Raw genomic sequence first — 57,671 nt, forward strand, 5'->3', positions numbered from 1 at the left:
GTAATTAGTGGTATTTACCTTGAGTGTCCTAAAATTTCGTTATCCTTGAACCGTTTTGGTCAACAGTCTCCTAGAAGGGTTTCCCGGGTGTTAAGGGCAGGCTCGTCAAGCACGCGCTCGAGGAGGTAATTTAAAGCTTCCCCCACTTTGGGTCCGGGAGTTAGATTTAAGTGCTCCATGACGTCGTGGCCATTAATGGCCAGGTCTTTAAGGCCAAAGGCTAACTTTTGATTTTGTATTTCCGCCAGGCGCCACCGGAAATAATCGAGAGGCAGTGTTGTTGCCTCCGGTGAGGTGGCCAGGATGTCCGCCCGGCGGAGTTCCAGGATATCTTCGATCAGGTCCGGACCTATGCGCCGCAAAAAGCGCCGAATACCCGCCTCCGTTGTGGGATAAGTGAACATATGATGGGCGATTAAATGAATGACTCTCTCCTGGAAATCCCTGCTGAAGCGGAGGCGTTCCAGGATGTTTTGGGCCAGGCTAACGCTCACTTTTTCGTGACTGTAGAAATGAATAGCATCTTCGGTTTCTATTCGGCAGCAATATTTTCCTATATCATGGAGCAGGGCTGTCCAGCGTAAGACCGGAGAAGGTTTAATTATTTTTACAGCTTCTAAGATGTGCTCAAATACATCCAGCTTATAGTGCCGGTTTCCCTGGATGACCCCTTTATTTTGGCTTACCTCAGGTAAGATTACTTCTAAAAGGCCGGTTTCCTGCATATCTCTTAGACACTCGTCAGGATTGGGGCCGAGCAAGATTTTGGTCATCTCGTCCCGAACGCGTTCAGCAGAGACTCGGAGGATTTTTTGACGGCTTAGGGTTATGGCTTTTAAAGTAGGTTGATCCCAGCAAACTCTGGCGCCAGCGGCTCCGGCCCGGGCCATAAGGTAAAAGGCCCGCAGCATTCTTAAAGGATCCTCTTCGAACCGCTCTTCCGGGTTACCTACCGCTTTTATTTCCAATTGTTTGGCTAAAAGCTGGGGAATAACTCCGTAAGGATCGAACCATTTTTCTTGTATCGGGTCATAAGCTAAAGCGTTGACGGTAAAATCGCGCCGTGAGAGATCTTCTTCCAGGGTTACCCCCAGCTCTATTTTTTCTGGCTTGCGTTTTGCATTATACTGTGCTTCCTTGCGGAAAGTGGTTACTTCAATAGGATTATCGTCTATCAAGACCGTTACCGTACCAAACTGAAGGCCGGTAGGAATGGCTTTGTCAAACATGGTCATTACTTGGCCGGGCATTGCCTCAGTAGCAATATCCCAATCCTTGGGCTCCAGTCCCAGCCAAAAGTCTCTTAAAGCTCCACCTACCAGCCAGGCCTGATACCCCGCTTTTTGTAAGATTTTAACTGCGCGGTAGACATAAGCTGGAACTTTCATTGTTGGGGCTCCCTCGCCGAGTTTGACTATGTTCTTAGATCTTGTAACCATTATAGCGCATTATTCCTTTAAAAGGATTGCTGGTTTCTACTGCTCTTAAAAGGAGATTGACTCGCAGGGAACGGTAGGCCAAACTATCGGTTAGCCGGCGGGCAATCCCCGGCCTGAACCCTTCAAAGAACGGCCAGCTCCCTGGCTATCAAAGTCACACCACCACCTGTGCGCTGTACCCTGCCTGCGACCCGGAGCGGGGCCACCTCCGGCCCGAACAGTAGGTGGCCGCATTTTTGATAGACATCTTCAAACACCGTAACATCCACCAATCCTGTTTCATCCTCCAGGGAGAAAAAGACCACTGTTCTGCCGCTTTTGGTGGGCGGCCGGTGGGGCCTTACAGGTATTCCTGCTGTTCTGACCAGCTTGCCGCCCGGGGTTTTACGCAACTCCCGGGCGGTGACGTACCCTTCCCTGGACAACCTTTCCCGCCAGAAGCTCATGTAGTGCCGTTCTATCTCCAGGCCTAGCACCTGGTATTCGAGGGTATATTTTTCTTCAGGAGAAAAGTCTGGTATTCCGGGCGGCGGCCCCAGCTCCAGCGAAAGTTGCAGTGAGGAGCTACACAGTATTTCCGGTAGCCAGGCCAGGAGGGCCCTCCGGTTGGGGTGTAGAGTGTCGAAGGCTCCACAGAGGATGAGGTTTTCCAAGGTGTCGCGCTCCGCACGGGTCCGCAGGCAAAAGTCCCGCAGGGAAGTAAAGGGTCTTTCCCGCCGGGCCGCCAGTATGGTATCCAGGGTGTGTCTCCGCATCCCCTTTACTTGAGTTAAGGGGACGCGTATGGCCCCGCCTTCCACAGTGAACCTGTCGCCGCTCATATTAATGTCTGGCGGGAGGAATCTTATGCCTCTTGTCCTGGCCTCGTTGGCTAAGGTGGCCGGAGAGTAATACCCCATGGGCTGGTTGTTGAGGAGGGCGGCAAAAAAGTGGGCCGGGTAATGCGCCGAAAGGTAGGCGGTCCAGTAAGCGGTGGTGGCGAAGGCTGCCGCGTGCGCCTCGCAGAAGCCGTAGCTGGCGTACCCCTCCAGGCAGGAGAAGATTTCCCGCGCCGTCTTCTCGTCGATACCCCTGGCCACAGCGCGCCGGACGAACTCTTCGCCCAGTTCTTGCATCTGTTGCAGGGAGCGCGCGTGAGTCATCAACTTCCGCAGGCGGTCCGCCTCCCCGGGCGTGAAGCCGGCAATTTCACTCGCGATGGCTATGACCTGCTCCTGAAAGAGGACCACGCCGTAGGTTTTTTCCAGTATGGGCTTGAGGGAAGGGTGCAGGTAGGTTACCGATTCTTTTCCCTGCCGCCGGGCCACAAAAGGGCCCACCATATTGCCCCTGATGGGCCCGGGACGGATAAGGGCTAGGCTGGCTACCAAGTCTTCTATATTTTCGGCCCCGAGTCTGGATTGCAGGGTCCTCTGGGCCGGGCTCTCCAGCTGGAAAACACCTACCGTCTGGCCACGGTTGAGCAGCCGGTAGGTAACCGGGTCGTCCAGAGGTATCTTTTCATAGCTGAAGCCCGGCTTTGCAGCAGGGATTTCTTTTGCGGCGTCCTCCAGCATGCTGAGGGCCTTAAGAGAAAGGAGGTCCAGCTTTATCAGGGAAAGCTCCTCCACATCGTTCCTGTCAAACTGGCATATGCGGACCCCCTTGGCGGCCAGCTGGAGGGGGGAAATATCCGTCACCGGGCAGCCGGTGACTATTAGCCCGCCGAGATGGGTGCCCAGGAAGCGCGGGAATCCGGCTATGCGGGCGCAAAAGTCAAAAAGTCGGCGGTATTTTTCCCCTTTCCACGGGCCGCGGCGCAGTTCTGGAAAGTGGTCGAGGGCCAGAAGAATCTGGTCGGCAGGGATATGGGGCATGGTCTTGGCCAGGGTTTGTATCTCTTCCGGGGAGTACCCCAAGACCTTGCCCAAATCCCTGACCGCGGATCGCGCCTGGTACGTAACATAGGTAGCCACGGCGGCCACGTGCTCGGCCCCGTACTTCCGGTACACGTAGGCAGCCACCTGGTCCCGGTAGCGCGCATCGAAGTCCAGGTCCACGTCGGGCCTTTCGGCCCGCTCCAAACTCATAAAGCGTTCAAACACCAGCTGCCGACTAATAGGGTCGACTTCCGTAAGGCCTAAACAATAAGCTACGGCGCTGGCGCCGGCGGAGCCGCGCCCTGCGCAGCGTATACCTCTGGAGCGGGCGTAGTTTACTATGTCCCAGGTGACAAGGAAGTAGTCTGCAAAGTCGAGACGGGATATGACCTGCAGTTCCTTTTCAAGCCTTTCTTTAATCTCCGCAGTGATCCGGCCGTAGCGGTGGGCAGCGCCTCTGTATACCAGCTCCCGCAGGAAGGCCTCCGCCGTCCGGCCGTCCGGCACCGGGAACCTGGGGCAACGCTCCTGCCCGTCCCCCAAGGCGGGCTGGCACATTTCGGCTATCCTGGTGGTATTTTGCAGCGCCTGGGGGCAGAAATAAAAGAGTTGGGCCATAGCTTCCTTGGATTTAAAGTAATTCTCGTCATTCAGGGGTCTCTCCGGGTGGACTTCTTCTAAGGTTATTCCTAAGCGGGCGCAGGTAAGAATGTCGTGGACAGGAAAGTCCTCCTGCCGGATGTAATGGACGTTGTTAGTGACCACTAAGGGTATGTCGAGAGTTTCACCGAGCTGCAACAGGGCGCTGTTAAGCGCCCTGTTGCCGGGTAAGAGGGTATCTTGCAACTCCAGGTAAAACTGTCTGCCCCACAGGGCCTTATACCGCAGAGCGGCTTCCCTGGCTTCCAGGTACCTCCTCTTCAGGACCAGCGAAGGTATTTCTCCCTGCCGGCAGCCGGACAGGGCTATTAGCCCGTGGTAGTACTTTTCCAGGTCAGACCAGGAACACCGCGGGTTGCCCCGGGGGTTTAAGAGGTGGGCGCGGCTGAGGAGGCGGCACAGGTTGGCGTAGCCGCGGGGACCCGTAGCCAGCAGGGTGAGGTGGTACCCGCCTTCGAGGACTACTTCCGCTCCCTGGATGGGCTTAATGCCAGCCTTTATGGCAGCCCGGTAAAACCGTACGGCTCCGGAGACGTTGGAGTGGTCGGTGAGGGCTACAGCGGGCATTTCAAGTCCGGCAGCTAGCCTGACCAGGTCTTCCGGAGAGAAGGTACCGTCAAGGAAAGAGAAATAAGAATGAGTATGCAAATGTACGAAGCTATGCCTACCCATGGAGATCTCCTTTACGCTAGTCGTATCGCCTGTAAAGTGCCCATTCATTGCTCTCGAGGTCCCGGAAAATTTCCCAGACGCCCCGGGTGGTCAGAACCCTGAAGAACATCTTCGGGCTCTCCCCTTTCCACCACTCTCCGTTATCCTTCCACTTTTCCAGTACTTCCTCGATTAGGTGCCATTTTCCCCTCCATCTGAAACGTACGGGCTCCCCGGCGTTATTGCAGATTACTGTTAGCCTAGCTGACACGTGCCATTCTCTGCCTCCATGGATCGTAAAAAGCGAGCATTTGCTCCCTCCGGGAAACACCCAGCTCGGAGGCTCTGACGATCCCCGCGTTATACATCCGTCCTACCGTCTGAACGACCTTATTCAGCCTATCTTCCTTTTCGGAGTCTTTTCCGTCGAACAGGGTTAACTGTCGAATCGGGGCGGAACTCAACCAATCCACTGTAACGGAGATTCTTTCTACAGGAGAGGCGCATTTGAGGGTAGCAATAATACCCTCCAGGTGCAGGCCAAGGTTCTGGGGATTTTGGGCCCTGGGGAACTGCCTGGAGGCAATCACTTCACCGGCCTCCATACCAAGGCGCAGGGTTATCCGCTGCCATACGAGACATTGCTCGGCCAGTTTGGCTCCTATCCGGGTAGCGAGTACTCGGGAAACGCAGAGCACGCTTTCCCTGGAAGCTATACCTCCCAGGTACATGCTGGCACTGACGGCCTCCATATTCTTTCCTCCAAGCCGCGTTGAATAGTATCCGTTTGAGTTAACTCCTGGAAAGCCTATTAAGGCTTTAAGGCAAAATCCTTTCTTTACACGATTGGTGTACTGATATATATTTTTTAATGGAAGCTCTAACTAAACTATTTCTTTGGATAACTAATAGTGTACACCATTGGTGAACAATCATCAAGACTGGAGGAAATTAATTTGAGGCGAGACAGCGGCAGTTTGCTGCTGGGTCAATATCTCTACGCTAAAAGAACCGCGTTAGGGTTATCACTGCGTGGCCTGGCAGCCATGGTGGGTAAAGCCACCACTACGGTGCAATCGTGGGAGCAGGGCAGGCGCATGCCCTCCCTGGAGGATTTGCTGGTGCTTGCCCGCCTGCTTGAAACGAGTGTAGAGGAACTAGTATACTTAGCCGTTCCCACTCCTACCGAGATCCAGCAGCAGCTGAGAAAGGCGAAAGAAGCGGACGGTGTGGAAGGCAGCAGGCAGGCCACCTTCTTACGCCAGCTCCTGGCAGCCAGGAAGGAGTCGCAGCGGCGCAGCGCCCTGGCGGTCCTGCGGCCTCTGACCAGGGTGCAGCGTGTGCCCTTGGTGGGCGACGTGCCCGCCGGCTTCCCGAAGCTGGCCGTGGAGGAGGGCGGGGAATACACGGAGGTGCTGGAGGGAGTACCGGTCGATTATGCCCTGGTCGTACGGGGAGACAGCATGGTAGGGGCCGGTATAGACGACGGAGACATAGTCTGGGTGCGGCGCTCAGCGGTTGCCCAGCCAGGGGACACGGTGGTGGCCCTTCTCCAGGGGGAGGAAGTCACTGTAAAACACTTGATTAAAGAGGGAGAGCGGTATGTCCTGCGGGCCAATAACCCTGTAAAGTCCTATCCGGACATAGTCTTGGGCCCGGAAGACGAGATAATAGGTGTGGTAGAGCGGGTGGTAAAGCGGCCAGGGCCGCCGCCCAGGATGTCTTTAGGGCGGTAGTCGGGGAGATAAAAGAGTGGCAGAAAGCTATATCTTGGCATTTGTTAGTCGGTTCTTCGGTTAGATTTATTTTAAATGAGTTACTGCCACCTGTTGACGCGAAGAGGATTACTAGCATATAATTTATAATGGATTTTTCAAAGGGGAGTAGCTCGTAGGCCGTATAGCCTACCGGTCAGGGCGACAGTACGCTTCGGCAAGAGCCGCCTTGACCCCAAGGGAGAGTGCTTGGGAGCAAGACCTTTGTTTGGTGCTATTTTATTGCACTAAACAAAGGTCTTTTTATTTGGGCTTCGCAACTTCCAACGACAATTTATATTGAAACAAATGCTTTCAGGAGGCGGATCGGATGTACGTCGAACCCACTGCGGTGTATATGCATCGAATACGTGCTGTAACTTTTGATGCCTACGGGACACTTTTTAATATAGAGGGCATTCATACCAAAGCAACGGAACTGATATTACAAGTCAACTCTTTTCCCGCCGACCCAGTAGCTTTTCACCGAGAGTGGGATCGGTTTACCGATAAACTAATCGCTCAGGAACCTTTTTCTAAACTATGGGTGGTTTTTGATCAGGCCTTAGATATGACCTTTCGGCAATTCGGCTTCCAGGGAAAGCGAGTTCCCGGAGACCTGGAAATATGGTTGCGAATGATAGAAAACTGCTCGATGTACACTGCTGCCCCTGTAGTAGTTGAGGCTGTGGCCCAGCACTTCCGGACGGCCTTGATTTCCAACACAGACAATCACGAGTTATCCGTAGCTCTATTAAGACACGGGCTAAAATTCGATGCTATCGTTACCTCGGAAGACGCCAGGGCTTACAAGCCATCACCTATAATCTTTCAGCGGGCGGCCGAACTTTTAGGGTGCAGGCCGGAAGAGATCTTGCACGTGGGGGATTCTTTCTTTGCCGATGTGGTGGGCGCCAAGCGTTTTGGCGCTACCGCTGTGTGGTTGAATCGTAAAAAGGCTAGTCTTCAAAGCCAGCCTGTGCAACCCGATTATATAATTGAATGTCTGGAAGAAGTTTTAGATATCATAAAACTTTACCTACCTGGTAACAATGGCGATATAGCGGGCTTTTCACGCTGATACAAACGAGGAGGAAAGGGGAGTAGCCGGTTATGAACCGAGCTTTTAGCATGTGATTAGTGGGAAGATATTTTTTACCTGACCGAGAGGGGGATGTGAATTGTCAAAAAAGCCTTGGTATGCCATGGAGATCCAGCAGGTCTGCCAGGAATTAAACTCTGACCTGTCCCAGGGGCTAGCTCAAGAGGAAGCGAACAGGCGCTTAGAACTTTATGGTCCCAATGTCCTGAAAGAGCCGCCGCCCCGCAGCCTTTTTTCCATGTTTATGGGCCAGCTAAAGGAAATACTGGTATTGATTCTGATCGGAGCTGCGGTCATCTCAGGTATCCTAGGTGAATGGGTAGATTCCATTGTCATTCTAGTCATTGTGGTGCTGAATGCCGTCCTGGGAGTGTATCAGGAGCATAAGGCTGAACAAGCCCTTAAAGCATTAAAGGAGATGACCAAACCGTCGGCCAAAGTGGTCCGGGGCGGGAAGGTAATGCAGGTTGATGTAGCAAACTTGGTCCCTGGCGATGTGGTGCTGCTGGATGCGGGAGATTTTGTCCCTGCTGATGCCAGGCTGATCGAAGGGGCCTCCCTGCGGGTCAACGAAGCCGCCTTAACCGGTGAGTCAGTGCCGGTGGAAAAAGACCCCGCCCTCCTAGAAGCCGGTGAAGTCCCGGTAGGAGACCAGAAAAATATGCTGTTTATGGGGACTACTGTTACCGGCGGGCGCGGTAGGGCCTTGGTAGTGGCAACAGGGATGAACACCCAATTGGGCCGTATCGCTCAACTTCTCCAAGAGACGCCTCCGGAACCTACCCCGTTGCAGCGGCGGTTGGGTGAACTGGGTAAAATTTTGGGAATGGCCGCAGGAGCCATCGTGGCCCTGGTCTTTGTTACCGGGCTGTGGCGGGGTGGAGATATACTGGAAATGTTTATGACAGCCATCAGCCTGGCAGTGGCAGCAGTTCCGGAGGGGCTGCCCGCAGTAGTGACCATTGTGCTGGCGTTGGGCGTGACCAGAATGAGCCGCCGCCGGGCTGTTATCAGGAAACTCCCGGCGGTAGAGATCCTGGGCACCGTCACCGTTATTTGCTCTGACAAGACGGGCACCCTTACCAAAAATGAAATGACTGTCACCCAGATTTATTCGGCTGGCAACCTATGGCAGGTAACTGGTGCCGGTTACCAACCGAACGGTCAGTTTTTGGACCAGAGCGGGAAGGAAATAGCTCCTTTAACCGATCAGAATCTGAAATTAATGCTCTTAGGCGGGTTGCTAAATAGTGACGCGCGGCTGGAGGAGACTGGGAAGGGATATCAGGTAATTGGAGATCCCACCGAGGGCGCACTGGTAGTGGCGGCAGCCAAAGCGGGTTTAATAAGGGAGAAGGTGGAGAACACTTACCCCAGATTGGCCGAAATTCCCTTTGATTCTGCCCGGAAGATGATGACTACTTTCCATCATATGGATGGAACAATCTGTTCCTTTACTAAGGGAGCACCTGATGTTCTGTTGGCCCGCTGCACCGGGGCAATGACACATCAAGGAGTTGTACCCCTAAGCGAAGAAATTCGTGCCCGTCTTTTGGAAATCAACTCACAGTTGGCATCCCAAGGCCAGCGAGTCCTGGCCTTGGCCATCCGCCGTTGGCCTGAAGTTCCGGCTAACCCGTCACCGGAAACTGTCGAGCAGGATTTGACCTTTATCGGTTTCTTTGCCATGCAGGATCCACCGCGGCCCGAGGCCAAGGAAGCGGTAGAAGTCAGCCGCCGTGCCGGTATCCGCACAGTAATGATCACTGGAGATCACCCTGAGACCGCCCTGGCCATTGCTAGGGAACTAGGTATTTGGCAGCAGGGCGACGGCATCTTGACCGGCGCTGAGCTGAAGAAAATGGACGAGCAACAACTTAAGGAAGTGGTGCCCCATACCAGCGTCTACGCTAGGGTGTCCCCCGAAGATAAGCTTCGCATAGTGACAGCCTTGAAGGAACACAACCATATAGTAGCCATGACGGGCGACGGTGTGAACGACGCTCCGGCTCTTAAACGAGCCGATATAGGCGTGGCCATGGGCATTACAGGTACTGAGGTAGCCAAAGAGGCTTCGGATATGGTACTGCTGGATGATAACTTTGCCACCATCGTTAGTGCGGTGGAAGAGGGACGAACGATTTACGATAATATCCGCAAGTCCATCCAGTACCTGCTTTCTTGCAACACTGGGGAGATTGTGGCCATCTTTTCTGCTATATTGCTAGGACTGGGCAGTCCACTTACGCCTATCCAGATTTTGTGGTTAAACCTGGTTACTGACGGCCCGCCAGCCCTGGCTCTGGGCCTGGAGCCACCCGAGAAGGGCGTTATGAACCGGCCACCCCGTAAGCCTAATGAAGGGGTGTTTGCCGGGGGCATGGGTATCAAGATCCTGTGGCAGGGTGCTTTGATTGGCTTGCTGTCCCTGGCCTCCTACTGGCTGGCCCTTAGTTGGGGACGGACCCTGGAAGAAGCGCATACCATGGCTTTTATAACCATGGCCTTGTCGCAACTGGTGCATTCCTTTAACGTCCGGAGCATGGATCAATCCCTCTTGGCCATGGGATTAGCTACTAACCGCAGTTTGATGTACGCTTTTCTGGCGTCAGCCTGTCTTCAACTGGCTGTGGTATTTATTCCCTTCCTGAGGGGTGTTTTTGAGACTGTGATGCTGCGGTCCAGCGACTGGGGAGTTGTTCTAACCTTAAGTCTTATTCCCCTGGTAGCGGTGGAAACAAGTAAGCTTTTGGGTAAGCTTTTTACCGGGATGAAAAGGGTAGAACCTCGTACTGATTAATACGCAATGCAAAACTACTCCGTTTGCATAGTGATTTTAGAACTGTGTGAGGGCAGGCTTTAGAATTAAAATGCTCCCCCCAGAAGGAATTTTTACAGTCCTGGCGAACTAATTAATCTATAAACGATCTGGCAAGGAGCCAGGCGGGAGCACCGAAGCCCGACTTTTTAAGACCAGGCTTTAGGTGATTAGAAAAAAGAAAAACGTTTAGCGGAACCATGGGGGTTCTCTGCATAAGACGGCGGAGTCTGCTTCCATGGTTTTTTATTTGCCGGAAAGGAGCGTGTTTGAGCCATGTGCCGTCCTTTGAGCGATTGGGAAAGAGCGATGGAATTTCACGGGCATGCTTGTCCGGGGTTGGCAGTAGGCTACCGGGCTGCCCAAATTGCCTTGCGGGAGCTAAAGACAGAACGGGCGCAAGATGAAGAACTAGTAGCCGTGGTGGAGACCGATGCCTGCGGAGTGGATGCCATACAGGTATTAACGGGTTGCACCCTGGGGAAGGGCAACCTGCTTTACCGGGACTATGGCAAGCATGTTTTTACTTTCATCTGCCGGGATAGCGGCCGGGCGATCCGTATAGCCATAAAGGCGGCGGCCTGGCAACAGGATGAGGCCTACCGGGAGTTGAGGAAAAAGGTGTTCGGCAAACAAGCTAGCGAGGAGGAGAAGGCCCTTTTTCAGCAATACCAGGAGGAGCGGATGCGCTATATTTTAGAAGCACCGGAGGAAGAAATATGCACCGTACACAGGCTAAAGGTGGAGCCTCCTCCTAAGGCGCGCCTTTTCGACTCGGTAATCTGTTCTATGTGTGGTGAGCCGGTGGCTGAGGTGCGGGCTCGCGTGAGGGAAGGACGACCGGTCTGTATTCCGTGCGCTGACGAATATAGCCGTGGGTGGTAAGGTTAGGAGACTTAAAGGAGTGAGATAAAGTGGGAATAAAGGCCTGGCGGCTGGGGATGGTAGCCTTAAGCCTGGTGGCGGGGCTCTTTTTGCTAGCCGGGTGTACAGGGCAGAAACTGGAAAGTCAAGTAGTCTACACCATAGCGGATGCCACAGGAGATTGGGGTTTCCCTACCCCCTACGGTCATTATCCCCGGGGTCCGGGTTATGTACGTATGAGCTTTGTTTTTGATACCCTGGTTTGGAAGGACGCCCAGGGTTTTGTTCCGGCCCTGGCCAGGGAATGGCGATACGACCCCCAAGAAAATGCTTATATTTTTCACTTAGCGAAAAATGTTACCTGGCATGACGGCCAGCCTTTTACCGCTAAAGATGTGGTTTTCACAGTAGAGTACACTCGCCAGCACCCTTACCAATGGGTGGATACTTCGGTTATAAAGAGAGCAGAGGCCCTGGATGAGTACACGGTTAAACTGAGTCTAAGTCGACCATATGCACCTTTTTTAAGTGACATAGCGGGGACCCTACCGATTTTACCGGCTCACATCTGGCAAAATGTGAAGGAACCGGAGAAATTTCAAGATAAGCAGGCGGCCATCGGCACGGGACCTTTTAAGCTAGTCGATTATAACCGGGAACAGGGTACTTATCTGTATGAGGCTTATGACAAATACTACCAGGGCAAGCCTAAAATACAAAAACTCCAATTTGTGAAGATGACCGAAGAGATGGCTAGTGCTGCCCTTAAGAAAAAGCAAGTCAACGCAACCTCTGTACCCCCTGAAGTGGTAGAAGATCTGCGTAAAGAGGGCTTTCAGGTTCTGACCGGTACCCATGATTGGGTGGCTAAGCTCATGATCAACCATAAGAAAGAGCCTTTGTCCCAGAGGGAATTCCGCCAGGCTCTAGCCCTGGCCATCGATAGAAAGAAACTGGTAGAAGTGGCTCTGCGCGGTCAAGGGCTAGCTGGCAGTCCAGGCCTTATACCGCCGGATAGTTCCTGGTACAACCCTAGTGTGGAACAATACGAGTATAATCCCACTCAAGCGCAAGAGCTTCTAGTTGGGCTTGGCTATACCCGGCAGGGAAATTATTTTACCAAAGATGGGCGGGTTTTAGAGTTAGAGCTTTTATTTAGGGGTACGGGAAGCAGCCTTGCCGAACAGCGAGCGGCCGAGCTTATAAAAGAGCAATTAGAGCTTGTAGGTATAAAGATAAATTTGCAGAGCTTAGAGTCTAAGACTCTTGATAACAGGGTTAAAGAGTGGAAGTTCGATCTGGCTTTAAGCGGCCATGGCGGCTTGGGAGGGGACCCGCGGATCTTAAACAGGGTTACCCTAGAACAGGGAATAAACAGCGCAAGATACCCTAACAGTAAAGAATTATCCAGCGTATTGGCCATGCAGCTGGGAGAGATGGATTTAGGAAAGAGGCGGGAACTGGTGAAACGGGCACAAGAGCTCTATGCCAGGGAGATGCCGGCCCTGCCTCTATATTACCCCACCAGTTATTGGGCCCATGATGGCCTGGTGAGCCTATATTATACGTGGGGCGGGGTTGGTTCAGGCGTGCCTAATCCTTTGAACAAGTTGGCTTTTGTAAAGTAACCTCTCAAGGAGGCTTGGATAGGTTCCTGGGGTAACCCGGATGTAGATTAGATACTAAATTTGAATGAATGGGACATAGACCAAATGAATAAGATAGCTAATTATGTAGTAGCCTTCTTTGTTATACTGGCCTTGAATTTCCTATTGCCGCGGCTCATGCCGGGCGACCCTTTAGAGGCTATATACGGCGATGACGCGCTGGTAGCTATGACGCCGGAATTAAAGGCCGAGCTAATCCGGCGCTTTGCCCTGGACCAGCCTTTAAGCGACCAATTTGTGGCCTATATGGGGGCTCTCTTACGAGGTGACCTGGGTTACTCGTATTACTACCGTGCACCGGTAACCTCAGTGGTCTTGCGCTATCTTCCCTGGACCCTGTTGCTAGCAGCTCTGGCTTTAATTTTCGCTACTTTGGCCGGGTTTATATTGGGCGTAGAAGCAGGCTTTAGGCGCGGGCAGACGGTAGATAGGCTTTTGTTAACCACTTTGATGTTTCTAAACGGGTTTCCCGACTTTTTTATCGGGGTTTTGTTCCTGCTTTTGTTCGGCGTGGTCTGGGGCCTATTCCCTTTGGGCGGGGGTTTGACGCCCTATGCTGGTTTGACCGGCTTTTACCTGGTGCTGGACATCTTGCACCACCTAGCGTTACCCCTGGCAACGCTGGTGGTGGTGCGCCTGGTCGGTACCTTTCTTTTAACCCGTAACAGCATGATTATTACTTTAGGCGCGGCTTTCATCCTCACGGCCCGGGCCAAGGGCTGTAAGGACAGCCGGGTGCGATATTATCACGCCGGCCGCCACTCCCTTTTGCCGGTAGTTACCGCTGCCGGGTTGCATTTATCCCATTTAATTAGCGGTACCCTTTTTGTAGAAGTTGTCTTTTCTTATCCTGGACTGGGCTCTCTTCTTTACAATGCCCTTCTGGTGCGGGATTATCCGGTTATCCAGGGAGTCCTGCTGGTAATTACGGTGGCAGTGCTGGCCATTAATTTAATGATAGACTTACTTTACCGGAAAGTCGATCCGAGGATAACTTATGCACGTTAACTATTGGCAGGAAATAAAAGAAAACAGTCTGGGAAGGACGGGTCTGTGCCTTTTCCTGGTCTTAGCCCTTCTGGCTGCTCTGGCACCCTTCTTGGCCCCTTATTCGCCGGAGGCTAGAGTGGGGGCTGCTTTTAGCCCTCCTTCGACCCAGCACTGGCTGGGCACCAATGATATAGGCCAGGATATCTGGTCGTGCCTGCTTTATGGAGCGCGGACTTCCCTTGTAGTGGGATGCGGAGCGGCGCTGCTGGCAGGCATAATTAGCGTGCTGGTAGGCACTTCATCCGCCCTGGCGGGCGGTCTTTACGATAGCCTTTGCATGCGGGTAGTGGATGCTTTTCTGGTTATTCCCCCGGTCCTGGTAGCCATACTTGTGGGAGCATATCTTAAACCCAATCTTTTAACTTTAATCGTATTGCTGGCGGCTTTCCTCTGGCCCGGCGGAGCCAGGATAATAAGGGCAGAAGCCTTATCCTTAAAAGAGAAAAAGTCTGTAGCAGCGGCCCGCACCTTCGGCGCAGGCTCGTTTTATATTATGGCGCGTCACATAGTTCCGGATCTGGGCCCGGTTTTGCTGGCCGTCATGATACAGGATGCCCGGCGGGCCATCTTTATGGAAGCAGGTCTATCCTTCTTGGGTGTCTGTGATCCCACCATCCTTAGCTGGGGCAGAATGATGCAACAGGCCTTAAAGTTTACTTATTTGGAAGTATGGAAGTGGTGGCTTTTGCCTCCCGGTATAGCCCTTTCTTTGACGGTTACTGCTTTAACTTTCATTGGTTATGCCCTGGAGGGGGTTTTGAATCCTCGCTTGCGGGGAGAAGGGTAAGATGCTGGTCATTAAAGATTTGCATGTATCCTTTGGCGAGCTGATGGTGCTGAAAGGTATTAACTTGGAGATTAACAAAGGGGAAGCTTTAGCCCTTGTAGGGGAATCCGGGGCAGGCAAAACTACCCTTGGGCTCTCCATAATGGGGCTTTCGCCTGGTAAGTGCACTGGGCAGATTCTGTTTAAAGGCAGGGATCTCCTCGCCCTGTCCGAAGAGGAGCGCCGTCGCCTCCGCGGAAAAGAGATAGCTATGGTTTTTCAAAACGTGGAGGACGCCCTCCATCCCCTCTATCCGGTTGTGGATCAGGTCATGGAAGCTATACTCATTCATGGACCCGAAGACAAAAAGGTCGCTCTAGGGAGGGCGTTGGAGATCCTCAAGTTAGTGGGGCTAAGACCAGAGCGGTGGCGCGCCTTTCCCCACCAGTTGAGCGGCGGGGAAAAACAGAGGGTTTTGATAGCCCTGGCCTTGGCTAATGATCCGGAGGTATTGATTCTAGATGAACCCACCGCTTCCCTAGATGCGGTAACGCGAGGGGAAATTATAGGGCTCCTTAAAAGGATAGTCGGGGACAAAGTCGTTTTGTTAATCACCCACGACCTGTCTACAGCTGCTAAACTGGCCACCCGAGTGGCCGTCTTATATGGGGGCCGGATAGTAGAGCTGGGCGCTACCAGAAGTCTTTTTACCTTCCCGCGCCATCCCTATACCCGGGGGCTTTTACGCTCTTATCCCAACATGACCACGGTCAAGGACTTACAAGGAATCCCCGGGCCGCCTTTTAAGCCTGTGGGCGGATGCCCTTTCCATCCCCGTTGTACCCAGCGGCTGGAGCTCTGTTCCCGGGAAGCACCGGAATTGGAAAGTATTGGAGACCGCTTCCTGGCCTGTCACCGGGGAGGAGTGATACCATTACTGCAAATAAAAAACCTTAGCAAATCCTTTAACGGCGTGCGGGCCGTGCGGGAAGTGGAATTGACCCTGTACGAAGGAGAAACTCTGGCCCTGGTGGGGGAAAGCGGATCAGGCAAGACCACCCTGGCCCTGACCATTATGGGCTTGCTGCCACCGGATAAGGGCGAGGTTTGGCTGGAGGGCCAAAAAGTTTTGCACAGGGGCAGGGAATTTTATCAGCGAGTGCAGATGATCTTTCAAAATCCCCGGGAATCCTTAAGTCACCGCCTGGATGTCTTGCAGTTGGTGAAAGAGCCTCTGGACGTGCAGGGCTGGGGCAGGGAAGAGGAAAAGGTGGAACGAGTAAAGCAGGTTCTGGAGGAAGTGGAGCTGCCCACCAAAGACTTTTTCTTGCACAAATATCCGCACGAGCTCAGCGGTGGAGAAGCCCAGAGGGTGGCCATTGCCCGGGCCCTAGTCTTAAACCCCAAGCTCTTGATCGCCGACGAGCCCACCTCCGCTCTGGACGCCAGCGTCCAAGCCAAGATTCTAAAGCTTCTCCTTAACCTGCAGGAGAAGAGGGGATTGGCCATACTCTTTATCACCCATGATATCGCTCTAGCCAGAAAAGTTAGCGATCGCTTGGCGGTCATGAAGGATGGTTCTTTGGTAGAACAAGGTCCGGCCAGCGAGGTTATATCTAACCCCCAGCACCCCTACACCCGGACACTGCTGGGACTGGCGGCAGATCTGACAGGGGAAATTTCCGTTCGGGATATGGAGGAAGAGGTCTTGGGAATGTAAGAAGCCGGGTAAGGGACAAACAAACCCGGCTTTGTTTTGGGGGTATGTTTAGGAGATTATTCCGGGCGCGGCTCCAGCAACAAGCGGTACAGGCCTGAGACTTTTTCTACTTTCACCGAGTATCCCTGGCTTTCAGCCAGGCGAGTAATGTTCTCTTTAGGTGTTTCATTGTCGGTGAGGACCAGGAGGGGTTGGCCGGGATGCTGCTCCATGGCCTTCTTGGTTCTTACTACGGGTATGGGGCAGGATAAGCCACGTACATCAATTTCTATCATATTTGGAGGAACCTCCTTTTCAGGGTATCGGTGTTATGGGCTCTGGGAAATAACCTTCAATTCCTTTAAGGCTATAGGAATATACTCGACGAGTTCAGCTACCGGAGTGGCCGGTGTGGCGCCGGCCATTTTACCAGCCACCCGATTGATTTGGGCACTTGTAATAGCTGCTTCCAGGGGATCCCACCCGGCGCCCGTTAAAGCAACTACCATGCCTGTTATGGTATCCCCTGTCCCGCCTATGCACTCTAGTTCCGGCACATCAGGTTCCTCTATCCTAGCCACAACTCTCCCCTCGGTTACAATGTAATCTACGGCCCCTTTCACCAAAAGGATCTTAGCGGCTCCGCCACTGTTATAAGCCTTCTTTACCAGCTCGGGGACTTGTTGAACCCCAGTGTTAAAAAGATGACGGCTAACATAGGCAGGATGGGCTGCCTCTGGATCGGCCAGAAAAGCCATTTCGCTGGGGTCGGGAGTAAAAATATCAAATTTGGGTGCCACTCTTGCCGCCTTAGCTGCGTACATGGCCCCGGCATCGGCAATTAACAAAGGCCGGGGTTGGCACCTCTCCAGCACCTCACAAAGCTTTTGCATCAATCTAACTATGGGCAGGCAATAATGTAGGGCAAGAATCCTAGGCTTCAGTTCCCTCACATGCTCTATTAAATATTGATAGAGACGCCTGGTGCCCTGGCCCTGGCCAATATCTCCGGCCAGAAGCGCGTGAGGGGGCTCCAAGCCCAAAGCACTTGTTACCGCAAGGGCGGCGCTGATCATGGCTCCTGTGCCCTGCCCGCAAGGGAAAGTGAAATCTTTGATCTGTAGCGAATTTCTTACCCTGACCACTTTACCGTGGACAAGGGCGAGGTCTTCTGCGGGAAGAGTCCCCGCAATGAGGATCAAGTGAACTTTCCTCCCTTCCAGATGGCCAAAGCCTCCTCCCACGCCCTATCCAACATTAAAGCGCAGAGGGTGAAACCTTTTTCCCGGGGCCGGTCAACTTCGTCCAGCTTGCGGCCGACTAATTGGGTGTAAAGGTAAGGGACGTCCGGACAGCCCCCGCCCGAAATGTTAACGATGATCCCGCTATTTTTGGCGAAGACAATCTTCATATTACCTGCCTTTACCATTACGTGTTGGGGGAAGGCTACGGCCTTCACGATCTGGAGCATCTCGGCCGACCCTTCGAGGGGGTAAATGCCCAGATAGGATACCTTCCCCTGTAAAGCCCGCGCTAGGGCTGTTTGCTCTATGAGCTCCACCTCCAAGGCCAAATCACACCCTTGGCGTAAGCTCGGCGGGGGCGCCACTAGCTTGCATTCATGGCCTCCCTTTTTAAGTATTTTTTCCCCCTTTAGCGCTTCTTCCACTGAGGGGAAGATGATTATTCCTCGAGTGGTTGGGGTTTTGTGGACTGGTTCCTCGGCACGGGCGGAGCGCTTAAAAATCAACTTAGTTATCCTCCTGTCCTTATCGGGAGCTAGTAAGCTCTTTTAGCTTTCCAAGGTACCGGATCGGTTTGAATATCAGTCTACTTTTTCCCGCATAAGCAGACCAACGGCCAGGGCAAAGGCTATACCGATCAGTACGGCTGCAGGGCCTAAGGGGCTAGGGCCTTGGGGACTGGAGGCCAGACCGAAATTATGGGCGAAGGCCGCCCCGGCTATAATGCCCCAAAGGGTGATACCGGCGTCGATATCACCCTCGGCCGCCAGTATGGTCTGGCGCAGGGGACATCCTCCCAGGAGAGTAGCAGTAAGTCCGGCCAAAGTCATCCCCAGAAAGTTCCACAGATGGCTATTGTGGGAGATCGGCTGGTTCACAAAACCCACTTGAATCTTGCCGAACAAGGCATTGATAATCAAAGCCCCCACGAAGAAAGCGGCTATACCGCTAAAAAGATAGGTGTCTTTGACCAGAAAAAGGTCGCGCCATCCCCCTACAAAGCACATGCGGGTCCTCTGGGCCAGGAATCCAAACACCAAGCCTGCTCCCAGCGAGAGGATTAGTGGGGCTCGCGCGGCTCCCGGCCCTTCTTTGCTGGCCAATATAAATTGAGGTTTAAAGATGGCCAATAAGAGCAGGCCTAACATAAAAAGAGGCATCATCCACCCCGCGGCGCTGTAGGTGGGAGCGGAGCGGCCCAGGTTGAAGCCGTTTTTCAACAGATAAATTCCTATTAGGGCGCCGGCTATCACCCCGGCTATACCTGTTAGTCCATTTAAATCTCCTCCCGCCAGTCTCAACACCGCCCTAACCGGGCACCCCAGGAAGACCAGAGCGCCTATCATAAAGAACACGCCTAGAAAAAAGCGCACCAGAGGCGCGGACCCTCCACGGGCACGGAATTCACCGAAGGCTAAGGCAGATACGAAGCCCCCCAGGGCCATACCCATAATTTCTGGCCGCAAGTACTGCACTGTTGCCGCCCGGTGCAATCCTAAGGCGCCAGTTATGTCCCGGTAAAAACAAGCCAGGCAAATACCCATGTTCGCCGGGTTGCCCGCCACGGTCATTAAAGCTGCTACAGCTCCCAGAATGAGTCCCGCGATAATCATTAAGTATTTGCGAGAAAAAATGCCGGTCATGCCAACACCTCCTGTTGTTTTCTTTAAGCCCGGCCTGGATACTGGCCTAGCTATTTAATTCTGGCTCTCAACAATAAATTCCTTCATACTTAGTATTCCATATAGTTATATCATTCCCTGTTTCCGGTGGTTCCCTGGCTGAGTTACCCAGGCAGTAAAATTTGTACATGAGAGGTGGCGGGGAAAAGCGCCATTTTCTGGTAGCGCAAGCTATAACAAAAACGAATAAGCGGGACACACCTTCTTGGGGGGGAATTCCTGACCCCAATTGCAACTTATTGGCGAGAAGGGTGGATTTTCGTTTTTGAAGATAGCAGGATTCAACGGGCTAAATAGCGAAGAAAAATATAGACAAGTGAATAATTTTGGGAACAGGAGGCCTCTCAAGAGAGGCAAGAGGGAAGTCCGGTGCGAGTCCGGCGCGGTCCCGCCACTGTGAGGGGGATCCACCTTACACAATGCCACTGGGGTAACCTGGGAAGGCGTAAGGTGGGAGAGGAACCCGAGCCAGGAAACCTGCCTGTTCTCCTGCCACCGCTGATCTACGCGAGATAGGGAGGTGGTCTTTTTGCTCATCTCAAGAGCTAGAGCTGCCCCGGTCCGCCGTAGGCCGGGGTTTTTTGATCGGGCTTGGTTTTAGTTAGAGAATCTAGCTTTCCGGAATACACAGAAGAAGAGGCAGGGGGGAAATAAGGTGTACTGGAGAAGGAAAATGGGGCGCCCTTTGGCAACTTTGCTCGTGGCCTTGATGGTTTTTTCTCTAGTAGTTCCTTTTGCGGGGGCCAAAGCGGCGGAAGCAAACTTGGTGTCTGACCTTATGGATAAGGCAGCAGGTATCCTTTATAGTGATTTTACAAAAAATGGATCCAAGAACCAGGATGATGGTGTAGGTGCTTATGCTTCTTATATCCTCACCCAGGCGGGCGTTGATGTAAATGCCTGGGTGTATAATGGCGTACCACTGAAAGAAGCTGTAATCGACCTAGTGTACCAGGATATTGCCGGTTCTTCAGATCCGTCTAAAGTACCGGCCAAGAGGTTGGCCCAGGACTTGCTAGGCATGAAGGCCTTGGGCCGGGAGGATTTGGTGCAGCAACTACTCCAGATTCTCAAGAGCAGAGAAGGGATCCACGGTTTTGACTCAAACATTTTCAGCGATTTTCCAGCCTACGACCTTTTAGGTCGGGCAGACTTGATGAGCGTCATAAATCAGGTTTATGCCCGGGAATACATTTTATCCCAGCAGGATACGGTAGTCGGGAACACTTATGGTGCTTGGGGTATCGCCTGGGACGGCGTTTTTTATCCCGACTTCGTGGCCACAGCCCAAGCTGTACGGGCTCTGGCCTATTTAGATCAGGACAAGTCCGACCAGGAGATCCAGGTAGCGATCGAGCGCGGGATGCAATGGCTGAAAAAGCAGCAGCAACCCGACGGTAGTTTTGCAGTAAGCAATTGGGACGACCCTTTAATAGATACAGTGGAAATGATCGCTACTTTAAAAGTCCTGCGAGAAGACCCGGCCTCAGTGAAAAGTGGTGAAGGCAAGAGCCCGGTCGATTACCTGCTGACCAAGGCTTTGAATTCCGATGGCACTTTCGGCGCCTCTAAAAATGTTATGGATGCTGCCTGGGCCCTCTATGGATACTACCTGGTTGGCGCACGAGAGTCAGAGTCGTTCAAAAAGACTTTCAAAGACATTCAGGGACATTGGGCACAGAAAGATGTAGAGCTCATGGCTAGAAGGCTTATTGCCCGGGGCCTGAGCGAAGATATTTTTGCTCCCGATCAAGAGGTGACTCGGGCACAGGCGGTTGCTTTCCTGGTGCGGTCTTTGGGACTGGAAGAGTCCAACCTCAAAGAGACCAGCTTCCGGGATGTGCCCCCGCAGCACTGGGCTTCCCAGACGATAGAAGCTGCTTACCGGGCGGGACTGGTGGTTGGTACAGGTGAGGGGAATTTTGAGCCGGAAAGGACCATCACCAGGGAGGAAATGGCCGCCCTCCTAGTCCGGGCCCTTAAGAAGGCCGGTTGGGAGCCAGCGAAAGGGGGAGCTGAAGATAAGAACAACCTGGCGGTTTACGCCGATAGCTCAGAGATATCTCCCTGGGCCAGGGACAGCGTCAAGGTTTGCGTAAGTACAGGTATCCTCCGGGGTAGGTCGGCCGCTGAATTGGTCCCTAAGGGTAAAATAACGCGAGCGGAAGCCATGGTAATGCTGAAAAGAATGCTACAGGTGCTGGGGAGAATACCGGAGTCCCCCTAAAGCATTAGTATCTCACCGGGGGCAGGCTGGCTTACTGAGCTTGCCTCCGGTGTTTTTCCTCGCACGCGGGACACATGCCCAAATTCCGGATAAGGAGAATGGATGTATGAAGAAAGTTTATCTGATATCTCTGGCCTTGCTATTTTTAGCCCTGCTGGTTCCCGCACTGGTAACCAATAAAGAAAAGAATTTAACCCTGGGGGAGCCCGTGCAGAAGACCCAGGTCGAATCTGCTGCCCTCCCCTCTAATATTACCGGAAGCCCGGAAAAGCCTGAAGGCAGGGGAGAACCCGAACCCTCCCCACAGTACAAGACAGCACCCGGGGCTCCATCGATAACCCTTCAGGCCCAAGAAGGGCGGGGAAAGGAAGAAGTCCAACAGCCGAAAAAAGAGCAGAAAGTGCAACAGGTGGAGGGGAGTCCCCAACAGCAAAAGGGCGTAGTAGGTGAAGGGGAAAAAGAATTCGTGGTTGTTGGCGTAGCAGTGGTAGGAAAGGATCAGGAACTTTTGTATGGCCCCGCTGAGGTCAAAGTGACAGAAAAGAATCCCTGGGGTTTTACTGCGCTGGGTGCCCTGGAGGCTACCGGGCTGCCCTATGCTCTATCTACCAGGTTTCCTGGTCTGGTGGAAAGTATCGCCGGCCAGCCCAACAAGGGGATGTCGGGGTGGATGTACAAGGTAAACGATGAGGTTCCCATGGTCGCTGCCGGCCAGAAAACCCTAAAGCCTGGAGACAAAGTGATATGGTGGTATAGCACCAGTATGGGTTCTCCGGGACCCCGATGGGAGGAACTGGCGAACCGCTAAAGAAGGGGAAGGGCTATGCTGGACAGGTTACTTTATGAGGATAAAGGCGTTTTTTTGCAAAGCCTCCATACAGTAGTAACCCTAACATATCTTACAGTTTTGTGTGTCCTGGCCCTGCTTTTCTCCCATCCCCTATACTTAGCTGGGATGTTGATTATAAGCATCTTAGCTGTGGTGGCGGCCCAAGTAGTGGATAAGTGGGAAGCTTATTTAAAGATGGGGCTGGGGATGGCCATTTTAATTATAGTTATTAATGCGCTGGTGTTTCGCACAGGAAAAACAGTTCTGGGAGCAGGGTGGATAAGAGTGTCTCTGGAAGCCATTGGCTATGGTGCGGCCATGGCCATCCGCCTGCTGACTATAATGACTGTTTTCTGCCTCTTTAATGGATTGGTTCACCCGGATAAGCTCCTGAGGCTTTTTTCCCGTTGGGCATTCAAATCGGCTTTAGTGGTATCCCTGGCTACTAGGATGTTTCCTCTAGCCGCGCGAGATTTGTTGAACGCCCGGGAAGTGCTGCAAATGAGGGGAGTAGATTACGCTAGGGGAAGTTGGGGGGAAAGGTTAAAGAAGTACTCATGGCTACTGGATATTCTTCTCTTATCTTCCCTAGAGGGGGCCTGGCAAGTGGCGGAAGCCATGGAGGCCCGGGCTTTTGGCACTGGACCCCGTTCCTGCTACCAGAACGAGTTGACCCGGCCGAGGGATTTCCTGTGCTTGGCGGCTAGCTTGGCCGCCTTAGGTCTTGCCCTGTACGCCAAGGTCAAGGGATATGGTGATTTTAACTATTATCCGCAATTGGATCCCTTGCTCCCCAACAGTTCTGTCATTATTTTGCTGGCCCTTATAATGACCAGTCTTGCCTGGCCCATACTTTTAAGCTGGGGGTGGCAGCTTTGCCCCTATTTGAGATCAAAAATTTGACCTACTATTATCCGGAGACTCAAGCACCAGCGTTGAAAAATATTAATCTGCGCATTGAAGAAGGAGAGTTTGTGCTGATTGTAGGAGGGTCGGGTTCGGGTAAATCTTCCCTGGCCCGGGCTCTGGCCGGCTTAATCCCTGATTTTTACGGAGGAAAGATAGGGGGTAAGATTTACTTTAAGGGCCGGGATTTGGGGAGCTTTGACCGTCGGGGCCTTAGGTCGCAAGTGGGTATTGTTTTCCAGGATCCAGAAAAACAGCTGGTCATGACCACTGTGGAGGCGGAAGTGGCCTTTGGCTTGGAGAATTTAGGTTTACCCCCGAAAGAGATGTTGCGGCGGGTGGCCGAAGTCATGAGTTACTTTAATTTATCGCCCCTCAAAAAGGAATTCATAGGAAGTATTTCAGGAGGGCAGAAACAGAAGGTAGCTTTAGCTTCGGTTCTGGCCATGCAGCCTGAAGTATTGATTCTCGATGAACCCACTTCGCAATTGGACCCGGTAGCGGCGGAGGAATTTTTTAGTTTAATTGAGCAGTTAAATAAGGAAATGGGTTATACAGTGGTATTGATTGAACAACGGCTGGAAAGATGTTTTCACCTGGCCGACCGCCTGGTAGTGATGGAAAGGGGCGAAATTCTGCAGGACGGACCGGTGGAGGAAGTAGTCCGGTGGCAGGTAAGGAGTGGCTATCCTTTTCTCCCACCAGTGGCCCAATTTTTTGGTTTGTTGAATCATCCAGCCATACCTATGACGGTGAAAGAAGGACGGCAAGAACTAAAAAAGATACCGGTGTGTCCGCTGGGCACAGGAAAAGTTTCCAAATTAAAAGGTTACCAGGGCCGGGCTGTGGTGGAAATGAAAGATGTGTGGTTTACTTACCCGGGGGGCTGCGAGGCTCTTAAAGGGATAAACTTAAGGATAAATGCAGGGGAATTTGTGGCTATTATGGGTGAAAATGCAGCTGGCAAGAGTACTCTGTTAAAACATATAGCTGGGTTACTCAAGCCGGGGCGGGGCCGGGTAATGGTACTGGGGAAGGATACATGTACTACACCTTTAGCAGAAATGGCACGTCAGGTCGGGTATCTCCCCCAAAACCCTAATGATTACCTTTTCCGGGATACAGTGGAAGAAGAACTCCAATTTACCCTGCAAAATTTTGGTTTGAAGGATGACGGCAAGATCGATTTTATTTTAGATCGCTTGAATCTTAATGGTTGCCGGAAGGTTAATCCCCGAGATTTAAGCAGCGGCGAGCGCGAGCGGGTGGCTCTGGCGGCTGTTTTGGTAGCCAGGCCCCAGCTTTTAGTGTTGGACGAACCCACACGGGGCCTGGATTATCGCCTGAAAGGAGAGCTGGGAAGGCTCCTGGCTGGGCTGACCAAGGAAGGCTTAACAGTGGTAACAGTAACCCACGATGTGGAATGGGCAGCCGAATATATAGATCGCATAATTCTTATGTTTGATGGCCGACTCGTGAGCGATGGGCCCAAAAATGAAGTTTTGAGCGACTCCCTCTCTTATTCTCCCCAAATGGCCAGGCTGTTCCGGGGTTTGGCCCGAGGTATTTTGACTGTAAGGGAAGGTTTGGAAAAAGTCAAGGTAAATGGGGAAAGGGTATATGCCGGTCAATCAGGCTAGAGCAGGTAGCAGGTGGTGCTTGCTGTTAACCCTGGGGGTAGCCATGATGGTTATTCTATTGGCCCTGAGCCTTAAGGGGAACAGCATCATTTGGAATCTGCAGGGGGGGCTGGTGGCTACAGCGATTATTTCAGCTGTTTTGGCTTTGCTGTACTTAGGCTTTGAAGTTTCCTCTGTCTCTTCCCGGGAAATCGGTATTATTGCTGTTTTAGGAACGCTTGCTGCGGTGGGGAGAGTGCCCTTCGCCGCTTTACCTAATATCCAACCTACTACCTTTTTGGTGATTATTTCCGGATTTGTTTTTGGCCCTCAAGCTGGTTTTATGGTGGGTTCAACTGCCGCTGTTGTTTCTAACTTCTTTCTCGGCCAGGGTCCCTGGACACCATGGCAGATGCTGGCCTGGGGACTGGCGGGAATGACGGCTGGGCTCCTGGGCCGCCTCAGGGCGCCAATAGGGAAAATCCCCATGACCGCTTTCTGCCTGGCCTGGGGATATATCTACGGCTGGATTATGAATTTGTGGTTCTTGACCGCCTTTGTTTACCCCTTGAACTGGCAATCCTTTCTGGCTACTTGTGCAGCAAGCGTTTGGTTCGATACTGGTCATGCCTTTAGTAATGCTGGCCTTTACCTGCTTTTAGGGCCGCGAACAATTAAGATTTTAAGGCGGTTTCGCCGGAAGATGAGGCTGGCCAGATGGGAGAGGCTATAAATAATATACTTGAGCCGCCGGCTGGCTACCAGGAGGCCCGTAGTAAAAATAGACCAGGGTAGGCCGCCGGGCTACAGGTTCCTCCGGGTGGCAGGGAAAGAGTTCGAGATATCCGTGGCGGCGCAACTCTCCGGGGGTGAGATCCGCCAGTTCTGGAAGGTATTGCCGGCGAAAAGCGAGATCGGTGATCCTGCCCATCCAGTCGGAGCGCTGCTTTTCGGTCAAGGGAGAAGGCGGAGCCCAGTCGGGCCAGCGCCGGCTGCGGTCATGGCGGCAGAGGTCGAATTTAAGCAACTGGTAAAAAAGGCTTAAATCCAGGCCGGACCGGTATCCGGCAGCGAAGGCAGCCAGGTGGTTATATAAATCCAGACGGCTATGGCCCCGGCGGTGAAGGCCCTTGTCTTCCCACCAGGCGGCCAGGGCTTCATAAAAGGCAAAAGGGCTGGTAAAGCAGGTGGCCTCCAGGTACCTTAAGGCATGGTCGGCTAAGTGGCTATTGCAGTATTTTTCTATAAGATCGGCTATGCGGTGCAGGCACAGCATTTCCTCGTAAGACAGGTCACGGCTGGCCAAAACCTCGTAAGGAGGTTCGTCTAAAAAGATGTAGCCATAGGTGGAAGCCTCCCGGCGCAAGGGGGTGCCCTTCAAAAGCTTGAGAAATCCCAGCTGGATTTCCTGGGGATAGAGGGTGTACACCGCGTTAAAACTGTGGGCGAAGGAGGCATAATTTTCCCCGGGTAACCCGGCGATGAGGTCCAGATGCAGGCGAATATTACCGTAAGATAGCAGCCGCTTTACATTCCGGGCCAGCCGCTCCCAATTTTGATAGCGGTGACAGCGGCGGTTAACCTGGTCGTTAATGGTCTGGACGCCGATTTCCAATTGGAAAAGGCCGGAAGGCACCCGAGAAAGAAATTTTAGCATGTCTTCGTCCAGGCGATCCCCGGCGATTTCAAAATAAAACCTGGCCTGGGGCCGCAAAGAAACGAGGAATTCCCAGATGGCCAGGGCTTTTTCTTTGTTGGCGTTAAAAGTCCGGTCTACGAATTTGATCTCTCGTACCCCGGCCTTAAGGATCCTGGTGATGTCTTCCTTGATGCGGTCCAAAGAAAAATAGCGCACTCCCCGGGTGGCCGAGGAAAGGCAAAAACCACAAGCAAAGGGGCAACCCCGCGAACCTTCGTAATAAACAATGCGGTCAGCCAAATGGGCCAGGGTGGGTTCCTGATAAGGGGAGGGGAGGAGATCCAGATTTTCTACCGGCGGTGCCGGCTGGTTTAAGCTAATAGTCTCGCCAGCACGGTAGGCCAGGCCGGGCACTGTGGCCAGGAGGGAAGGATCTAGCTCGGCCTTCCCGGCTTTACAGTGTCCTTTTTCCACCAACAAGGTCAAAAATCTGGTCCAGGGAATTTCCCCTTCACCCCGGATAACCAGGTCTACCTGGGGATAAGCTTGCATAAAGGTTTCGGTTTCGAAGGATACCTCCGGGCCACCACAGATTATAACCAGTTCCGGTTTAACCTTTTTCAAAATGGCGGCCACTTCCATGGTGGGCTTAAGGTTCCAGATATAACAGGAAAAGGCGACTATATCAGGGTTCAGATGATAAATTTCTGCGGCTATGCTATAAGGCAGATCATTTATGGTAAATTCTGCTATATCCTGCTGCAAGGGAAAGGAGCGGCCGACGGCCCAAAGGTAGCGAAGGGCCAGGGAAGAGTGGATGTATTTGGCGTTTAAAGTAGCCAGCAAGAGGCGCATACTAACTCCCTCAATTTTCCGGTTTGGAGCCTGTTATACTCTTTTAAGCGAGCTTCCGTTAAAATGCGCGAAAGGTAAGCTAAAGCTCGAAGCAAAGGCGGCCTCCAGGATAAGGATGTTCAATCGATCTCTATGGTTTCCAGGTTGTCCAGGCACTCCTGCATTAAGCCTTCCACGTCCAAGTTCTCCTCCGCCCTTTCTACCTTTTCCAGGCGCGGCTTGGTGGCCGGGTGGCGGGGGACAAAGAGGGTGCAGCAATCCTCGTAAGGCTGGATGGAGATCTCATAGGTACCTATTTTCCTGGCCAGTTCCACGATCTCGGTTTTGTCCCAGGAAATAACGGGCCGCAGCACCGGCAGTTCGACTACTCTATTTATTACAGCTATGCTTTCCAGGGTCTGGCTGGCCACTTGGCCCAGACTTTCTCCGGTGAGCAGGGCCAAGGCGCCTTCCCGGTGGGCTACCTTCTCCGCGATGCGGAACATCATCCGGCGCATGATGGTCACGTATAACTCCTCCGGGCAGTTCTGGCGGATAGCCTTTTGGATGGCGGTGAAAGGAGCCACGATGAGGCGAAAGCTTCCGGCGTAGCGGGCCAGAACTTGGCAGAGCTCGATAACCTTTTCCTTCGAGCGCTCGCTGGTAAATGGGAAGCTATGAAAGTGTAATCCGGTGAGCTCCAAACCTCTTTTTAATCCCAGCCACCCGGCCACGGGGCTGTCTAGGCCTCCAGATATGAGGAGGACTCCCCTGCCGGTAACCCCTACCGGGAGGCCCCCCGGGCCGGGAATAATTTGGGAATAGATATAGGCTCCGTCGTCGCGGATTTCCAGGTGAACTACCCGGTCGGGGTTATGTACATCTACTTTCTGGCCGGTTCTAGCCAGGAGATAACCCCCTACGAGATGATTTATTTCCGGCGATTTGTAGGGGAAGCTCTTATTAGAACGCTTGGTTTCCACTTTAAAAGTCTGGCCGGGAGTGTTCTCCAAAACATAGAGGGCCTTTTCCCGTATCGCGGCTATATCCAGCGGCGCCTCTACTACAGGGCTAAAGGACACCACTCCAAATACGCGCTGGAGCCGCTCCTTCACTTCCGGCAAGTCGTCCTTGAGCTCTATAAAGATCCGGCCGAAGGTCTTGCGGATCCTGCGCGGAGGGAGGTCGGCCAGGACGTTGTCAATATTAACCAGGAGCCGTTGCTCAAACTCCGACCGGTTTTTCCCCTTTAAGCTGATTTCGCCATAGCGGACCAGCAACGCCGTATACACGAACCCGAGCAACTCCTTCCTTCTCTAAAACCTGCTTCTATAACCTGCGCAGTTCAGCCACACATTCTCGGATGGCCTGGGCCGCTTCCTCTACTTCTTCCTCAGTATTCAGACGGGAAAAACTTATACGGATGGCCCCTTCTATCCGGCCTTTAGGAAGTCCCAGGGCTTGGAGAACATGGCTTAGGTCTCGGCGGCGGGAATGACAGGCTGAACCGGTAGAAACGTAAATCCCCTTCTCTTCTAGCATGTGAACCAGGACCTCAGCCTTAACGCCGGGAAACGAGACATTTAAGATATGAGGGGCGCCATAAGCGGGCTCGGGGCCATTTATGTAGGTGTCCGGGATTTCGGAGAGGAGGCGCTCGGCCAGCCGCATTTTAAGCCGCCGTATTTTTTCTACACCGGTTGGGAAAGATTTACGGGCCAGTGAAGCAGCCACTCCAAAACCGGCTATGCCCGGGACATTTTCAGTTCCCGCTCGCAGTCCCCGTTCCTGGTCGCCCCCTACTAGGAGGGGCAGTATGTGAAGGCCCTGGCGCAGATATAAAGCTCCCACACCTTTGGGGCCGTGAATCTTATGGGCACTTAAAGAAAGGGCAGCGATATTCAGTTTCTTCAGGTTCAGCTGTATTTTACCATAGCCCTGGATATGGTCTACATGAAGCAGGGCTGAGCTCTTGGTCGTCAGTATCTGGGCTACTTCTTCCAGGGGCTGAACGGTGCCCAATTCATTGTTCACACTCATGATGCTGACCAGAATAGTATCTTCACGCAGAGAGCGCTCGAGGGCCTCCAGCCGGACCGTACCCTGGGAATCCACGGGAAGGTAGGTTATGCTAAAGCCTTCTTTTTCCAGCAACCTGCATGTCTGCAGTACGGAGGCGTGCTCTACCGAAGTGGTGAGAATATGCCGGCCCCGCCTGCGCAATGAGTAAGCCAGTCCCCGTAGAGCCCAGTTGTTGGCTTCCGTACCGCCGGAAGTAAAATAGATCTCGCTCGGTTCCACCCCTAAAAGTCGAGCTACCTCCTGGCGCGCCTGGCGCAAGATGCGCTCGGCTGCTATACCCATCCCATGAAGAGAGGAAGGATTGCCATAAACAGATACCAGCGTTTCTTTTACAGCTTCTACTACCTCTGGTAGAGCTGCGGTGGTGGCACTGTTATCGAGATAGATTATTTTTCCTTTGCTTTCCTTCTTAGTCATACTTTTAGTATACTACTTTTTAGTGTTTTTAGCCATCTGGGGCTCGACCAAGAGGATCTCAGAGAAGCCGCCCATGGTTTATAGGATTGACTTTATGGCAGTCCCCGATTATATTGCGTGTCACAAAAGTGGGGGCTGCGGTGTGTTCTTATATCCGGGAGAGATGAGTTTAAAGCACCTAAGAAGTATGAGGAACGAAGCTCAAAGAGGCGTGGTGTCTAAGAGCCAGGGAACTGCTGGAAGAATAGAAGTTGGAGGAAGGCTGTTCCGCCTTAAAATTGTACTGCCGGTAGTGTAGTATGAGAAGCTGGAGGGAGTAAAGATAGCCCCGGGGCCGGAAGGTACGGAGGCTTCTTTTTACTATGTCTAACGTAAGTAAACCGATTTTAGTTTGGTTTGAAGCAAGCTTATTAAGTAAGCAAGTTCATGTAGTTTAATTGGTTCATCGGCTTCCGTTAGGAAACTATCATGTAAACCTGATTTGTTAAAAAAAGAATTAGGAGGTTTAAGTGGACTAGGATAAACAAGCAGATTTTCATTAGGGAATTTACGAATTAATTCATCCATCTTTTTCACTGTTCGAGCATTGTATAAAACTTCTTGGCAGTAATTACAATATAAAATTGGCACGTCCTTAATAGTTACTTTCCGGTCGCCTATTTTTCGTGTAATAGTTCTTTTTTCTTTGATCATAGGACGCCCACAACGGCAAAGTCTTTCTTTCATACTCTACCTCCTTTCTCTACCGGCTGTTATTACAGTTAAATATTTATTGCACACGAGCTCTACACTTACCATTAGGCCTCTACCTTTTAAAGTGTAACGTCCGCGTTTACGATCTATTTTACAAATAGTACCATATTGCATTACCCATTCGACCTGGTCAATTGATATGCCATCTTTATCCATTTCTTCAAGACAATGTGGGGTTAATTCGTAAGACTCTTCAATTGCCGCCTCCTTTATTATATCTCTAGGATTCACCTAATTCCTCTCCCAAATAGATTGGTTTTCATTCCTCAAATAAGGTTTCGAATTCCTGAATAGCTAGTTGTCCATTTTTATCCACAAAGGCCCTCTTTATAAATTCCTTATCTTTTAGGCCTCTTGTTATGGCGTCCAGAGAATGGAACAAAAAGGTGATAACTTCTTCTCTAGTGGCCGGTTTGTCTTTACAAAAAACGTCCGTAGGATAATTGTTAGCGATTATAAAGGGGCGCATGAATTCTAAGGCTTCATCGGACCAGTAAACCGGTTCTTTTATTTTTTCTTTTATGACTTTAAGGCTATAGCCCATTTTTTTATACTTACAAATCATCTTTAAAGCTATAAGATGATCAGCAGAGTAAATTGCACGCTTAATTTTTCCATCATATTCAATTCGGGGCGGTTGCAGTAACCCCTCTTTTATATAGTATCTTATGGTTCGGGCTGGGTTCTTACCCAAATCCAATCCTTGATCTACTGCTGCCTTAGCTAGTTCATTTAGGGTCAGTTAAGATACCTCCTTTGGCAGGTTTGTAATTTTATTTTAACTGTCATATGACACTTTGTAAATGGCAGAGAAGGATGATGCTGTAAGAAGCCCGCTTCGCCGTAGGGGAAGAGTGCCAAACCGTTTCTTATTCAATCAGCTGGTAACGGTGGGCCACCTCCGGATAGTCACGGCGCTGCCGTATTCCTACCCCCTTGGGGGGCCTTGGTGGATAAGAGAACTTGGCCTGGAAGCTTGTGGGTAAAAGGGCATAATTTAATTTTACTTTATGTTATATATGTTCAAAAAGCGGAGAGGAAGCGGAGGGGAAGCGGAGAGGGTCCGGCCAGCATAGTTAAATATAATTTAATATATTTCATAGCGCTGGCCAAAAAATTTTTTAAAAGTTTTGACAAATATCTCTGGTGCTAAAAAATTGCAGTGCCAACAGAAGTGGAACAGGGGTTCTGCCTTCGCCACCTGTTTTCGGGCTAGATGAGTCTTTTTTGCCCTAAGCCTGGGGACCAAACAATGTGTTTGGCAAGAAAAGATGAATTCGGCAATCAAAAAATACAGAGGTTGATTATCTTCTTATTACCTGAGGGAGGGTCGCCTTTCCTCCTTCTAAGCCCACCTTTTTTACACTACTGCAGGTAATCTTCCAGTTCCTTGATATCATTGATATCAAAGATGTTGTCGATAATCTGCTGCAGGACATAAACGTCCTGCTCTTTAATTCTGGCCAGATACTCCCGGGGTATTTTGCGGAACTTCTTGCTTAAGAGCCTGATGGTCAAGTCCATCAAGGATTCCTGCCGTCCTTTTTCCACACCTTTTTCCATGCCTTTTTCCATACCTTTTTCCATACCCTTTTCGAATATCCGCTGGTAGCCGGCGGATTCCTCTATGTTAAGCATTTGTTCCACCTCCCGGAAAACAAGGTCAATTGCTTTTTGATCGAAAACTAGGCCGGCGAATATCTCCGCCCGCAACAGCACGGTTTTTTAGTTTCCAGGTCCAGGTTGCTGCTGAGAATATCTTCCGCGCAGCGCCAGAGGAATTCTTTACCACTTTTCTGGCGCTTTTCCCTGTCTACTACAGGTAACAAGGAAAGCAATCGCTGGTGGGGGCTGTTTTTTAATTCTTCATAGGTTATATTACCCACATCGATAAGGTGGTAGCGATAATCCAGCAAGTTTTGGTCGCTCAGTCGATACTCAAGTTGACTGGTCATGGTCATAGGCCACTGGCCAAAGTAGGTTACTAGCTGGTAAACCGGCAGGTGGTAGATTTTGTAAATTTCCAGGGCATAGCGCAACATACGGTAGGGCATCTCATCGTCATTACGGCTTTGGAATTCCAGGTGGATGGCCACAGGTCCCTGCTGGCTTTCAGCTTTCATTACCAGGTCGGAAACCCTGGTTTCTACCTGGGGAAACTCGATTTTTAACTCGCCGGTTACCCTGACCTCAAGGTGGCCAAAGTAGTTGATGAGTTCCTGGGTTTCGTCGGCGAAAAGGTCCTTGATGGTGATATCGTACCTGTTACCGCTTTTCGGCTGCAGATAAACCACCACCTGTCTTAAGTTTATCAATGAATTATTGCAGGGGCAAGTCTGTTATGAAATCTTTATGTTGGTTTACCGAGAACCTGAGACAAAATGGCTTAACGCCTTGAATGATTCGGGGCAGCTTTTTTCTTATCCTTGGCCGTGGAAGTGGGGGAAAATACCTGGGATACACCGGGCAACCATGAACAGATAGCAGCAATGAAACTGGCGGAAGAGAGAAATTACCAAAATTAGTAAGAGATAGTAAATCTATGCCACCGGCGGCGTTGCGGAGAAACAATTTTGAAAAATTTTGGCAACTATGGAGAGGAAAAGTAAATGCGACAGATGTATATGTTTACAAAGCTATATGCGATCTGGAAAGAATTAGAGGAGCATCGGAGGAATTATATACGTGTCACGTGACCAGCTAGTATATTACTCTGGCGTAACGGTTAATAGTGTGTTTCCTTCTTTAAAACGCTTGGAAAGTCTAGGACTGATAAAGGTAAAAGTAGGGAAAGCCCGGAGTAACCAGGCTACTGAGATACAAAGAATTATCCCGATCCCTAAACCGGAATTATAACCACCAAAATCCCTGATCCCAAAAACAACCCCTGGCGTAGAATATACACCTAAACGTCAAATACCCTATAGAATTACTCCCACGAGCAGGATATGTACCGAAGGTACATATCCTGCTCTACCCGATCCCGCCCTCCCAACATACCCCTGTTGTATATACTACATTGAGGATCAATTTTGATCTAAGGTCTGGATCAAAATTGATCCTGGAAGGGGTGTTCAGGCTGACGAAAACTAACGAGGATATTGAGAAAGCACTCCAGCAAGACCTGGAAATCGCTCGCCAAATAATAGAGGAATTCCGGGAGGCACTGGAGGAGCTTGCCAAGAAATGACCGATTTCGTAAACAAAAACCCTCCGGCGGGGTCGCATTGCCCCGCCATTCTACCCACTTCATTTAGCCCCAAGTTGCTCTTAATAAAAGGAGGTCGCTTCGACAAAAAGCTACACGAAGCACCTTGTTTTTTTGGGAATATTATATTATTGACTATGATAGAAGAACTTGGAAGCTAATATTAGAATTTGTAGGTTACATAGGTGAAAGGTAGGAATTTGCAGCAACCTGGTTAAATTAAGAAGGAAGAAGGTGGGAGAAAGGGTATTATTTATGACAGGTAAGGCCAGTACTTGGTAGAGGACTTACCTAGCAGAAGCTTTAAGGCTAATTTAATGTGACTGTTAACCTAACGGAGAGGTGAACCAAATGAAGAAGTATCTGTTAGTTACTGTTTTATCGCTAGTATTACTAATTCTATTAACTGGTGTGGCATTTGCAGGTTCTGCGAGTAGTCGTGACCAAAGCACGTACTGGATTTATTGCGACGGAGGTATCTTCGGGGTGACAATAAAGAATGAAGCAGCAGAGTATTGGGTACAGTATGATAGCTCTTACAATTGGGTCTACTATCATTGTAGTAGTGGTGTTGTTAAAAATGGTGAATATTATCCCTTCGACATATACCCTGGTACGGCTACCTATTTAAAGTCAAACGGAACCACTGTTGGAACAATAGCTGATTATGAATGGGATCCAGTGCCAATCATTTTACCTCCAGGTGATATACCGTATGGAGGCGAGAAATATAAAGATTATTATCTCTCAATAAACGTTCCTGCAGAGGCTAGGGTTTTTTATGGATTTGCCGCATATAGTGATGCTGGGTTGTTAGGAACCTATGGTGACTATAACAGCTTCCTTTTATGGTAATTTATTTTCTTTTCTACAAGAGAGGGGTTTATGGATATGACTGTACGTAGGTGGGGTTTACTTTTAGCCTTAGCAGCAATAATAGGTGTGGTGTTCTTTGCGGTTAGAGGTTATACAGCAGAATATACCAAACTGAAACGGGCTGAAGGTATCGCTATGGCATATAAAAATGCAGAAGCTAATAGTATCGTTGCTCGGGTGGAGGGTGAGCCGATTACAAAAGGGGAATTTTTAGCGGCCTATGCCAGTGCACAAAATAGCAAAGAAGTGCTTGAACAAGAGGAAGTAAGTCAATTTGGGCAAGGAGCAAGAGAGAGAAAAGAAAAGATGCTTAATTTACTCCAGAAATATTCTCCTGATACTATTGCCCTCGCTAAAGTGTTAGTTGATACAGCAGTCTATCATGAAGCAACTAAGAGGGGATTAGGAAAAACAGAAGAAGAAGTTAATAACTACATCAAGACCACACGTGAGGCTCTAAAAGGAGCTAGGGTGCCTGAACTTGAGAGGACTATAGAAATTTTAGGTGAAGACTACTATTGGAATAAGGTAGCACCTAAGATATATAGGAAACTGCTAACTATAGGAGCGTTTAAGGGAGAAGTATTACGCAATCAAAACTTAGGAAACTTGACTGCAGCTTATAGGGCTTGGGCTAATTATAAATATGAGTTAGCGAAACAAGCTCATCTCGAGGTTATTGACCGGGCCTTGATATCTTCTACCAAGGAAGAAGCACTTAGATACTTACAGGAGCTTAATAATATCTTTTAAAGTAAATTAAAGTAAATTCTCTATACCCTTGGGTAACCCCACTCAAAAGCGGGTCAGCAAAAAAACTATAGGTGGACCCCTTTGTCAAGACACGATTTTTAAAATTTTAAGCATGGAAGGATAAACCTAATTTGGTGAATAGTGGTGTGGGATAGTTTATAAGCCAATTTTTTAGATTCCTGATTTGGCATAATATGTCTTAGTCCTTTCCACAGTAGACTTCTGCCGGCGTCCTGTATTTTAAGGATTGGTGAGGCCGGCGATGGTTGTAAGACTCTAGATATCGAGATATGCCCTGCCTGGCTTCACGGGGACTTTCATATTCGTTAAGATAGACTTCTTCGTATTTCAGGCTCCGCCAGAGACGTTCGGTGAAAATGTTGTCGGTAGCCCGGCCTTTCCCGTCCATGCTGACCCTTATACCCGCTCCTTCCAGGAGCCTTATATAGTCCGGGTCGGTAAACTGGGCTCCCTGGTCGCTATTCATTATCTCGGGCTTGGCTTTAGCCATTGCTTCTTTTACCGCCACTAATACAAAGGCTGTCTCTAAACACTGGTCTAAGGCCCAGCTTACTACAAAGCGGGAGTACCAGTCCATGATGGCCACCAGGTACATCCATCCCCGGACTAGCCGGATGTAGGTGATGTCTATACCCCAGACATGGTTAGGGTAAGTAATGACAAGGCCTCGCAGCAAGTAGGGATATACTCGATGCTCATGGTTTCTCTTGCTTAAGTTAGACTTGGGATAAATAGCGGCTATACCCATTTCCCGCATGTGGCGCTGAACTGCTTTGCGGTTGACCAGGAATCCCTCCCTTCGAAGCTGGATGGTAATGCGCCTGGAACCGTAAAAGGGAAACTCGGTGTATATTTCGTCAATGCGGTGCTTTATGGCAATTTCTTCTGGGGAAGGGGGCACTGGGTGATAGTATAAGCTAGAGCGGTTTAGGCTTAAGAGCTCCGCTTGCTTCTTGATAGATAGTTCTGGATGACCCCATTCCACCAAACCCAGGCGTTCGTCCCGGCTAAGCTCAGAGGCTACTCTTTTTTTTAAGCCAGGTCAGCTCAGTGGTTAAACGGCCGACTTCCGCATAGAGGTCTTGGATTTTCTTCTCGTATTCGGATTTCATGTTTTCAATACTTTTCGTTTCATCAGTGAAGACGGAAGGTAGTTTCTCTATTGCCACATTTCTCCACCGGTTTAGGATGGAGGGGTGGATGCCATATTCGGAAGCGATTTGGGAAATGGATTTTTCTTCCTTGAGAATTTCCAGTACGATTTTAGCCTTAAGTTCGGCTGGATATTGTTTCCTAATACTCATTTTGACGCTTAGGACCCCCATTTTCCGTGTCTAAATTTCTGGGTCCATTATAGGAGACCTGTTTTGTACCTCAGCATATGATTACGAGCATATTTCCATAGAATTACTAGCCTTTTTAGCGGATTGGGTTAGCGGCACTATTGTACCCTATGTGCATGATGAAATTAGATGGGTTAATCTGGCAGAGCTTAATTTGTTAGAGTTGGTTCCTGCGGACTTGCCTATTGTAGAAAAACTTATGAAGGAGAAAAGGGTATAACCATGAGTATTACAATCCCTTTGAGAAAAGGTGAAGTTATTAGTAATAATAGGTTACGAGAGATATTTAAATGTGGTACTCGGGGAGGTATCCGTTTTTCTAAACGTACAAATTGCTTGGTACTTATATCTGATCATACAAAAGGAATATATGAGGATAAATGGGTTGGAGATATTTTTCATTACACAGGTATGGGGTTACGGGGAAACCAAAGTCTCGATTTTATGGCAAATGCTATACTAGCTAATTCCAAATCAAATGGAGTGGAAGTTCACTTATTTGAAGTATTCGAGAAGGGAAGATATTTTTATCAAGGCAGAGTTGAACTAACAGAAGAGCCTTACCAGGCCTATCAAACAGATATTGATGGAAATAGGAGGACTGTATGGATATTTCCACTCAAAATACTTGACGGCCCACCCGTTTATCTACCTTATGAATATCTTCAACATAAGGAAGAACATCGTAAGACACAAGCTAGGAAATTAAGTGAAAACGAATTACAAGAAAGAGCAGCAATAAGTAGCGGAACCCCTGGAGAGCGACAAGTAATAACAAAAGTCTACGAAAGAAACCAGTACGTGGCTGAATATGCCAAACGTAGAGCTAAGGGAAGATGCCAGTTATGTGGTAATCTAGCTCCTTTTCTCGACCAAAATGGTGAACCTTATTTAGAAACTCATCACATTATATGGTTGTCACGGGGTGGGAAAGACAGTATTGATAATACGGTAGCCCTTTGTCCCAACTGCCACAGGAAAATGCATATAGTGGACGATCCTGAAGATATTGAAACACTGAAGCAGTGTATCGCTGAAGACCTCAGTTCGAGTAGGTTAGAGAGGTAGAGGGGAAGCTTTTGCAAAGTTTTTCCAATACTTTGCTTCATCAAGGAGGGTGAGTATGTTGAAAGGAAAAGTCAAGGCAGGCCAAGGAACGCTGATAGGAAATGCTGGCGAATACTATGTATTGGCTGAATTGTTAAAGCGTGGTATAATTGCCGCACTGGCACCTAGAAATGCTCCATCCTTTGATGTTCTAGCTACGAATGGTGGCCGAACTGTAAAGATCAGGGTCAAAACTAAGTCTGAGGAAAATCCAGGGTGGCATTTCCTTGCGAAAAAGGATGGTAAAGTGTTCAGAGACATAAGCAAAAATGACGACTTTGTCGTTTTGGTTAACCTGTCTATGGATGTAAAAAATCTGGAGTTTTATATCATACCCACCAATGAGGTGAATACTTGGCTAGAAGAGGACTTTAAAAGATGGCTGGAAAGCCCAGGTAAGAATGGTCGCCCCCATGATCCAAACAATAAAGTAAGAAAACTCAATGTGGTTGAATATCAAGAGAGGCTACGCAAATACCTTAACAATTGGGATATTTTATGGCAGTAACATCGTGTGATAGAAAAAAGATTAAGGTTGTGAAGAGTGTCGGACTCATTGATAAATAAACTTAAGTTATGGCATGGTAGGAACCAAGAGAAAAGGAGAGAAAATTAAACCATTTGGACAAGAATTCAAAGTGGGGGTACTATGAGTAGACGACGAAAAGTTTATGGCAAGTGCCATATTTGTGGAATAGTAGGCAAATTGACGTTTGAGCATATTCCCCCAAGATCTGCCTTCAATGACCATCCTACTGTCCTCTATAGGGTCTTCGATCTTTTAAATGTTGGTCCCGATGACGAAGTAAAATCTAAGGGACAGCCTATGCCGAAGGGGATGGGAGGTTATACACTCTGTCCACAATGCAATAACAATACAGGAGCTTGGTACGGAAAGGCTTTTGCAGATTGGTGTCGTCAAGGTTTTCAGTTGCTTAGTAAAGCAGAAGGAAAACCTACTTTATATTATCCCTTTTGGATTTTTCCTCTTAGAGTTTTGAAACAAATTATCACCATGTTCTTTTCAGTCAACAATCCTGATTTTGCTGAAAGGAACCCAGAGCTTGTAAGCTTTGTATTAAACCCCAAACGTAAATATATTAACTCGGGAAAATATCGCATTTTCGTATACCTTAACCCCGAAGGAAGATGGGCGAGGATAGGCGGTTTCCAAGGAAAGCTTAACTTTTTGACGAAAACAATTTACATATTTTCCGAAATTAACTTTCCTCCTTTTGGATATGTAATGACAATCGACAATTATCCTCCCCCTGATTTAAGATTGTATGACATTACATATTTTTCAAGGTATGATTATAATGAATTCAGAGATGTTTATTTGAAGCTTCCACTCTTACCAACCTACTCCTGGTTTCCAGGAGATTATAGAACAAAAAAGGAAATCTTACAGCAAAAAGAAGAATTTTAAAAGATTACCCAAGAGGAGTTCAGCTTTGGCAAGACTGCTGGAAGAAAAACTGTCGTCATGGTCGGTAATTAGGGATTATTTTGTATTGAAAAAGAAAAGGTGACAGGAGATAATGACATCCAGCCACCTAAAGTTACTTACTTCATATTAACGGATTGCAATCAACGTGATTTGGTGGGTTACCGGGAACGCCTTGCTACACCTGAGTTTAGTGGTGCTACCAGTGGTCTACCTTACATCTTCCCTCCACTTCAGCAGCAAATTTCTACTTTAGATGGTTATATTCCCCCACTTTGGGTAATTTCCAGATTTTGATGGGCAACTGAACGCGGGGTGATGTGTAATCATCTCACCCGGCACAGAGGCCGGGTGCAACACCCTGCAAGTCTATCCCTCTAGCAGCCAGAAACCGTTTCAATCCTCACCCGGCACAGAGGCCGGGTGCAACCGCTCGCGTCTAAATTCTTTTTACTGTGCGTTTTTGGGGGTCACCTTCCGCGAACCCGACGGCCTACAGGTTTTTTGACCAGTCGAAAACTCCTCTAATTACCCGGATTGCCATGAAAATCCCCAATCGCGATCCATCTGGGCTTAACAACTTCACTAGAGGTCCGCGCACCACTACGAAGCCTTCATAAAATCAGCGGCCCCTCGAAGTCCACATATCGGTCCCGGCCGTAAACCTTCAGCGAACCTTCCCTGCCGCCATGCAGTATGTAGATGCGAAGGCTGTCCTGCTTTTCATCGATTACCTTCCGGAGCCTGTGGACGAGTTCCTCGAGCTGGGCCGGTGTTACCCGACACTCAAAGAGCGAGTATTGGACTCGCTGACCAAAGTTCTTGCAAAGGGTGGCTACCTTACGCAGGCGAGCCTGGCCCTCCTTGCTTTCCATATTTACGTCGTAGGCAACTACGATGTCTATCCGCCTCATCGGGCAACGAACGGCGCGTATTCGGCCGCATCCCCACGAAGATGTCGCGCCAAAAGGCGTGCCTGAATGTGAGGAAGGAGTCCCACGGGTACCCGTTGTCCTAAAAGAGGATGGGTAAGCTCCTCTTGTTTCCGCTTCTGATAGGCCTCGAGAAAGGTATGGCGGGCCCGGTCGGTAAGGTGGACGGCGCCTCCAGGTCGCTCTAGGAAATCTTTTTCCGTTATCTGGCGGCGGTTTAACACGGTCAGTACCAGCCGGTCTGCCAGGAAGGCCCGGAATTCCTCCATCAGGTCTAGGGCCAGGGCTGGACGGCCGGGGCGCAGGGCGTGGAGATATCCGAGCTGAGGATCAAGCCCTACACCCTCACAGGCCGATATGCACTCGTTAACCAGCAACGCATAAGCAAATGAAAGAAGCGCATTCACCGGGTCCCGGGGCGGGCGCTTTGTCCGAACTTCAAACTGCAAGGAGGGATCTTCAACCAGGATAAGCGAGCTCAGGCCCGAAAAGTATATCGCGGCGGCCCGGCCCTCGATACCACGTATCTCATCCAGGTCTTCAGATCTGGTTACGTCCCTTAGGGCCGCCTCCAGTTCCCGAGCGGCCGGTTCAAGCTGGCAGGCCAGTTCGGGGTTGTCGCGCATTCCCCGGAGCAGCACGTGGCGGGCATTTCTAATCTTGCCGGCCACAAAGCGGCGTGCCGAGGCCGTACGTCGGCACGCATCTCCATAGGCCTCGTGTTGGGCACGCCCCAAAAGGACGTTACCGGATACCGGCCCGGCCAGGCGGGCCCGGAACTGGCCGTTCTGATCAAACCAGACTATGCTCCGGCCGTCCTCGGCGAAGCGGTGAATCAAAAAAGGACTCAGAAGCACATTACCGAAAACGACTAGGCCGCCCAAGTGGTGTAGCGGTAATTGTAATCGCAGGACCCGGTCTACCTCCACCTTGACTGTATCGTGATCCAGGTGAAGGTAGGCGCCTTGGGTTTGGACATACAGGGTATTCAGGAGTTGATGTATCACTTCCATTCACGCTCCAGCCAGGCGGGGAGATTTTGCAGGGCTAAAGGCATACAGGCATCCATCAGAGAGCAGTCCCGGCAGCGGCCGTCTGCCGCAGGTGGAGGTAGGGACCCTATCTGGAACAGACGTCGCACGTGCAGGACTACCTCTTCCACTTGCGAGCGAAGTTCGGTGGTAAAGCGGACCTCCCGCCTGCGGCGCGATCCGTGATGGTACAGGGCTCCCCGTGTCACGGGCCGTCCCAGCATTTCCTCAAGGCATAAGGCCTGAGCGCAGAGCTGCACCTCGTCGGCCCGCCGGGCCCGCCGGGGACCGGCCTTATACTCTACCGGGTAAGGAGTTCTGTCTGGCAGGAACTCGACCACGTCTGCCCGGCCGATTAACCCCAGACGATCCGACCAGAGGGGGACGGCCCGCTCAACTCGAACGCCTTCCGCAGTGTATTCCTCAGGAAGATCTACATTTTCGTGCACCCGCCGCCCTCTTAAAGTGAAAAGATTTTCTTCCCACACTTGTTCTAAATGGATCAGCGCGCACTGGCGGGGACAAAAGACGTAATGCTGCAAAGCACAGATGGGGACGTATTCAGCGTCTTCCCAACTCATATTTACACCAGCCTGACCAGGGTTACTCCAGCAAAACCCAGATTGTCAAGCGCCCCTTCAGGCGGAGCTTCGACCACGTAGTCCGCGAAGGAGCGGGGGTTATCCACGCCTTCCCGCCGCCGCACTTTCACCAACTCAAACAGCCTGTGGGCCGGGGCGTTGCCTTTCTTGTCCTCGTGACGGAAAACAAAGATCCCGCGCACTGCCATTTCACCTCTAGAGGCCGAGCGGTCCAACTCGAAGAGGTTGCAAAGGGCTTCCCAGAGAACCTTAAGGTCCTCCTTCGATACGCCGGTTCCCTCGGCCAGGAAGGGGTTGTAAAACCCATGGGCCCGGTATAAACCGTAGGGAATAAGTGGCTTTCTGCCCATCTCGGTCTCTCCGGTCTCCATACGTTCTTCGGTGGTCCGGGCCTTGCGAGTTATAGAGAGATCCAAGGGAAGCACTGGATCAATCGAACGGGCAAAGGTGATCTGTACCGGCCCCCGTACCTGCCCGGCGTTCAGATCGCCGGTGGAAAGTACGGCTCCGAACATGCGAATATCGTAATATTGCTTACATAGCTCATTGCGTACTTCCTCATTTGGTACCCGGCTCTCGGTAATACCCCTTGCTTCTCCCGCCTGTCTGATTAAAGTGTTTAGCGCTACCCTGCTTTGAATGAAAATAGGTATATTTCTCGTAACCTGTAGGTAATCCCTTATTTTTCGTTTTATAGAAACATCGCTTGCCAGGCCATGCATGGTCTCCGGGTCTACCCGCGGCAGGTTACCTGCATCGGGATCACCATTTGGGTTGCCGTCCCGGACATCAAAAAGGAAAATAAACTCGTACCGTTTTTGGGGATCACAGACGAGTTCAAGCCTGTTGCTAATGTTCATTCAAATTTCCTCCTTCTTGACCAGCTTTACTAGCTTTACCCTTAACCCGTCCGGCGCGGAAATAGGCTCGCTGGTGGTAAAAGCCGAGGGCGAACTCCGCCTGCTGGGGAAGGTTTAAGGTCTTGGGAAATCCTCCGGCCTCGTCCAGCCGGGAAAGGATCTCTTCCACCAGGAGATTTATTTCCCGCCCAACCTCGGGGAGGTGAGCGGTGGTGCTAAGGCGCAAAAGATTCCCGAACACCGAGGCCGGTGCGGTGGAGGCCGCCCCGTAGAAGCGGTCCACCAGGGTAGTGTTCAGCTTAAAATTGGCCGCCCGCTGCTGGGCCTCTTCCAAAACCGCCAATAGCCGCCCGCAAAGGTAGGGCGGAGAACTATGCCTAAAATCCAGCTTTTCCATGTTTACGGCCTCCTCCTTTCCATAAGAGAGCACCAACTTTAATAAGGCTGTCAAGGCATGAATGTGCTTAAACCTTTCCCGTTCCTCATCCGGTTTATCCCTCCTTCCTTTGGCCCAGAGAACCCTCAGGCGCGGTACCGCCCGGGTCAAAAGTTCAGCCGAAGGCCTGTACCCCAGGTAGGCCGCCCGAAGCAATCCTCTGGTTAAATTAGGGTCGGGCGAATCCAGGGCCTCCGCCAGGGTGGCAACGGATACCGGCCGGGGCTCGTCTGCCCAGGGGGAAACCAGCGTAAGGGCCTGCAGGAAACGCTTGAGATTTTCTTTTAATACCTCAAGGGATACGCTAAACCACTCCCGAAGGGCAACCCGTCCCACGTTGGGCGAGAGCACCCCCAGGTAAAAGGCATAGGCATCCAGTCTTAAGCCGGCTATGCCGGGATTCCAGGGCAAATCCAGCAGGCGACCCAACTGGACCAGATCGGGGGGAGGAGCCGGAGTCCTTTTCTGGGCCCGCTCCTCACCCATCAGGGTTCCCAGGACGGCCAGGAGGTCGTCGAGATCTAGGGGTTTATCTCCCGCCCATAATGGAGTGGGGGCTTTAAGCCAAAAAACGGCCACCTGGTTGGCCAGGCTGTCGGCTTTGTTTTTGTCCCGGAATAGGTCCTTCCGGTGCCGTGGGTGTTTACATAGATAGTCAAAGGCCCTCGAGGCGATGTCCCCGCAGGCGAAGCAAAGCCCCAGGCTAGCCTGTTTAGAAATGTTCTGTCCGGTAAGGTAAGAGACAAAGGCATCTTCGTTAAGACAGTGCAGGGGGGCGGTTCCCTTAAGTAGCTTCACCTGGGTGGGAAGCTTGCCGATAAGTATTCGAGTGGCCCCACAGACTGCGCACTCACCCATGTTGACCACAGGTCTCCCATTCTTATCATGGGCTAGGCACCTCTCCTCCAGCTCAGCGACCCAGAAGGTCCTTACCTCTGGATGCTCAAACAGATGCTGTCCGGCCAGGGGGCCCTCTTCCGGCATGAAGGAAACCCAGTCTTTGGAATGAACTTTTTCAAACCGCGGGTCGTCTTGCACCAGACCCTTTTCCAGAACCTCAGCTACCCATGTCGCCGCTTCGCGAAGTGCAGGGTCTTTTACTAGCGGCGAACCCAGGAATTTTTCAAGCAGTTCCCGGAATACCTCGTGTTTTTTGGTCGCCCGCTTATCCAGATCTTTTTTTTGTCTGGAAGCACCCAAAGCATAGCCAGCCTCGTGGACGAGAGGGAAAGCCCTCAACCCTGACGTCCTACCCGGATCGTACGGTCGGGGTCTATTAGTTAGCTCAACCTCCTCCAGCCAAACCCTCAGCGGCGGCCCGGGCCAGATGTGAACCACCCAACGGATGGGCTCCGTATAGGAGTAAAAGCCCACCGGAGGCAGCTTTCCTTGAGCCTCCAGTTCACGCCCCAGATCTACTAATTCCCTAAACATATTCCTCGCCCTCCAACCGATATAGCTCCCGGTACTCTTCCGCAGGAACTTTAAGCCACCCTGCCTCAAGGCGGGCCAGGAAAAAAAGCGCCCGGTGATAACCAAAGGTGCGCCGCGCGCCGCTCGGGCCGTGACGGACAAATTCTATCTCAGGTCGGGAAGGATCTTCCACAAAAGCAATGTCTAAAAGCATATTACCCAGGTCCATGTCCAGCGGCTGCGGCCGGTCGTCCTCTTCTGCCGGGGCAAAATGGGCCGCAAACTCGCGGGTTCCCAGGTAGGGCCGGTGGCGGCACTGGCCCCTTTCCACACGGCGGTTAAACTGGTCGCGGTACTTGTAGACTGGATCGGGGGTCCAAGGTCGCAGGGCCATTTCGGCGCGAATAAGGTAGGCCACGTCCTTTAGGATTAAGCTTGACCGCTGCATCCGCTGGTCTTCTACGAAAACCGGCCGGTTTCCCTGACGCTCTGAGAGCTCGTTGCGCAAAATGACGGTCTGGGTGCCCAGCTTCAGCACCCCAATGGCCCGCACGCGGTAGCGGAACTCCGGTTTCCAGAAAATCGCTTCCAGTACCCCTCGCGCCGCCGAAGGGGTCATGACCGGGTAGCTTACCCTTTCCACCTTAAATTCCGGGCGGGTAAAACAGGCATAGTCCCCCCACACTTTAACCGTGATCATTGCGGTCCGCTCCATCTAAAAACTCCTCCTTGCTTGTTTCAATCTTCACACGGCATAGAGGCTGGGTGCAATAGGCCACATTGGCATTGAAAATCAATCATCTGTTCGCCAAAAATTCAATCGATATTAAGACACTTCCCCTAGATAATCAGATCGCTGGGGTCGTAGACGGGCCCTACCAGCCCTAAGCGCTCATCATATCGCCCTGTCCAGCGGTATAAGTTTTCTCCGATGGGCTCCATCAGTCCCTCTCGAGTTAATTTTATCGCCTCGTACCGAAAGAGGCTGACGAGGTAGGGCTGTAGGCGCCGCCAGGACTTACGGCGGGGCTGATTCAACCATTCCTCCAGCCGCTCTTCCGCTTCGCCGTAGGGCACGACTACCGAGATTGTATCCTCGTCGATCAGCCGGTAGCGGCGGGCTACCTCCGGATAGTCTAGGGCGCGTCGGTATTCCTGAATATTTCTCTTATCTAGATCAACGTCTGCAAAGAGCCTCCGGAAATATTGCCGGTAGACCTCTGGATCGTGCAGGCTCTCGACGGGGTGCTCCCTTAAAAGGAGGCGGGCTTTTTCCAGGCCCACTTTATACGGCCCCCGGGGAGCTCTGCCCTCAGCCGGCTCAAAAACCACGACTCGCCCTTCAGTCAGCAGTCCCTCACGGTTGCATCTGCCCGCTGCTTGAACTATCCGGTCTAGGGGCCCTACTGCCCTGTAAACTACTGGGAAATCCAGATCTACCCCTGCCTCTACCACCTGGGTGCTGACCAAGCAAACCGGTGCCCTTTTTTCCGGCTTCAGCCGCTGCGAAACTTCCTCTAGTACCTTTCTCCGGTGGGCTCCGCAGAGGAGAGTAGAAAGGTGAAACACATCCGGTCGATTACTCAGGGAAGCTAAAAGTTCCAAGGTATCCCGCCGGGAGTTCAATACCACCAACACCTGAGGCAGCTCCCAGAGCTCTCTTGCCAGTTCATCCCAGGTAAGCGGCCTTTCGCGAAACTCATAACGTACCCTTTTGAGCAGCTCAAAATGTTTGCGATACTGGGGTACGATCTCGCGCACTTCCAGACCGGAGAACTCCTGGAGGTAGGGGGTGTCGTCGAAAGTCGGCTGAGTAGCGGTGGAAAGTACCAATGTTACTCCGTAGTCCTCGACCAGCGCCTTTAATACGTCCAGAGTGGTTTTCAGAATTTCCGGGGGAAGGGCTTGCACCTCGTCTAAGAGAATGACGCTTTGGGTCAAGTTGTGAAGCTTGCGGGCTTGCGTGGGGCGGTTGGTAAGCAGGCTTTCGAGAAGTTGCACGGTGGTAGTGACAATTAAGGGTGCGTCCCAGTTCTCGGCCGCCAGGCGCATCCGCAGGGCCGATAGGTTTTCTTCCTCATCTTCAGTCACGGAAACCTGGCTGTGGTGCTCCAGGACGGCTTCCGGTCCTAGTATTTTCCGGTAAACATCCGCGGTCTGCTCAATTATGCTTGTATATGGAATAGCCACAATTACCCGGCGCTTGCCATGAAACACCGCGTGTTTTAGCGCGAAAGCCAGCCCGCTTCGTGTTTTCCCTCCGCCCGTGGGTACGGTGAGGCGCCAGATTCCAGGCGGACCTTCGGCAGCACGTAGGCAAGCTTCATATACCTCGCGACGTACATGGTTGGTAAGGGTGTCCGCTTCCCGGGCGGCCAGAAAAGATTCCTGGTCTTTCACGAACCTAGACCAGAGTTCGGCAACTTCCAGCCATCCTTTTCTGTGCTCTACCAGTTCCGGTGCAAAGTGCTGTTCTGTGTCCAGGTAGTCGGCGTCTACCAGTGCCGAGAAGAGCATGCGGATGAACAATTCACGGCGGGTGTCCCCGAGAGAGGAAGGAACTAGGGGTGTGGGTTTGGGGAGAGGAGCAAGTGCTTGCTTTATGTACGCAAGGGCGCTGCGGTTTTGTTGCACAAACTCCTCCAGGTCTTGGGCCAAACAGCCGACGGTAGGAAGCCCGGTGTGGTGCCCGTACACTGGAATGGCCAGATCCTTCCAGGTTTCGGGGTTTCCAACAACCCTAAAAAGTAACTGGTAGAGCATAGCTGCTCCCCATCTGGCATGTGGCACCTGGGGATGATTTTCGCCTCGGTGTTGAGCGTGCAAGTAGTCTTGAAAGGCAGGGTTGAACTTTCCCAGATCGTGAAAAAGACCGGCCCATGCAGCGTGCGCCTCGCCGCCGAAGGGCCTGGCGAAGGTCGCTGCTAGTTCGGCTACTTTCACTAGGTGGGAAAACAGGTCATGCCATTTTCCCTGGGGATTAGGTGTGTGGGCGTAAAATTGGCACATAATCGATAGGTCCTCTTGGCAAACGTTTTTAGCCTAGCGAACCTGCAAGCGCGCCAAATTTCCTTATTAAACCGTTTATTCTACGTATTTCCGCTTTTTCCTGCTCGCGGTAGCTAATTCCAAGCCCTGAGCCTGGGGACCAAAAACATAAACGAAGCATATGCATAAAGTAATAAGGTTTTAGTTTCGAGGAGTGTTCTTCTGTGGAACAGGTAAAAAAAGTTTTGGACCGCTATAGCCGTGAATTGTTAGATCTGCCCCGGGTTGTGGGTGTAGGAATGGGATATAAATCGGTGCGCGGGGAGGAGACCGGCAAACCCGCTCTGGTGGTGTTGGTAAGCCAGAAATTGCCTGCCGTCCAGCTCAAAAGGGATGAAAAAATCCCCCGGGTGTTGGGCAAGGCAGAGACAGATGTGTTGGAAGTAGGGGAGCTGAGGCTTTTGGGCCGGACTGATTATAGGCGCCCGGCCCAGCCCGGCATGAGTATAGGCCACTATAAAATTACGGCCGGTACTTTTGGCGCAGTAGTAAAAGACCGCCGCACTAAAGAACCGTTAATCCTTTCCAATAATCATATACTGGCCAATATCAGCAATGGCCATGATGGCCGGGCAGCCCCGGGTGATCCTATCTTGCAGCCGGGTCCTTACGATGGCGGGACCAGGGAGCAGGTTATCGGTCACCTGGAGAGGTTTGTTCCCCTTTATCCGGAGGTTGAAGAGGTAACTTGCAGTAAAGCTTTACGGGCGGAACGCTTCATAAATGCCTTGTTGCACTTGTTGCGGCCTGATTATCGTGTAAACTTACAGAAGTTGGCAAAGACCCCTAATATTGTAGATGCTGCCATAGCCAGGCCAGTAAGTCCCCAGGCCATTATTCCGGAGATTTTAGAGTTAGGGCCTGTTAAGGGAGTGAGGGAACCGAGAATAGGCATGGAGGTGGTTAAGAGCGGGCGTTCTAGCGGGATTACCAGATCTACTATTAAAGTTCTTCAGGCTACGGTGAAAGTTGTCCTGGAGGAAGGCTTGAGCGGTATATTTGTGGACCAGTTCATCACCGGCCCCATGGCTCAGCCCGGAGACAGCGGTTCCCTGATCCTGGATAGTGAAAATTATGCTGTGGGCTTGCTTTTTGCCGGTTCGGATAAAACCTCCGTCGGTAACCGCATTACCAATGTGCTGGAGCAACTTCAGGTAGAATTTTAATCACATGGTTAGCTGACCGCCAGGGAGATCAATGATCTTCATTACCTTTTCTTCCTCGCCGGTCAGGGCATTGAAGTACAGTAAATAGCGTTCGTTATCCAACAAAGTTTTTACTTCATAGGTGAGGACTTCCCGCCCCCCTCCCGTAGGTATCAGGGCTAGCCTGATATCCTCTACCTTGAGGTGGGGCTTTATCTTGGTTCGAATCTCTTGCGCGCTAACCTGGGGCTCCGGCAGGTTGCGCTGATGATGGGCCATAAAATAGGGGGTAGCGTCAAAGCCTACAATTTCACCGTTATCGAGGGCTACCTTAACTTTGACCTGATCGGGATAAAGGATGACCCCCTTCTCTTGGGCCGCAAAGGTGATAAGTTGGCTGTTACCCTGGCGCAGGGTATAGGTAGACACCATCTGAGGGAAGCCGTGGGCTTTAAGAAAACTGGTAGCGCGTTCTTCGGCAGACTTAGCGTCCATAGCCGGAGCATCTATAGCCCGCGGGTTGAGGAAGGAAATGATGTGTCCTCCCTGTTTGCTCACGTCGATCCGGCCTAAAAGGCCCGGCCGTTTATCATCCGCCAAGGAAATACCAAAAGAGGGGATGCGACCGTTAACCGTGTTTACAGCGGTTATCCTGTAAGAAGTACGGCTGGCGTCATTGGCAAAAGCCAAGGCATTTTTTTCCGCCTGGGGCTGGTCGATGGCTCCTCCTGTCAATCCCAAGGGTCTAACCTTCTCCAGGTGGTCGGAAAAGGGGCCGTCATAGTTTAGACTGGGGAGCGTTTGCATATGGCGGTCTGTATTGATGAAACCTTCCAGAGGCCCGGGATTGGCTTGGACAGGTCGTGCCTTAAGCCAGGCCATGGTCTTGGGCAGAGGTGGCATGCGAACCGAATAAAAGCTGCTCCAGCGCAAGGCCCTACTGGCCACCTGGCCTTCGGTATTGTGCAGGTCGGCAGCGAGCCTGCCCATCTCTTGCCGCAGACGGGTTAAGTTTTGTACCTCTTCTGCACTCAGAGGTTGGCCGCGCGCTACTTTCTGGGCCAGGTAATTGCTATAATCAGCGGCCTGGGAGAGGAATTTACGGGTAGCGGTCAAATTAATTCCCGGCGTGGGCAACTGGCTTAAAGAAGCTTGGGCAAAAGAGGCCTGGTTCCAGGCCTGGGTGAGCAGGGCCGCCTGCTGGGCCGGGGTGCTGCAGACCAGGGCCTTGCCCATAGTTACTTCCGCCTGTTCCACCTGGCTTAAAAGATTATAGAAATCGCGCTGTCCACCTGCTTCTACTGCATGGGCCAGGGCCAGGCGGTTAGCCCTTTCCCAGAAACCCCAGCTTATAGCCGCCAGGAGCAGCAGGGAGAGGGTTAAGATAGTCCACTTGCGCTGCACGGATAATGTACCTCCTTGTTGTTTGTTCATTCTCAAAGGGCAAAGACGTGACGACCGATCTGAGTAATGATAGTACGGGTCCACATCCAGGGACTAACCGGTTTAGCCGGATTCCAGAAAAAGAGGGCACCATAAGTGGGGTCCCACCCGTTTAGGGCGTCTATGGCCGCATTGGTGGCAGTAGTCAGGTCAGTCACCTGCCAGATCAGCCCATTGTGGACACTTTCAAAGGCCCACGGTTCATAAATAACCCCGCTGATAGTACTGGGGAAGAGGGGGGATCGTACCCGGTTGAGGATCACAGCCCCTACGGCCACCTGGCCTTCATAAGGTTCTCCGGTAGCTTCAGCAGCGATAAGCCGTGCCATCAAGTTTATTTCATCGCTGGTGGCTACAGGTATGCCGGCCTGGGTGGGCAATGTCCGCCAGAAGGGAATGTATTGTCGGGCCCAAAGGGCGCCGCCGATCAGCAGGGCGGCCAGTAAAACAGGTAATAAATAGCGAAAGGGTTTTGTCACTTTGGTGAGCATTCTCCTGATCCCTCCCTTAACCAAAGTCTTCAGTAATATTTTGGCTATGGAGGGCGGAGTCTATCCCCCTTTGGCCATAAAAAATCGGGCGCTTTAACGGTTGCGCCCGGATACTCGCTGGTTTGGGCTTTCTTCTGGAGGCTTGCTTTCAGCGGACTCTTTCTCTTTGGCTTTAGGCTCCTTGGCACTTAGCAGAAGGTTAAACAGGGTGTTTATCAGGGCAGGATTTTTTCCCAGGCTACCCAAAGCAGCAGCCAGGTCGGTTGGACCGAGGCCAGCGCCCTGACCTTCCTGGGTGGAGAGAACTGCGTTCAACGCTTCCTGCAACGTGCTGCGCCCTTTCCCTTGGGCAGAAACACTACCTTGCATAAGACTTAGAATGCCCAGGAGATCTATCAGCGCTAAGAGACCTGCCAATTCGTTTAAGCTCATGTTCTGCAAGTGATGCGGCTTAACCCAGGACAGTACTTCTGTTAAGGTTAAATCCGTTTTTTCCAGAGGCCTTACCTCCTTGTCGGGTTTTTAAGTTCTTAGTACCAAGTATATGCTCTGGGCTGCAAGCTGACGCTAGGCACCAATTTATTACAAGCCACATATTTTGAAACTAAGTGGAGGTTAAGAACAGGAGGTAGGGAAAATGGCGGGCGAGCTGGTTAATCCCAATTTTCTGGCGCTTATTAGGAGTTTAAAGCCCTATCTAGGGCCCAGGGGGCTTCAATGTACAGAGTTGGCCGAAACCCTTTTGGAGCTCTTAAGTACCGAGCAGGCACAGAAAGCCCAAAACACTTTTTTAGCTTTAAGGCAAGAGCGGCAGAAGCTTTCCGCTAGGACCGTCATGAAAGCCGACAAGAAAGCGGAATGAAGTTCTCCTAAAGGGCGGGACCCTTTTACCTTATTTTTAATCCTTATACTTTTGGTCTTGTCCACGGATACAAATTGTAATAAAAAAAATAAGGGCTAAAGTACGCCCTTATTTTCTTAGCTAGCCGCTTTAATATCGCTCTTGCCTTCGCTTTCGGCTTTGGCTTTCTCTTTGTATTCTTTACTGCGGTAATCGGTAGTATGGAAGCCAGAACCTTTATAAATAACATTTATATTCCCTGTAATAACGCGATGAACAGGACTGCCGCAGGTAGGACAAGCTGACAGAGGAGGAGCGGTAATTCGCTGTTCTGTTTCAAAGGTACCGCATTGGGCACATTTATACACGTAAATGGGCATGATAATTCACCTCCGCACGGTACTTTTATATTCCAAATACAATTTATAGCTTGTGCTCTTTCTTTGTCAAGCTTCCTGCTAACTTGTTCCTGGTTAAAAAAGATTGACGCTTTTTTAAGGGGGGCCTATAATCAAGGGAGAAAAATTTGTGGAGGAAGGGATTTAAAAGCCTGTGACTAAACAAGTGCGTGTCCTGGTGTTATGGGTCCTGGTAGCCCTGGGCGCGGTGGCCGGTCTATGGCCGGCGGCCATGCGGATGCGGGTGGAAGCGGCCAATAAGGCTGTAACTGTAGCTGTGGATTATCAGGAAATGGCCAAGCTGGCCTGGTGGACAGGTTTACCTGAAGAAGTTATTCTGCAGAAACTTAGGGAAAAAGGGGTTAATGCTTTGCTTTTTAAAGAGGAAACAATAGCGGAGCTTAAGCCCCGATATTTGCAAATGGTAAGCGGTGATGAGGCTCGCTGGATTTTTCCGAGATTCAAAGATTCTTTTCGCTCCGACTATATTTATTTTATAATCAAGGAAGAAGCTGTACTGGAAAGAATAAAGGTCCAACTGGAAAATAAACTGGCTGTTGAGCTGCAGGTTATACGCACTCCTGATTTTGTCGCCCTCGGCATGCCCTTTATAAACCCGGCCGAATTAGAAAATTTAGGTCTAGGGTTTCCTATGGATAAATTGTATAAAGTAGCCCAGCAGGGATTCCTTCTAGTATTGCAGATAAGAAGCTGGCCGGAAGCCGAGGCCCAAGCTATAACCCGCGTCATGCAGCCTTTACTGCCCTTGAAGCCCTATCTGGCAGCTATACTTTTTAATGATAGCGTGCTTCCGGGCTATCCAGCTTATTTGCCGGTTTTGGCCGAGGAAATCAAAAGGTTGGGTGTACCTGTAGGACTGATTGAATTTGTGCGGCAGCAGGGATCAAAGCAACTGGCTATGCTACTAGACAAACAAGCCATCCGCGTGCATGCCATCTCCTCCAAGGACATGTCTACTATTTCCCCATCCACGGGGTTAGAGCGGTTTACCCTGGCGACCGGTGAGAGGAATGTCCGGCTTATTTTTGTGCGCCTGTTTTTCCGGCCGGGTTCTGCTGATTGGCTTGAAGATAATTTGACCTATCTGGAAAATTTACAGTATTCCCTGGCCAAGGAAGGCCTGTCGGTCGGACAGGCCCGGCCCTTTGGTTCCCTGCCTTCCTCCCGTCTAGTATGGGTTATTATAGGCGCAGGAGTGCTGGCTGGCGGGGTGCTGCTGCTGGAGGGAATCGGTTTAAGGCGCTTAGGCTGGATTTTAGGTGTTTTGGGCTTCCTGGGCTGGCTGGCAGCTCTGGGGCTGGGTTACGGTAGTTTCGTGCGGAAAGTTATGGCCTTAGCGTCGGCGATTATCTTTCCCACCCTGTCCGTATGGCTAGCCCTGGGAGAGGAAAAACACTTAGGGCTGGGCTGGAGTATAGGAGTTGTCTTAAGAAGCACTTTCCTTTCTGTCCTGGGCGGCCTGATGATAGTAGGGCTATTAAACGATACCAGCTTTATGCTCCAGCTGGACCAGTTTATGGGTGTGAAAGTGGCTTTTGTCCTTCCCCTGGTAATTTTCAGCCTAGCTGCTATATATAAAGAAGAAAAGGATAAGTTCTGGCCAGTGGTCAAAGGCTGGCTTGGTGAGAACCTGACTATAATTATGTTTTTAGCTTTCGTAGCTGGCATAGCGGCTGGTATAATTTACCTCAGCCGTAGCGGCAATGAAAGTATAGGTCTTCTACCTTTTGAAGGTAATATGCGGGCCTTCTTGGAGAGGGTTTTATGGGTGAGACCGCGCACTAAGGAATTTCTCCTAGGCTATCCTTCCTTCCTGTTGGCTTTAACCCTGAATTACCGCCACCGGTATCTCCCTTTGTGGCTTATGGCCCTGGTGGGCCAGATTTCGGTAGTAAATACTTTGTCCCATATCCATGCCCCTCTCTCTATATCTCTACTGCGCATTTTTAATGGCTGGTGGCTGGGTATTTTGCTGGGATCAATTTTAGTTATGCTCTATTCTTATTACCGTAAAATGATGGAATTAAGATTATCTGGCCGGTCCAGGGGGTAATTTTTGGTGGCGCGAGTTCTGCTTTCCGGGTATTACGGCTTTAGTAATGCCGGAGACGAAGCTATTCTTTATAGTATAGTTCAAGCCTTTAAGGCTTTAGCGCCCGATTTAGAGCTTATAGTCCTTTCCCATGACCCGTCCGCCACTGAAAAGTGGCTGCCAGTTACGGCCGTTAATCGCTGGCGGCCGGGAGAGGTGGCGCGGGCCCTCCGGCGGGCGGATCTGTTTATCAGCGGGGGCGGAAGCTTGCTCCAGGATGTGACAGGGGCTAAAAGCCTTCTATATTATCTGGGCGTTCTGGAGATGGCCCGTATTTTGGGCCGGCCCCGGATGATTTATGCCCAGGGATTAGGCCCCTTACAGCGAAACTGGGCGCGCCGTTTGACGGCGAAGGTGCTGGACTGCGTCCAGCTCATAACTTTGCGGGATAGCTATTCTCGGGCTTTTTTACAAAGCTTAGGGGTGCAGCGTCCGGTTATTAAAGTGACGGCTGATCCTGTTCTGGGAATGGATACCGGCTCTCTCGATTTGAAGGCAGGCAAGAACAAGCTATTACAACTGGGTCTGGAGGAAGGCCGGAGACCGCTGGCAGGAATTTCGCTGCGCTCCTGGCCCCTTCTTGAGGGGGTTCTCGAAGCCCTGGCACGGGTAGGTGATGAACTGGTCGGCCAGGGCTGGGAGGTAGTGTTTTTGCCTTTTCATTTTCCTCGGGACGTAGAAGCGTGCTACCAGGTACAGCGGTTAATGCAGGCGCCGGCCGCTATAATTAAAGAAAAATTAACCTTGGAGGAACTGGTCGGCATAATCAGTTGCCTCGATTTGCTTTTGGGGATGCGCCTGCATGCCCTTATTTTGGCAGCAGTCTTCAAGGTCCCTTTTCTCGGTTTATCCTACGATCCTAAAGTGGAAGCCTTTTGCCGCCAGGTAGACCAGCCCTGGGTGGGCCTGAATTTCCTGGACTTCGACCACTTGTGGGGCAAGGTAAAAAAGATGATTTATGAATTGCCCTACCTTAAAGAAAATATACAGCGGGCGGTGGCTGAACTGCGGCCGTTAGCGCGGTGTAACGCTGAGCTGGCTTTGAAGCTTTTGTTTGGCGGTGAAATATAAATGGATGAAGGGGTTAAGGAAGGTCCGGTAGCCCGTATGGCCCGGGCTGCAGGAAGTGTATTGATTATAAATTTAATAAGCCGGATCTTAGGCTTTCTACGGGATGCTGCTATTGCGGGCCGCTTTGGAGCGGGCCCGGCTACTGATGCCTATATGGTGGCTTATACTATCCCTTATTTTTTACAGACTATTTTGGGTATGGCCTTTTTAACCGTCATGGTCCCTGCCTTGACGGCCTATCTGGTACGGGGGGAAAGGGAAGAGGGCTGGCGGGTGGCCAGCGCTCTGGGCACCTGGACAGCATTGTTAATGATTGTGTTGACTTTCCTTGGGATAGCGATAGCTCCTAAGCTCGTATCCCTGCTCGCACCGGGTTTTACGGCGGAAGTGCAGGAACTGACTGTAAAACTTACCCGGATCATGTTTTTTTCCCTTCCCTTCGTAGGTACGGGTATGCTGGTGAGCGGCATTTTAAACGCCGGACATTTATTTATTTCACCGGCCCTGGCGCCTGCCATAAGCAACTTGGTCATTATTATTACGGCGTTATTTTTTACCCAAACCGGCGGAATTGTCGGGCTAGCAATCGGTACGGTAGTGAGTTTTATGGCCTTTTTGTTGATCCAACTGCCGGATTTGCCCCGCTTGGGATTTCGCTACGTGTGGGGGTTAGCCCACGGCCACCCTGCAGTACGACGGGTAGGGCTTTACTTGCCCCCGGTTATTTTTAGCCTGGCCGTCAACCAGCTGTACCTGGCCACCAACCGCTTTTTTGCTTCCCATCTGGCAGCAGGAAGCATTACTGCCCTGGATTTGGGCATCCGCCTGGTCAGCCTTCCTTTAGGCGTTTTTGTGGCAGCAGTTTCTACGGCGGTTTTTCCGGCCTTGTCGGAAGAGGCAGCCCTGGGGAAGCGAAGGGAGATGGCCCATCTCACCCAGAGGGGTTTGTCGCTGGTAGCTTTAACGGTGATACCGGCAGCAGCCGGCTTAATTGTCTTAAGGGAACCTCTGGTACGTCTAGTCTTTGAGCGGGGTGCTTTCGAGTCCCGCGCTACAGTTATGACTGCGGAAGTCGTTTTCTATGCCTCCTGGGGCTTGCTGGCCCAGGCCGCTCAGCCTATACTTATGCGCTCCTTTTATGCCCTGGGGGATGTTCTAACTCCCGCAGCGGCCGGCCTTATATCCGTGGGGCTTAATATTCTTTTCAGCTTATTTTTGGCTCCCGCCCTAGGACACGGTGGACTAGCCCTTTCCAACTCGCTGGCGGCCAGCTTTTATGCTTTAGTCCTTTATATAGCTCTTAAGGGGCGTCTGCAAGAACTGAAAACCCTCTTGTTGTTAAAAAATCTTTTTTTGATTCTCGTAGCTGCCGTCGTTATGGGTTTTCTTACTTATATGGCTGGGAGCTTACTGCACCTGTTTAATCCCCTTCAGGCCACCTGGCAGGTAGGGGTCAAAGTTCTCCTCTTAACTGCCCTAGCTTCGGGAATATTTTTAGTCCTGGCCTGGAGTTTAAAGGTGGAAGAAATAGCTTTGTTCTTAGCATTGCGAAAGCGACTGAAGAATGCCTAAAAATTTTTCCCGGGCAGGAAGTAGGCGACCAGTAGCGAATATACATCTATTGCGATTTTTAGGGTTTGTACTTTAGAGGAGCTGAAGGAAAGGTGGCCTTTACAGATATTAAAGCCTTACAAGAAATCTTACCCCACCGCTATCCTTTTTTACTGGTGGATCGGGTAATAGAACTAGAACCAGGGCGGAGGGCTGTAGGCCTGAAAAATGTCAGCGCTAACGAATGGTACTTTAGCGGTCATTTCCCCGATTATCCGGTAATGCCGGGGGTGCTCATTATGGAGGCCCTGGCCCAGGTAGGAGCTGTAGCCCTTCTCAGCCAGCCCGAATGGCGCGGCAAGTTGCCCCTTTTTGGAGGTATGGATAAAGTACGCTTTAGGCGGCAGGTGCTGCCGGGGGACGTGCTGCGGCTAGAAGTGGAAGTTATTAAAGTTAAAGGTCGGGTGGGTAAAGCCCAGGGCCGGGCTTGGACAGGAGAAGAGCTGGTGGCTGAAGGTGAATTAATTTTTGCTATAAGCGATTAAGGGGGCTTAAGCGTTGAATTTAGTAGCTATTGCTCTGGCCTTTAGCCTGAGCTTGTTATTAACTCCGGTGCTCAAATGGTTGGCTCCCCGGATAGGTGCTCTGGACTGCCCGGACCCGCGCAAAATCCATGAGACGCTTATGCCACGGCTAGGAGGTGTGGCTATCTTTAGCGGTTTCGCAGCGTCCTACCTGGCCGCCGGTATAACCCATCCTGCTTACTGGGGGATGCTTTGGGGGGCCAGCCTTATAACGGTCGTAGGCCTCCTGGACGATATACGGGGTTTGAGCCCCCGGTGGAAATTGGCCGGGCAGATCGCGGCAGCCTTAGTGGTCACTGTTTTAGGGGTAAGGGTAGAATTTCTTACCAACCCCTTTAACGGCCTTCTTTTTTTGGGCAAACTCGCTATTCCGGTTACTTTACTCTGGCTGGTGGG

General features: G+C 51.2%; 53 protein-coding genes and 1 riboswitch (1 of these 54 running past the window's edge). Of the genes, 25 read left to right on the forward strand and 28 right to left on the reverse strand.

Going from position 1 to position 57,671, the window contains the following annotated elements:
* Window positions 1-59: 59 nt before the first annotated feature.
* The 4 genes from AC1BI1_RS04925 to AC1BI1_RS04940 form a co-directional block, all read right to left on the reverse strand.
* Entirely contained in the window at window positions 60-1,388 is a 1,329-nt protein-coding gene (locus AC1BI1_RS04925; RefSeq protein WP_476716170.1) for a CCA tRNA nucleotidyltransferase, read from the reverse strand.
* 173 nt (window positions 1,389-1,561) lie between these two features.
* On the reverse strand, window positions 1,562-4,630 hold the full coding sequence (locus tag AC1BI1_RS04930; RefSeq protein ID WP_476716171.1) for a DNA polymerase III subunit alpha: 3,069 nt from the start codon (window positions 4,628-4,630) through the stop codon (window positions 1,562-1,564).
* Window positions 4,631-4,646: 16 nt separating this feature from the next.
* Window positions 4,647-4,940 carry a DUF6504 family protein gene (locus AC1BI1_RS04935; protein WP_476716172.1) on the reverse strand — a complete coding sequence of 98 codons (294 nt, stop codon included), beginning with the start codon at window positions 4,938-4,940 and terminating at the stop codon, window positions 4,647-4,649.
* Complete coding sequence (locus AC1BI1_RS04940) at window positions 4,870-5,361, reverse strand: hypothetical protein (RefSeq protein WP_476716173.1); 492 nt, start codon at window positions 5,359-5,361, stop codon at window positions 4,870-4,872. The genes AC1BI1_RS04935 and AC1BI1_RS04940 overlap by 71 nt, the downstream gene beginning before the upstream one ends.
* Before the next feature lie 204 nt (window positions 5,362-5,565).
* Between AC1BI1_RS04940 and AC1BI1_RS04945 the strand changes: the two genes are divergently transcribed.
* From AC1BI1_RS04945 to AC1BI1_RS04980, 8 genes are all read left to right on the forward strand, one after another.
* Window positions 5,566-6,345, forward strand: coding sequence for a helix-turn-helix domain-containing protein (locus AC1BI1_RS04945; RefSeq protein ID WP_476716174.1), 780 nt, complete (start codon window positions 5,566-5,568; stop codon window positions 6,343-6,345).
* 349 nt (window positions 6,346-6,694) lie between these two features.
* On the forward strand, window positions 6,695-7,444 hold the full coding sequence (locus AC1BI1_RS04950; RefSeq protein ID WP_476716175.1) for an HAD family hydrolase: 750 nt from the start codon (window positions 6,695-6,697) through the stop codon (window positions 7,442-7,444).
* Between the two features lie 100 nt (window positions 7,445-7,544).
* Window positions 7,545-10,265, forward strand: coding sequence for a calcium-translocating P-type ATPase, SERCA-type (locus AC1BI1_RS04955; RefSeq protein ID WP_476716176.1), 2,721 nt, complete (start codon window positions 7,545-7,547; stop codon window positions 10,263-10,265).
* A gap of 294 nt (window positions 10,266-10,559) precedes the next feature.
* The gene (locus AC1BI1_RS04960; RefSeq protein ID WP_476716177.1) at window positions 10,560-11,168 is read left to right on the forward strand and encodes an FmdE family protein; all 609 of its coding nucleotides are present in this window, start codon (window positions 10,560-10,562) and stop codon (window positions 11,166-11,168) included.
* A 29-nt stretch (window positions 11,169-11,197) separates the two neighbouring features.
* Window positions 11,198-12,775, forward strand: coding sequence for an ABC transporter substrate-binding protein (locus AC1BI1_RS04965; protein WP_476716178.1), 1,578 nt, complete (start codon window positions 11,198-11,200; stop codon window positions 12,773-12,775).
* A gap of 84 nt (window positions 12,776-12,859) precedes the next feature.
* Window positions 12,860-13,822: an ABC transporter permease gene (locus AC1BI1_RS04970; RefSeq protein ID WP_476716179.1), complete on the forward strand. Its 963-nt coding sequence runs from the start codon at window positions 12,860-12,862 to the stop codon at window positions 13,820-13,822.
* Window positions 13,812-14,651, forward strand: a complete 840-nt coding sequence (locus AC1BI1_RS04975) for an ABC transporter permease (protein ID WP_476716180.1) — start codon at window positions 13,812-13,814, stop codon at window positions 14,649-14,651. Before AC1BI1_RS04970 ends, AC1BI1_RS04975 begins: the two co-directional genes overlap by 11 nt.
* 1 nt (window position 14,652) lies before the next feature.
* On the forward strand, window positions 14,653-16,350 hold the full coding sequence (locus AC1BI1_RS04980) for a dipeptide ABC transporter ATP-binding protein (RefSeq protein ID WP_476716181.1): 1,698 nt from the start codon (window positions 14,653-14,655) through the stop codon (window positions 16,348-16,350).
* Window positions 16,351-16,406: 56 nt separating this feature from the next.
* On the opposite strand, the gene AC1BI1_RS04985 is transcribed toward AC1BI1_RS04980, so the two are convergent.
* From AC1BI1_RS04985 to yedE, 4 genes are all read right to left on the reverse strand, one after another.
* Entirely contained in the window at window positions 16,407-16,625 is a 219-nt protein-coding gene (locus tag AC1BI1_RS04985) for a sulfurtransferase TusA family protein (RefSeq protein WP_476716182.1), read from the reverse strand.
* 33 nt (window positions 16,626-16,658) lie between these two features.
* Entirely contained in the window at window positions 16,659-17,531 is an 873-nt protein-coding gene (locus AC1BI1_RS04990) for an NAD(P)H-hydrate dehydratase (RefSeq protein WP_476716183.1), read from the reverse strand.
* Complete coding sequence (locus AC1BI1_RS04995; protein ID WP_476716184.1) at window positions 17,528-18,079, reverse strand: putative Se/S carrier protein; 552 nt, start codon at window positions 18,077-18,079, stop codon at window positions 17,528-17,530. The genes AC1BI1_RS04990 and AC1BI1_RS04995 overlap by 4 nt, the downstream gene beginning before the upstream one ends.
* A gap of 75 nt (window positions 18,080-18,154) precedes the next feature.
* On the reverse strand, window positions 18,155-19,216 hold the full coding sequence (gene yedE / locus AC1BI1_RS05000) for a YedE family putative selenium transporter (RefSeq protein ID WP_476716185.1): 1,062 nt from the start codon (window positions 19,214-19,216) through the stop codon (window positions 18,155-18,157).
* 356 nt (window positions 19,217-19,572) lie between these two features.
* Window positions 19,573-19,754: riboswitch (cobalamin riboswitch) on the forward strand.
* Window positions 19,755-19,910: 156 nt separating this feature from the next.
* Between yedE and AC1BI1_RS05005 the strand changes: the two genes are divergently transcribed.
* The 5 genes from AC1BI1_RS05005 to AC1BI1_RS05025 all read left to right on the forward strand — a co-directional run bounded on the left by AC1BI1_RS05005 (window position 19,911) and on the right by AC1BI1_RS05025 (window position 25,569).
* Entirely contained in the window at window positions 19,911-21,482 is a 1,572-nt protein-coding gene (locus tag AC1BI1_RS05005; protein ID WP_476716186.1) for an S-layer homology domain-containing protein, read from the forward strand.
* A 106-nt stretch (window positions 21,483-21,588) separates the two neighbouring features.
* The gene (locus tag AC1BI1_RS05010) at window positions 21,589-22,290 is read left to right on the forward strand and encodes a DUF4430 domain-containing protein (protein ID WP_476716187.1); all 702 of its coding nucleotides are present in this window, start codon (window positions 21,589-21,591) and stop codon (window positions 22,288-22,290) included.
* Between the two features lie 15 nt (window positions 22,291-22,305).
* On the forward strand, window positions 22,306-23,214 hold the full coding sequence (locus AC1BI1_RS05015) for an energy-coupling factor transporter transmembrane component T (RefSeq protein WP_476716188.1): 909 nt from the start codon (window positions 22,306-22,308) through the stop codon (window positions 23,212-23,214).
* Entirely contained in the window at window positions 23,187-24,857 is a 1,671-nt protein-coding gene (locus AC1BI1_RS05020; RefSeq protein ID WP_476716189.1) for an ABC transporter ATP-binding protein, read from the forward strand. Before AC1BI1_RS05015 ends, AC1BI1_RS05020 begins: the two co-directional genes overlap by 28 nt.
* Entirely contained in the window at window positions 24,838-25,569 is a 732-nt protein-coding gene (locus tag AC1BI1_RS05025) for an ECF transporter S component (protein ID WP_476716190.1), read from the forward strand. The genes AC1BI1_RS05020 and AC1BI1_RS05025 overlap by 20 nt, the downstream gene beginning before the upstream one ends.
* On the opposite strand, the gene AC1BI1_RS05030 is transcribed toward AC1BI1_RS05025, so the two are convergent.
* From AC1BI1_RS05030 to AC1BI1_RS05065, 8 genes are all read right to left on the reverse strand, one after another.
* Complete coding sequence (locus AC1BI1_RS05030; RefSeq protein ID WP_476716191.1) at window positions 25,564-27,330, reverse strand: B12-binding domain-containing radical SAM protein; 1,767 nt, start codon at window positions 27,328-27,330, stop codon at window positions 25,564-25,566. The two genes, AC1BI1_RS05025 and AC1BI1_RS05030, sit on opposite strands and share 6 nt — an antisense overlap.
* A gap of 119 nt (window positions 27,331-27,449) precedes the next feature.
* Window positions 27,450-28,601: a tRNA uracil 4-sulfurtransferase ThiI gene (gene thiI / locus AC1BI1_RS05035; RefSeq protein WP_476716192.1), complete on the reverse strand. Its 1,152-nt coding sequence runs from the start codon at window positions 28,599-28,601 to the stop codon at window positions 27,450-27,452.
* 37 nt (window positions 28,602-28,638) lie between these two features.
* Window positions 28,639-29,808, reverse strand: a complete 1,170-nt coding sequence (locus AC1BI1_RS05040) for a cysteine desulfurase family protein (RefSeq protein WP_476716193.1) — start codon at window positions 29,806-29,808, stop codon at window positions 28,639-28,641.
* 366 nt (window positions 29,809-30,174) lie between these two features.
* Window positions 30,175-30,534: a YgiT-type zinc finger protein gene (locus AC1BI1_RS05045; protein WP_476716194.1), complete on the reverse strand. Its 360-nt coding sequence runs from the start codon at window positions 30,532-30,534 to the stop codon at window positions 30,175-30,177.
* Window positions 30,535-30,537: 3 nt separating this feature from the next.
* On the reverse strand, window positions 30,538-30,792 hold the full coding sequence (locus tag AC1BI1_RS05050) for a DUF4258 domain-containing protein (protein ID WP_476716195.1): 255 nt from the start codon (window positions 30,790-30,792) through the stop codon (window positions 30,538-30,540).
* A 28-nt stretch (window positions 30,793-30,820) separates the two neighbouring features.
* On the reverse strand, window positions 30,821-31,261 hold the full coding sequence (locus tag AC1BI1_RS05055) for a MerR family transcriptional regulator (RefSeq protein WP_476716196.1): 441 nt from the start codon (window positions 31,259-31,261) through the stop codon (window positions 30,821-30,823).
* A gap of 665 nt (window positions 31,262-31,926) precedes the next feature.
* Window positions 31,927-32,199, reverse strand: a complete 273-nt coding sequence (locus AC1BI1_RS05060; protein ID WP_476716197.1) for a DUF4351 domain-containing protein — start codon at window positions 32,197-32,199, stop codon at window positions 31,927-31,929.
* A 47-nt stretch (window positions 32,200-32,246) separates the two neighbouring features.
* Window positions 32,247-32,876 carry an Rpn family recombination-promoting nuclease/putative transposase gene (locus AC1BI1_RS05065; protein ID WP_476716198.1) on the reverse strand — a complete coding sequence of 210 codons (630 nt, stop codon included), beginning with the start codon at window positions 32,874-32,876 and terminating at the stop codon, window positions 32,247-32,249.
* Window positions 32,877-34,120: 1,244 nt separating this feature from the next.
* Between AC1BI1_RS05065 and AC1BI1_RS05070 the strand changes: the two genes are divergently transcribed.
* Window positions 34,121-34,624, forward strand: coding sequence for a hypothetical protein (locus AC1BI1_RS05070; protein WP_476716199.1), 504 nt, complete (start codon window positions 34,121-34,123; stop codon window positions 34,622-34,624).
* A gap of 36 nt (window positions 34,625-34,660) precedes the next feature.
* Complete coding sequence (locus AC1BI1_RS05075) at window positions 34,661-35,398, forward strand: SurA N-terminal domain-containing protein (RefSeq protein ID WP_476716200.1); 738 nt, start codon at window positions 34,661-34,663, stop codon at window positions 35,396-35,398.
* A 199-nt stretch (window positions 35,399-35,597) separates the two neighbouring features.
* On the opposite strand, the gene AC1BI1_RS05080 is transcribed toward AC1BI1_RS05075, so the two are convergent.
* Window positions 35,598-36,723, reverse strand: a protein-coding gene (locus AC1BI1_RS05080) for an IS3 family transposase (RefSeq protein ID WP_476716201.1) whose coding sequence is annotated in 2 segments (ribosomal slippage) — window positions 35,598-36,455 and window positions 36,457-36,723 — 1,125 coding nt in all. Because the reading frame shifts where the segments join, the coding sequence is not laid out codon by codon here.
* Window positions 36,724-36,984: 261 nt separating this feature from the next.
* On the opposite strand from AC1BI1_RS05080, the gene AC1BI1_RS05085 reads away from it, so the two are divergent.
* The 3 genes from AC1BI1_RS05085 to AC1BI1_RS05095 all read left to right on the forward strand — a co-directional run bounded on the left by AC1BI1_RS05085 (window position 36,985) and on the right by AC1BI1_RS05095 (window position 39,298).
* Window positions 36,985-37,830, forward strand: a complete 846-nt coding sequence (locus AC1BI1_RS05085) for an HNH endonuclease (RefSeq protein ID WP_476716202.1) — start codon at window positions 36,985-36,987, stop codon at window positions 37,828-37,830.
* A 55-nt stretch (window positions 37,831-37,885) separates the two neighbouring features.
* The gene (locus AC1BI1_RS05090; protein ID WP_476716203.1) at window positions 37,886-38,377 is read left to right on the forward strand and encodes a hypothetical protein; all 492 of its coding nucleotides are present in this window, start codon (window positions 37,886-37,888) and stop codon (window positions 38,375-38,377) included.
* 141 nt (window positions 38,378-38,518) lie between these two features.
* Entirely contained in the window at window positions 38,519-39,298 is a 780-nt protein-coding gene (locus tag AC1BI1_RS05095; RefSeq protein WP_476716204.1) for a hypothetical protein, read from the forward strand.
* 632 nt (window positions 39,299-39,930) lie between these two features.
* Here AC1BI1_RS05095 and cas2 read toward each other — a convergent pair.
* The 7 genes from cas2 to cas3 form a co-directional block, all read right to left on the reverse strand.
* On the reverse strand, window positions 39,931-40,230 hold the full coding sequence (gene cas2, locus AC1BI1_RS05100) for a CRISPR-associated endonuclease Cas2 (protein WP_476716205.1): 300 nt from the start codon (window positions 40,228-40,230) through the stop codon (window positions 39,931-39,933).
* Window positions 40,227-41,252, reverse strand: a complete 1,026-nt coding sequence (gene cas1c / locus AC1BI1_RS05105) for a type I-C CRISPR-associated endonuclease Cas1c (protein WP_476716316.1) — start codon at window positions 41,250-41,252, stop codon at window positions 40,227-40,229. The genes cas2 and cas1c overlap by 4 nt, the downstream gene beginning before the upstream one ends.
* Window positions 41,252-41,860, reverse strand: coding sequence for a CRISPR-associated protein Cas4 (gene cas4, locus AC1BI1_RS05110; RefSeq protein WP_476716206.1), 609 nt, complete (start codon window positions 41,858-41,860; stop codon window positions 41,252-41,254). The genes cas1c and cas4 overlap by 1 nt, the downstream gene beginning before the upstream one ends.
* Window positions 41,861-41,862: 2 nt before the next feature.
* The gene (cas7c, locus tag AC1BI1_RS05115; protein WP_476716207.1) at window positions 41,863-42,741 is read right to left on the reverse strand and encodes a type I-C CRISPR-associated protein Cas7/Csd2; all 879 of its coding nucleotides are present in this window, start codon (window positions 42,739-42,741) and stop codon (window positions 41,863-41,865) included.
* On the reverse strand, window positions 42,731-44,611 hold the full coding sequence (gene cas8c / locus AC1BI1_RS05120; protein ID WP_476716208.1) for a type I-C CRISPR-associated protein Cas8c/Csd1: 1,881 nt from the start codon (window positions 44,609-44,611) through the stop codon (window positions 42,731-42,733). Before cas8c ends, cas7c begins: the two co-directional genes overlap by 11 nt.
* The gene (cas5c, locus tag AC1BI1_RS05125; protein ID WP_476716209.1) at window positions 44,604-45,305 is read right to left on the reverse strand and encodes a type I-C CRISPR-associated protein Cas5c; all 702 of its coding nucleotides are present in this window, start codon (window positions 45,303-45,305) and stop codon (window positions 44,604-44,606) included. The genes cas8c and cas5c overlap by 8 nt, the downstream gene beginning before the upstream one ends.
* Window positions 45,306-45,430: 125 nt before the next feature.
* Complete coding sequence (gene cas3, locus AC1BI1_RS05130) at window positions 45,431-47,599, reverse strand: CRISPR-associated helicase Cas3' (RefSeq protein ID WP_476716210.1); 2,169 nt, start codon at window positions 47,597-47,599, stop codon at window positions 45,431-45,433.
* Between the two features lie 203 nt (window positions 47,600-47,802).
* Between cas3 and AC1BI1_RS05135 the strand changes: the two genes are divergently transcribed.
* Window positions 47,803-48,804, forward strand: coding sequence for a chymotrypsin family serine protease (locus AC1BI1_RS05135; protein ID WP_476716211.1), 1,002 nt, complete (start codon window positions 47,803-47,805; stop codon window positions 48,802-48,804).
* On the opposite strand, the gene ypeB is transcribed toward AC1BI1_RS05135, so the two are convergent.
* From ypeB to AC1BI1_RS05150, 3 genes are all read right to left on the reverse strand, one after another.
* Window positions 48,805-50,187 carry a germination protein YpeB gene (ypeB, locus tag AC1BI1_RS05140; RefSeq protein WP_476716212.1) on the reverse strand — a complete coding sequence of 461 codons (1,383 nt, stop codon included), beginning with the start codon at window positions 50,185-50,187 and terminating at the stop codon, window positions 48,805-48,807.
* Between the two features lie 32 nt (window positions 50,188-50,219).
* Window positions 50,220-50,717, reverse strand: coding sequence for a cell wall hydrolase (locus tag AC1BI1_RS05145; protein ID WP_476716213.1), 498 nt, complete (start codon window positions 50,715-50,717; stop codon window positions 50,220-50,222).
* A gap of 93 nt (window positions 50,718-50,810) precedes the next feature.
* Entirely contained in the window at window positions 50,811-51,149 is a 339-nt protein-coding gene (locus AC1BI1_RS05150; RefSeq protein ID WP_476716214.1) for a hypothetical protein, read from the reverse strand.
* Window positions 51,150-51,354: 205 nt separating this feature from the next.
* On the opposite strand from AC1BI1_RS05150, the gene AC1BI1_RS05155 reads away from it, so the two are divergent.
* On the forward strand, window positions 51,355-51,579 hold the full coding sequence (locus tag AC1BI1_RS05155) for a hypothetical protein (protein ID WP_476716215.1): 225 nt from the start codon (window positions 51,355-51,357) through the stop codon (window positions 51,577-51,579).
* A 116-nt stretch (window positions 51,580-51,695) separates the two neighbouring features.
* Here the strand turns inward: AC1BI1_RS05155 and AC1BI1_RS05160 are convergent, their stop codons facing one another.
* Entirely contained in the window at window positions 51,696-51,938 is a 243-nt protein-coding gene (locus AC1BI1_RS05160; protein WP_476716216.1) for an FmdB family zinc ribbon protein, read from the reverse strand.
* Between the two features lie 172 nt (window positions 51,939-52,110).
* Here AC1BI1_RS05160 and AC1BI1_RS05165 point away from each other — a divergent pair, with 172 nt between their 5' ends.
* The 5 genes from AC1BI1_RS05165 to AC1BI1_RS05185 form a co-directional block, all read left to right on the forward strand.
* The gene (locus AC1BI1_RS05165; RefSeq protein ID WP_476716217.1) at window positions 52,111-54,030 is read left to right on the forward strand and encodes a DUF5693 family protein; all 1,920 of its coding nucleotides are present in this window, start codon (window positions 52,111-52,113) and stop codon (window positions 54,028-54,030) included.
* A 6-nt stretch (window positions 54,031-54,036) separates the two neighbouring features.
* Window positions 54,037-55,140, forward strand: coding sequence for a polysaccharide pyruvyl transferase CsaB (gene csaB, locus AC1BI1_RS05170; protein WP_476716218.1), 1,104 nt, complete (start codon window positions 54,037-54,039; stop codon window positions 55,138-55,140).
* A complete protein-coding gene (gene murJ, locus AC1BI1_RS05175) occupies window positions 55,141-56,712 on the forward strand; it encodes a murein biosynthesis integral membrane protein MurJ (RefSeq protein ID WP_476716219.1) in 1,572 nt (523 codons plus the stop codon).
* Between the two features lie 92 nt (window positions 56,713-56,804).
* The gene (gene fabZ / locus AC1BI1_RS05180) at window positions 56,805-57,236 is read left to right on the forward strand and encodes a 3-hydroxyacyl-ACP dehydratase FabZ (RefSeq protein WP_476716220.1); all 432 of its coding nucleotides are present in this window, start codon (window positions 56,805-56,807) and stop codon (window positions 57,234-57,236) included.
* 13 nt (window positions 57,237-57,249) lie between these two features.
* Window positions 57,250-57,671: the beginning of an MraY family glycosyltransferase gene (locus AC1BI1_RS05185; RefSeq protein ID WP_476716221.1), read on the forward strand. 622 nt of this gene lie beyond the right edge of the window; the window shows 422 of its 1,044 coding nt (coding positions 1-422); it begins with the start codon at window positions 57,250-57,252; its stop codon lies off the right edge, out of view.

The organism is Thermanaeromonas sp. DSM 22490, from assembly GCF_056378755.1.

Excerpts from the sequence above, each read along its gene's own strand:
- cas2 (WP_476716205.1), bottom strand. The coding sequence starts at position 40,230 with ATGAGGCGGATAGACATCGTAGTTGCCTACGACGTAAATATGGAAAGC.
- AC1BI1_RS05015 (WP_476716188.1), top strand. The coding sequence starts at position 22,306 with ATGCTGGACAGGTTACTTTATGAGGATAAAGGCGTTTTTTTGCAAAGC.
- AC1BI1_RS05145 (WP_476716213.1), bottom strand. The coding sequence starts at position 50,717 with ATGCTCACCAAAGTGACAAAACCCTTTCGCTATTTATTACCTGTTTTA.
- cas4 (WP_476716206.1), bottom strand. The coding sequence starts at position 41,860 with ATGAGTTGGGAAGACGCTGAATACGTCCCCATCTGTGCTTTGCAGCAT.
- AC1BI1_RS05155 (WP_476716215.1), top strand. The coding sequence starts at position 51,355 with ATGGCGGGCGAGCTGGTTAATCCCAATTTTCTGGCGCTTATTAGGAGT.
- yedE (WP_476716185.1), bottom strand. The coding sequence starts at position 19,216 with ATGACCGGCATTTTTTCTCGCAAATACTTAATGATTATCGCGGGACTC.
- AC1BI1_RS05025 (WP_476716190.1), top strand. The coding sequence starts at position 24,838 with ATGCCGGTCAATCAGGCTAGAGCAGGTAGCAGGTGGTGCTTGCTGTTA.
- AC1BI1_RS05075 (WP_476716200.1), top strand. The coding sequence starts at position 34,661 with ATGACTGTACGTAGGTGGGGTTTACTTTTAGCCTTAGCAGCAATAATA.
- AC1BI1_RS05045 (WP_476716194.1), bottom strand. The coding sequence starts at position 30,534 with ATGAAAGAAAGACTTTGCCGTTGTGGGCGTCCTATGATCAAAGAAAAA.
- AC1BI1_RS05010 (WP_476716187.1), top strand. The coding sequence starts at position 21,589 with ATGAAGAAAGTTTATCTGATATCTCTGGCCTTGCTATTTTTAGCCCTG.
- AC1BI1_RS05095 (WP_476716204.1), top strand. The coding sequence starts at position 38,519 with ATGAGTAGACGACGAAAAGTTTATGGCAAGTGCCATATTTGTGGAATA.
- cas7c (WP_476716207.1), bottom strand. The coding sequence starts at position 42,741 with ATGAACATTAGCAACAGGCTTGAACTCGTCTGTGATCCCCAAAAACGG.
- murJ (WP_476716219.1), top strand. The coding sequence starts at position 55,141 with ATGGATGAAGGGGTTAAGGAAGGTCCGGTAGCCCGTATGGCCCGGGCT.
- AC1BI1_RS04975 (WP_476716180.1), top strand. The coding sequence starts at position 13,812 with ATGCACGTTAACTATTGGCAGGAAATAAAAGAAAACAGTCTGGGAAGG.
- AC1BI1_RS04960 (WP_476716177.1), top strand. The coding sequence starts at position 10,560 with ATGTGCCGTCCTTTGAGCGATTGGGAAAGAGCGATGGAATTTCACGGG.
- AC1BI1_RS04980 (WP_476716181.1), top strand. The coding sequence starts at position 14,653 with ATGCTGGTCATTAAAGATTTGCATGTATCCTTTGGCGAGCTGATGGTG.
- AC1BI1_RS05085 (WP_476716202.1), top strand. The coding sequence starts at position 36,985 with ATGAGTATTACAATCCCTTTGAGAAAAGGTGAAGTTATTAGTAATAAT.
- AC1BI1_RS05070 (WP_476716199.1), top strand. The coding sequence starts at position 34,121 with ATGAAGAAGTATCTGTTAGTTACTGTTTTATCGCTAGTATTACTAATT.
- AC1BI1_RS05060 (WP_476716197.1), bottom strand. The coding sequence starts at position 32,199 with ATGCTTAACATAGAGGAATCCGCCGGCTACCAGCGGATATTCGAAAAG.
- AC1BI1_RS04985 (WP_476716182.1), bottom strand. The coding sequence starts at position 16,625 with ATGATAGAAATTGATGTACGTGGCTTATCCTGCCCCATACCCGTAGTA.
- AC1BI1_RS04950 (WP_476716175.1), top strand. The coding sequence starts at position 6,695 with ATGTACGTCGAACCCACTGCGGTGTATATGCATCGAATACGTGCTGTA.
- cas8c (WP_476716208.1), bottom strand. The coding sequence starts at position 44,611 with ATGTTTAGGGAATTAGTAGATCTGGGGCGTGAACTGGAGGCTCAAGGA.
- cas3 (WP_476716210.1), bottom strand. The coding sequence starts at position 47,599 with ATGTGCCAATTTTACGCCCACACACCTAATCCCCAGGGAAAATGGCAT.
- AC1BI1_RS05150 (WP_476716214.1), bottom strand. The coding sequence starts at position 51,149 with ATGAGCTTAAACGAATTGGCAGGTCTCTTAGCGCTGATAGATCTCCTG.
- AC1BI1_RS05030 (WP_476716191.1), bottom strand. The coding sequence starts at position 27,330 with ATGCGCCTCTTGCTGGCTACTTTAAACGCCAAATACATCCACTCTTCC.
- cas5c (WP_476716209.1), bottom strand. The coding sequence starts at position 45,305 with ATGGAGCGGACCGCAATGATCACGGTTAAAGTGTGGGGGGACTATGCC.
- AC1BI1_RS04925 (WP_476716170.1), bottom strand. The coding sequence starts at position 1,388 with ATGAAAGTTCCAGCTTATGTCTACCGCGCAGTTAAAATCTTACAAAAA.
- AC1BI1_RS05090 (WP_476716203.1), top strand. The coding sequence starts at position 37,886 with ATGTTGAAAGGAAAAGTCAAGGCAGGCCAAGGAACGCTGATAGGAAAT.
- AC1BI1_RS05040 (WP_476716193.1), bottom strand. The coding sequence starts at position 29,808 with ATGACTAAGAAGGAAAGCAAAGGAAAAATAATCTATCTCGATAACAGT.
- AC1BI1_RS04930 (WP_476716171.1), bottom strand. The coding sequence starts at position 4,630 with ATGGGTAGGCATAGCTTCGTACATTTGCATACTCATTCTTATTTCTCT.
- AC1BI1_RS04970 (WP_476716179.1), top strand. The coding sequence starts at position 12,860 with ATGAATAAGATAGCTAATTATGTAGTAGCCTTCTTTGTTATACTGGCC.
- AC1BI1_RS05160 (WP_476716216.1), bottom strand. The coding sequence starts at position 51,938 with ATGCCCATTTACGTGTATAAATGTGCCCAATGCGGTACCTTTGAAACA.
- AC1BI1_RS04940 (WP_476716173.1), bottom strand. The coding sequence starts at position 5,361 with ATGGAGGCCGTCAGTGCCAGCATGTACCTGGGAGGTATAGCTTCCAGG.